Annotated in this window: 32 protein-coding genes and 1 pseudogene (2 of these 33 cut by a window edge); 25 read left to right on the top strand and 8 right to left on the bottom strand. The window is 38.8% G+C overall.

Annotated features, from left to right (window positions below; all coding sequences use genetic code 11):
- From DYI81_RS10455 to DYI81_RS10375, 17 genes are all read left to right on the top strand, one after another.
- A protein-coding gene (locus DYI81_RS10455) for a strawberry notch C-terminal domain-containing protein (RefSeq protein ID WP_005028698.1) crosses the window boundary here: on the top strand, positions 1–6,483 show its 3' portion. Its footprint begins 150 nt before the window's first position; only the last 6,483 of its 6,633 coding nucleotides appear in the window; its start codon lies beyond the left edge, outside the window; its stop codon occupies positions 6,481–6,483.
- Positions 6,484–6,795: 312 nt separating this feature from the next.
- Positions 6,796–11,238, top strand: a complete 4,443-nt coding sequence (locus DYI81_RS10450; protein WP_087527699.1) for a hypothetical protein — start codon at positions 6,796–6,798, stop codon at positions 11,236–11,238.
- Between the two features lie 2 nt (positions 11,239–11,240).
- Complete coding sequence (locus tag DYI81_RS10445; RefSeq protein WP_005028694.1) at positions 11,241–12,134, top strand: hypothetical protein; 894 nt, start codon at positions 11,241–11,243, stop codon at positions 12,132–12,134.
- A 68-nt stretch (positions 12,135–12,202) separates the two neighbouring features.
- Entirely contained in the window at positions 12,203–12,631 is a 429-nt protein-coding gene (locus tag DYI81_RS10440) for a hypothetical protein (protein ID WP_005028693.1), read from the top strand.
- 9 nt (positions 12,632–12,640) lie between these two features.
- Positions 12,641–13,441, top strand: a complete 801-nt coding sequence (locus tag DYI81_RS10435) for a hypothetical protein (RefSeq protein ID WP_024160804.1) — start codon at positions 12,641–12,643, stop codon at positions 13,439–13,441.
- A 25-nt stretch (positions 13,442–13,466) separates the two neighbouring features.
- Positions 13,467–14,429, top strand: a complete 963-nt coding sequence (locus DYI81_RS10430) for a hypothetical protein (protein ID WP_005028689.1) — start codon at positions 13,467–13,469, stop codon at positions 14,427–14,429.
- Positions 14,430–14,441: 12 nt separating this feature from the next.
- Positions 14,442–15,278, top strand: coding sequence for a hypothetical protein (locus tag DYI81_RS10425; protein ID WP_087527700.1), 837 nt, complete (start codon positions 14,442–14,444; stop codon positions 15,276–15,278).
- 5 nt (positions 15,279–15,283) lie between these two features.
- On the top strand, positions 15,284–16,474 hold the full coding sequence (locus DYI81_RS10420; protein WP_005028684.1) for a hypothetical protein: 1,191 nt from the start codon (positions 15,284–15,286) through the stop codon (positions 16,472–16,474).
- 12 nt (positions 16,475–16,486) lie between these two features.
- Positions 16,487–17,728, top strand: a complete 1,242-nt coding sequence (locus tag DYI81_RS10415) for a hypothetical protein (RefSeq protein WP_087527701.1) — start codon at positions 16,487–16,489, stop codon at positions 17,726–17,728.
- Positions 17,729–17,936: 208 nt separating this feature from the next.
- Complete coding sequence (locus tag DYI81_RS10410) at positions 17,937–25,223, top strand: LPD1 domain-containing protein (protein WP_087527702.1); 7,287 nt, start codon at positions 17,937–17,939, stop codon at positions 25,221–25,223.
- Between the two features lie 83 nt (positions 25,224–25,306).
- On the top strand, positions 25,307–25,966 hold the full coding sequence (locus DYI81_RS10405) for a hypothetical protein (RefSeq protein ID WP_005028677.1): 660 nt from the start codon (positions 25,307–25,309) through the stop codon (positions 25,964–25,966).
- A gap of 265 nt (positions 25,967–26,231) precedes the next feature.
- Positions 26,232–33,458 (top strand): LPD1 domain-containing protein, encoded by a 7,227-nt coding sequence (locus tag DYI81_RS10400; RefSeq protein ID WP_227504984.1) that lies wholly within the window; start codon positions 26,232–26,234, stop codon positions 33,456–33,458.
- 9 nt (positions 33,459–33,467) lie between these two features.
- Entirely contained in the window at positions 33,468–33,899 is a 432-nt protein-coding gene (locus DYI81_RS10395; protein WP_005005806.1) for a hypothetical protein, read from the top strand.
- 272 nt (positions 33,900–34,171) lie between these two features.
- Positions 34,172–34,744 (top strand): hypothetical protein, encoded by a 573-nt coding sequence (locus tag DYI81_RS10390; RefSeq protein WP_005028673.1) that lies wholly within the window; start codon positions 34,172–34,174, stop codon positions 34,742–34,744.
- Positions 34,698–35,486 (top strand): hypothetical protein, encoded by a 789-nt coding sequence (locus tag DYI81_RS10385; protein WP_005028672.1) that lies wholly within the window; start codon positions 34,698–34,700, stop codon positions 35,484–35,486. Before DYI81_RS10390 ends, DYI81_RS10385 begins: the two co-directional genes overlap by 47 nt.
- Before the next feature lie 8 nt (positions 35,487–35,494).
- Positions 35,495–35,977, top strand: a complete 483-nt coding sequence (locus DYI81_RS10380) for a hypothetical protein (RefSeq protein WP_005028671.1) — start codon at positions 35,495–35,497, stop codon at positions 35,975–35,977.
- Between the two features lie 97 nt (positions 35,978–36,074).
- Positions 36,075–37,931 (top strand): hypothetical protein, encoded by a 1,857-nt coding sequence (locus DYI81_RS10375; RefSeq protein ID WP_005028670.1) that lies wholly within the window; start codon positions 36,075–36,077, stop codon positions 37,929–37,931.
- 32 nt (positions 37,932–37,963) lie between these two features.
- Here the strand turns inward: DYI81_RS10375 and DYI81_RS10370 are convergent.
- Together DYI81_RS10370 and DYI81_RS10365 are read right to left on the bottom strand one after the other, a co-directional pair.
- Positions 37,964–38,530: pseudogene (locus tag DYI81_RS10370) on the bottom strand (IS66 family transposase); the annotation flags it as partial.
- A gap of 175 nt (positions 38,531–38,705) precedes the next feature.
- Positions 38,706–39,770 carry a hypothetical protein gene (locus DYI81_RS10365; protein ID WP_087527703.1) on the bottom strand — a complete coding sequence of 355 codons (1,065 nt, stop codon included), beginning with the start codon at positions 39,768–39,770 and terminating at the stop codon, positions 38,706–38,708.
- Between the two features lie 428 nt (positions 39,771–40,198).
- Here DYI81_RS10365 and DYI81_RS10360 point away from each other — a divergent pair, with 428 nt between their 5' ends.
- The 7 genes from DYI81_RS10360 (at position 40,199) to DYI81_RS10330 (ending at position 48,280) form a co-directional block, all read left to right on the top strand.
- The gene (locus DYI81_RS10360) at positions 40,199–41,281 is read left to right on the top strand and encodes an XRE family transcriptional regulator (protein WP_087527704.1); all 1,083 of its coding nucleotides are present in this window, start codon (positions 40,199–40,201) and stop codon (positions 41,279–41,281) included.
- A gap of 205 nt (positions 41,282–41,486) precedes the next feature.
- Positions 41,487–41,666, top strand: coding sequence for a hypothetical protein (locus tag DYI81_RS10355; RefSeq protein WP_001141890.1), 180 nt, complete (start codon positions 41,487–41,489; stop codon positions 41,664–41,666).
- Between the two features lie 114 nt (positions 41,667–41,780).
- Positions 41,781–42,794: a nucleotidyltransferase gene (locus DYI81_RS10350; RefSeq protein WP_087527705.1), complete on the top strand. Its 1,014-nt coding sequence runs from the start codon at positions 41,781–41,783 to the stop codon at positions 42,792–42,794.
- Complete coding sequence (locus tag DYI81_RS10345; protein WP_087527706.1) at positions 42,794–44,506, top strand: ThiF family adenylyltransferase; 1,713 nt, start codon at positions 42,794–42,796, stop codon at positions 44,504–44,506. The genes DYI81_RS10350 and DYI81_RS10345 overlap by 1 nt, the downstream gene beginning before the upstream one ends.
- Before the next feature lie 5 nt (positions 44,507–44,511).
- Positions 44,512–44,973, top strand: coding sequence for a Mov34/MPN/PAD-1 family protein (locus DYI81_RS10340; protein WP_058952365.1), 462 nt, complete (start codon positions 44,512–44,514; stop codon positions 44,971–44,973).
- Between the two features lie 2 nt (positions 44,974–44,975).
- Positions 44,976–46,370 (top strand): dsDNA nuclease domain-containing protein, encoded by a 1,395-nt coding sequence (locus DYI81_RS10335; RefSeq protein ID WP_087527707.1) that lies wholly within the window; start codon positions 44,976–44,978, stop codon positions 46,368–46,370.
- A gap of 44 nt (positions 46,371–46,414) precedes the next feature.
- The gene (locus DYI81_RS10330; RefSeq protein WP_087527708.1) at positions 46,415–48,280 is read left to right on the top strand and encodes a hypothetical protein; all 1,866 of its coding nucleotides are present in this window, start codon (positions 46,415–46,417) and stop codon (positions 48,278–48,280) included.
- Positions 48,281–48,466: 186 nt separating this feature from the next.
- Here the strand turns inward: DYI81_RS10330 and DYI81_RS10325 are convergent, their stop codons facing one another.
- From DYI81_RS10325 to DYI81_RS10300, 6 genes are all read right to left on the bottom strand, one after another.
- The gene (locus DYI81_RS10325; protein WP_023187984.1) at positions 48,467–49,558 is read right to left on the bottom strand and encodes a cation diffusion facilitator family transporter; all 1,092 of its coding nucleotides are present in this window, start codon (positions 49,556–49,558) and stop codon (positions 48,467–48,469) included.
- A gap of 16 nt (positions 49,559–49,574) precedes the next feature.
- Positions 49,575–50,114, bottom strand: a complete 540-nt coding sequence (locus DYI81_RS10320) for an ester cyclase (protein ID WP_017396455.1) — start codon at positions 50,112–50,114, stop codon at positions 49,575–49,577.
- 10 nt (positions 50,115–50,124) lie between these two features.
- Positions 50,125–50,508: a hypothetical protein gene (locus tag DYI81_RS10315; RefSeq protein WP_008942232.1), complete on the bottom strand. Its 384-nt coding sequence runs from the start codon at positions 50,506–50,508 to the stop codon at positions 50,125–50,127.
- A 76-nt stretch (positions 50,509–50,584) separates the two neighbouring features.
- Entirely contained in the window at positions 50,585–52,066 is a 1,482-nt protein-coding gene (locus DYI81_RS10310; protein WP_008942231.1) for an efflux transporter outer membrane subunit, read from the bottom strand.
- Complete coding sequence (locus tag DYI81_RS10305; protein ID WP_008942230.1) at positions 52,063–55,227, bottom strand: efflux RND transporter permease subunit; 3,165 nt, start codon at positions 55,225–55,227, stop codon at positions 52,063–52,065. Before DYI81_RS10305 ends, DYI81_RS10310 begins: the two co-directional genes overlap by 4 nt.
- Before the next feature lie 3 nt (positions 55,228–55,230).
- Positions 55,231–56,412: an efflux RND transporter periplasmic adaptor subunit gene (locus tag DYI81_RS10300; RefSeq protein WP_023187985.1), complete on the bottom strand. Its 1,182-nt coding sequence runs from the start codon at positions 56,410–56,412 to the stop codon at positions 55,231–55,233.
- A gap of 450 nt (positions 56,413–56,862) precedes the next feature.
- On the opposite strand from DYI81_RS10300, the gene DYI81_RS10295 reads away from it, so the two are divergent.
- A protein-coding gene (locus DYI81_RS10295; protein WP_087527709.1) for a cation diffusion facilitator family transporter crosses the window boundary here: on the top strand, positions 56,863–57,671 show its 5' portion. 217 nt of this gene lie beyond the right edge of the window; the window shows 809 of its 1,026 coding nt (coding positions 1–809); it begins with the start codon at positions 56,863–56,865; its stop codon lies beyond the right edge, outside the window.

Here is a 57,671-nt window from a genome sequence, read left to right as displayed (position 1 = left end):
ATTGGTTTTACACCGATGAAGTTTGAGGCTTATCCTCACTTTGACGGTCACTTGTATCAATACAATTTGAATGAAACGATCAAACCAAGACTGTTTCATGAAGTTTTGGGTATTCCAAAAGAATTTATCCGTAGTGTGCTTGCGACTCGCCAAGAATTGCATGATTTGTTCAATGCCCAAGCAAAAACATTGGTGCCACAACGATTGAACGTTGCGTTGAATAGTGCAACTCCACTCGGTTATAACTCTGATGGCAACAAAATCTATGCTTCAGCTCATAACCGTTTTTACGTGAATGCCCAAGGTACGCAAATACCTGAAGGTCCTAATGATCAGCCGTCTAGTCTGTACTTACGTGCGACCAAGCAAAAAGATTTAAAAGAATGCTTAAGAGGCTATATCTATCAATTAGAACATGAAACAAAGAGCCATAATCACCAGGACTTTTTAAAGTTTTTAGCTCTAATCACGCAAGCCAAAAATGCTGACGTTGATGTATCCAAGGTAACAGATAAACAGATCCATACTGCAGAAGAAGCGCTTGAAACAGTGATGGTCGAAAAGTTAGGTGAGCTTGATTTTACTGAGAGCTCATTTAAAACGAGTTTAGCGTTATACAATCGCATGCCGACTAAGACCATGCGAAACAATACGATTCGTATGTTACAGCAATATTCGACTCCAATCCCGATGTCACTTGTGGCTCAGCGCTTATTGATTGAGGGTGATAACCGAACAAAACAAAACTTTTCCGTGCTCGAGCCAACTGTGGGTAATGGATCTTTAATCGGTTTATTAACCCAAGAGCGTAATGCTTCTGTCTATGCGGTTGAGTTAGATCCCAAACGTGCTGAACGTACAAAAGCACTGACTCAAAATTATGAATGCACGGTTGTTACTGCAGATGCTACACAAATTGATTTTGAGCAAACGTTTAAGCAAAAAGTTGACTATGTGATTGCCAACCCTCCTTTTGGTGCTATGGATAAACTAGAACGTGTTGCACCAATTTTGGTTCAACAGCGTAACGGCGTAGATCCAAACCCATTATTGGTAGATCCATCAGAAAACGTCTGGTTCAGTACGGATAAATTGGACCATGCCATTCTGGTTAAATCACTAAACGCACGAAACGATCAAGGGCGTTCAGTTTTCATTATTGGCTCAGATAAACAGATTTCAGATGGTACGGTTGAGCGTAAATCAAAGAATTTACTTAATTATCTCTATAAGCATTATGAAGTTGAGGCGGTTGTAGAAATCCACGGCAATGCATATGCACGAAACGGCGCTAATCAAAATGTTCGTATGTTAGTGGTAGGCAATCGTAAAAACGAACAAGCGTTACTACAAACTTACCAATCTTCTGTGGTACCAGATAAGTTGAAAGTCATTACGGACTATGACGAACTTTGGGGATGGGCTAATAACGTAATCTATAATCGTTTGAATCCGAATAAGGATCTATACTTCAAGCCAACTACTCCGACTCCAGTTGAGCAACAAGCACAACAAGCACCAGTGGTTGAACCTGTTGTTGAGGTTAAGCCTGTTGAAAAAGAAAATGACGATTTGTTTGCCAGTCTAGGTGATGAACAGCCTGTTTCGCCACTTGAAGATATTGCATCAAGTGTAACGCCTACGTCTGCAGTCACTATGTTTGATGAAGTCGTGGTCGCTAAAGAAGAAGAGATTAAGCAAGAGGAAGCTGTCAAACCAAAACCGATGTTTGGTCGTAAACCTAAATCAAAACCGAATAAAGTTTCTTTTGACTTCGGAACCGTTGAAGTTAGTACGCAAACAACCAGTTCAGATGATGATGTACCTACACCAACTGAAGCTACACCAACGTTTGAAAATGAAAATGACAATGATTTCGTGCCTGAGGTAAAGAATCCGCACGAGAACCAAAATCTGGATGAAGACCTTGACGATGACGTTAATCTTCAAGTAGGTGATACCACGGCGACCAATGAGGGTGAAACACCTGAACAAACACCAGCTGAAGAACCAGCGGTAGAGCAAGTAAAACAGGAACCGGGTTTAACTGCTGAAGAGATTGCTAAGTTAAATTCTGAATTAGCGATCGGTACTGAGCAAAAAGAAGAACCGACTGTTGAATCTGACCAATCAAATTTACAGCCGATTGTTCCTGTTCCTAATGCTGAAAACACAACAGAACCAACTCCGGAAAATATATACCAAGTTAAGTATATACCGATGTCTATGGCATCTGAGCCAATTGCTTTAGTGGCTAAAAACCAGATTAAAGCGATTAATCAGGCAAATGCTCAATTGACTACACACATCCAAAATGTATTAGGTTTTGGGGGTATCAATTTCCAAGCTGAAGTCGATAATGGTAACTACCCTACTCTTGTTGATGCCTATGTCGCTAAGAAATTGCAATATGACAATTTTGATGCACTAAAGTCCGCTTTTGCATGTGAACAGGTCGATGCGGTTGCCCATATCATTTTACGTTTTGACCAAAACTTACCTGTGCTTATTGGCGACCAGACGGGTTTAGGTAAAGGTCGTATTGCAGCTGCGTGTTTACGATATAGTGCGTTAAGAGGAAAGCCCCCTGTTTTCCTTACAGATACAACGCAACTCTTGAACGACATTTGGCGTGATATTGTTGCTACAGACAGTGACAAGTTCTTTAAAGATCCGTTTATCTTTAACTCGGATGCTGTGATTAACCGCTTTGGTACTGAAGAGGTTTTATTCACTGGCCAAGATCTACCTAAGGAAATTGAAGATATTCCAGCGCAACATGACTTGGTATTGGCAACGTATAGCCAATTTAACCGACCAAACCGGAAACGTGCGTTATTGACTCGTTTTATTAATCAAGACACTGTTTTGGTGATGGATGAAACGCACCGTGCAGCATCCTTGAAATCAGCTACAAGTCAATTTTTCTTAGATGTTATTGATCAGACCAATCTAATTAATTTCCAGTCTGCATCGGCAATTAAGAAACCTGAAAATCTTGAATTCTTCCATAAATTGTTCCCTCGATCCGTATCTCGTAATGACTTACAAAAGGTTATCGATAATGCAGATGGTCCAATTTTGGAGTTTATTTCTGAAGGTTTGGTAGACAGCTCTGCCATGATTCGTAGAGAGCAAGATCTCTCGCACATTACCATTCAAACCTTTGTGCCAACTGAAGAGGAAATTAAGAAATTTCACAATTACTCAGATGTTCTTTCTGACATCTTGACGGACATGGTGAAATTTTCTAAAGATATTCGCCTCGATGCGCTAGAAAACATTGCCAATGATGATGATGCTGTTGCCAATTTAGACTTTCATCAGGATTCAGACGATCCGAAAAACCGTTTAAGTTTGAGTGTGATGAACTTTGGATCTCGAATGTACCAGATCCAAAAGCAATTCCTATTGGCATTGAAAACTGACTCTACAAGTGATGCTGTGATTCAGGCATTACATGAGGGTAGAAAGCCCGTGATTGGTTTGGAAAATACGGGTGAGAGTCTATTCAACATTTTGATGCAAAGTCGCATGGAAGCGATTTTAAAAGCAGATACGGCGCAAGACGTTACCGCTGATTCGCCTGAAAAAGAAAAAGCGTTTAATAACTTCAAGTCGGTATCGTCAGAAATTGAATTTCTTGAAAATGAGCTTCAAAAACTCATGATCAAAGAAAACCGTGACGCTGGCGATGAAAAAGCAGCGAAAAATATTCAAAAGGAATTGACTAAGCTTGAATATAAGCGCGGTAGCTATCTGCAAAGTCAAATTTCTGTTTTAGATGAACTCCCACAATTCCGTGACTTGCTTGAAGTGATGTTAGATCGCATCGATGTGGTGAAAGCTGAAGATAACTACGGTAACTCGTTCGTTAAGAAGCTCAGTACGGAAGTGACATTTAATGAAAACGGCGATCCAGTGGTAAGTCCGTATAAAATCATTTTGGATCGTATCAAAGAAAAGATTCAAAAGTTCCCTGACCTACCTTTGATGCCTTTGGACGTACTACGTAACAAGGTGACAAAAGCTGGCTTCAAGATTGATGAAATCTCTGGCCGTCAGATCCACTTAACGGAAACAAGAGACGGCAAATGGAAGGTTAATAAACAAGAGAACAATACGACACAAGGTAAGATTTTGGTTCAATCAAAATTCCAATCTGGTGAAATCGATGTTGTTATTGTGACTCGCTCTGGTTGTACGGGTATTTCTCTACATGCAGCCAAAAACCCTGATCCTACAATTCCATCGGATCACTTGCGCCAACGTGAGTTGTTTTTCTTGCAAAAACCTGAGAACTCTACCGATACGATTCAGATGATCGGTCGTGTGGGTCGCCGTGGTGAAGAATCACATCCGATTATGACGACAGTAGATTCGGGTATTCCAGCAGAAACACGTATGCACTTAATGATGATGCGTAAACTGTCTACCCTATCAGCGAACGTCTCTGCCAACTCAGAAACCAAGTTTAACGAAAACGATTATCCTGACATGCTCAACTACATTGGCAACCGGGTAGCGTTGGACTATTTAAAAAATAACGTAAACTTGGCGAACACACTTGATATTGATATTTCGGATGATGAAAAAGGACCATCATATCGCACGGCGCAAAACTATCATGTGAACCAGTTGCTATCTAAACTGATTTTGATGCCGATTAGTCAGCAAGAACAGGTTTATCAAGACTTGGTTGTTGACTATAACGATAAGATCCGTGAATTAGACTTGTTGGGTCGTAACCCTCTCAAGACCAACTTTTTAGACTGGAAAGCTAAAAAAGTCCGTGAGTTTGAAGTGAAGGACAACTTCTTTACCGTGACTTCAGAAACAGAAGCAGCCAAGATCAATACCTTTGATCTACCTGTGCGTTTTGAAGGTCTGCAATACATTGAACATGTTGAGCCATTACGTGCTGACAATCTAAAACTCATGTTCAAAGAAAGTGATGATTATCTGGTGCGTCAATTTAAACGTATCAATGAAAACATCAATGAAACGGTACACGGACTACTACACTATGCCTATAACTTTGAGGCATTGATGTACCAAAAATATGAAGGCTTTGCTAAGCAAAAGTTATTTTTCAAAAATGGGCAAATGCGTGGTGAAGTGATTCGTGATTATCGACACGAAGTATTTGATCATTTCGGTGTTGTTGAAGCCAATGTAAAACACATTGATGATATTCAATTTCGTAAACCTGATGATCACTCTGCAGATGCTTTTGAAAAAGTAGCTGAAGCGGTTTATCTTGCCAATGATCCTATTTTGACCTCTAACTTTGATCGCATGTATCGAATTGTTCAGGATCTAAAATTCTTGGCTCGTTCTATGGAAAGGAACGAAAAAGAAGGTCATTCAGCGCATGGGTTATTGTTCCTTATCTCAAAACCTAGTCTTTTTGATGATGAAGTGACGCCAGATCACAAAACAGGTGCTTTGCTACGTCTAGACCTACCGCCGTTACGTGTAGGTGCAATCACACCGAATGCGGTTAAGCTTGATTTGGTTTACCCTGGTGATAAGAAGTCGTTTAAAGTTCCACTGATCAATTACACCATGCAAAATGCCAAGCAAGACTTGGATTGGGTAGCTCCAGTGAGTGAAAAAGGACGTATTATCCTAAAACGCTTCAATCCTGAATTTTATTCTTATGCTGATGTGAATAGACGTCATGTTGAGGATCGTCAACCCTTGGTGAACTTATTTACTGAACAAAACAATTATTCCCGTTATACGCGTACCTATTTTGAGAAAGCGCCGTCTGGTGATGTCACACGACAAGCGATTACCTTAACGGGCAATATGTTCAAGGCACATAAGATTGTCAGCTCACTAGATCTACGACATTCAACCGTTATATTTACCGATGCTGATGGTATGCGTAACCGTGCGTTATTATTGCCATCAAATACACCAACTGACTTGTTTGAAAGCTCTCTTGAAAACCAAGTGACGTTTAAGCAAGTTAAAGAGATTGCGAACTTCTTTAATCAATTGCCTGTAAACATTGATTTCAACCGCAATAACTATGTGGGTACTAAGGTTAATTTCCCGTACAAGAAAGCAAGTATTGAGTTCTACTACAACGGGTCAGACTGCTTTAATGTGACGGTGAAATCTGTTGCAAAACAGTTCAATCGCTTTATGTCGAATACCAACGTATTCCATGATCCTAAAGGCGGTAAAACAGATGAATCGTTGAACATCCACTTTACTGAGCCAGGCCGTAATGAGTTTAGATTTGCGCTTGATCTCAAGGATGTTGAACGCTTTGTTGACGAGCTGGACAGTACAACCAAAATTGAAGCTGCCTTTTTGGATTTAAAATCTAAGCTTCCTGATGGTAATGATTACTTTTTAAATGAAATTAACCGTATGCTTAATCCTCCAGAAGAGCCAGCTTATAAGGCTGAGTTACCTAAGGGTAAAACCTTAGATAACGATCAAGAAATCCAGCAATTATCTTTCTAAAACCCTCCCTTAAAAGGTATATACCAGACCATACGTGAATAACAATTACGTGTGGTCTAGTTCGTATATACCATGTATCATATCCGTGACGATCACATTGACGTTTTAAAAAACAAATACAGGTATTTTATGTGCAACTCTAATCCCTTAGAGGAATCTTCTAATAACTCAGATTTAGTGGATTTTGACAGTGAATTAGACATCACAACTGGTTTTAATTCTGACTTTAAAGAAGACTTTATTTGGAATGTTGATACAGATTCTAAAAAGGACTCTTAAAACCAGGAAGGCCACCTGTCATAAGGATCAAATATGGACCAAAGCCCTAAACAAGATAATTTTGACGAGCAAACACTTGATCAACTGCAAGACGGCCAATCATTAACTTTCAATGAGGGCCTGGAACAGTGGGATGATTTAAGTTTGGACGGCGTGGAATTTCAATCCATCCAGCCTACGCCACAACAAAACAATGTTGCACAAGATCAATCGCAACAATACCAGTCTGAACCATATCCCAATGATCCCCTATCTGAACCTCCATTAATGGAAGAACCGCCAGTCATGCAAGATGATGGGTATCAAAATAATCAGTATGATCAGTATGATCAGTATGAACAATATGATCAGCCTATGGGCGGTAACTCTGTACCTCCTGGGCACCCAGATTATGATTACGCTCCCCCTCTTGAAGATACTCGGTTGAACGATGATGAACCGATGTTTTTTGACGAAGGTGATTATGAGCGTAGTAGTTACCCGAATTACGAGAATGAACGGTCCATCATTCCTGAAAACACGTTTGATCTTTCCGCTGTCACTGTCAATGATTTAGCTGAACTTGATCCTGTTCTGATTGGTAAAGTATTTGATGCACTTGAGCAAAGAGAGCCAGCCAGTCAATTAGAATTCTTTGCAGACATCGGGCTTGATCTGCAGAATGATGATGATCTTAAGTTTATTGCGGCTCTGAATAAAATCCAGACTAAAAACGCACTGGACCAAGGATTAGGCAATATTGCTGAAAATAACAGTTCATTGCCAGTTGAAGACCGTGTTTATACAACTGCAGACTCTAAATTATACCTATCAGACAATGATCCTGATTTCCTCCTTTCCAAAGAAGAGAATCCATTTGAAGCCGTTCAAGTGGCTGAAAAAACCCTCTTTAACTTTGAGACAAAATCTTTTATCACTCAGCCCTACTATGGTTTAAGCCTGAAGGGTGCAACTAAAGAAAATGCCCTCAACTTCCTGAGTAATCGTCAATTCGCGATTGAAGGCCTGATTAACCAAAACCAAGTCGTGCGTGAAGCAAAACAGCAGATCTACAACGAAGTTACGGGTGCACCGAATACCTATTTTTCAGGTGAATTAACCGATAAAAACCAAATTAACGCATTGATGCGCCAAGTGCGTGACTTTTGCTTAATTCGTGGGATTGAAGCTGAAGAACTTGGCTTAGTGCCAAAATCTATCGTCATGGATCAATGGCGTGTGAATAGCGACCATACAGCTGCTCGACTTGAACAACTTGAGATTCACTATCTTGAATTCAATACGGACACGTTAACCAAGGAAGTAATTCAGTTATTAGAAACCCGTGAACATAGCGACCAGTTACAAGCTGCTCTACTTTTGAAAGAACATAAAGAAAATCAGAAGACTAAAGAGACAGTAAAGGAAGATGTTGAATCAGCTGATCCGAATGCACCAAAAGGTACACCAAAGAGCACATTAAACATTGCTGGTGGTCCACAAGACAAAGCAAGTTTGGCTGCAAGTAGCGTTGCCTCTAAAAGCTTTAAGGATATGCGAAATGAGGAAGGTAACGAACGTCCTCCTTTAGCGCGTGAAAATAGCCACGGCCATCCACGAACGGTCGCTGATGAACTCGCTGCGCTCAGTGCAAAAATGATTGCAGTCATGATTGAACTGGTTAAGAAAACAATCAAGTTGATCATTGCAGCGATTATGGCCATGTTCAACAAGAACAAAAGCCTTGATAACCTGAAAAACATTTGGGATAAACCAATCAATCCTGATGTTACCGTTAAAAGTAACCATCCAGACGCACAACAACCCGAACAGCTTGCCAATACAGCCGATAAATCAAAATTGACTGAACTTGGTAAGAATGCCGATATTTTAAAACCGATCTCTAAAGAGCAAATGTTGCCTCTTTTAAACGATCCATATACCACTCAACTGAATAAAGACCGTGACGGCGTTACCTTAGAAGAATTCGATCTAAATGTCGGTAAAGTCTATGCCATTGACGGTGAACAATACATCGTGATTGATGTAGTCGGTAAGGATTCTGTCGAAGGTGTTGAATCCTCTACCCCATTTATCAAACTAGTTAAAGAAGCAGATTTACCGCCTCAAGTGGAAGGTAGCGATGCACCTACCCCGATTACGCCGTTCTATTTAGAAGCGATTGAAGACAAAGTAACGTTTCTCTCAATTGAAGAACTGCATGAAGGCATTAAGTCTGAAAAGATCCATGAGTTTGAAGGTCGCTTTTTTGAACCCATTTGTTCTCAGTATTTAGAACAAGCACGTATGTTCCTTGGTGCCGAATATCCATTAGGGCAAGATCCAGAACAAATGACTGAAGAAGCCAAAGCTTCATACAAAGATCAGTTTATTCAACGTGCCTATCAATCAGGTCAAATGATTTCGGATCAAGTAAAGAAAGCCAAATCTAAACTTTCAAACCTTTTGGGTAAGTTTAAAGGCAATACTGCAGAACAGTCGGCAACTCAATCAGCACCGCAAAGCCAAGACCAAAACAATGACGGTAAACCAATGAACCCTTATGACAGTATTTATGTTGATCATGATTCTGACTTAGAAGCATTCTTTAAAGACCGTCACAACAATGTTTCTAATGCTGAAATTGAACAGTTTGTCGGTATGGTTTATGAAGATGAAACAACCCAAACCAATATGGTTGTTTTGGATATAGCTTCCGATAATCTGGATAAACGTGCGATCGTTGTGCCTCTTTCGGTGATTGAAGATCTCGAAAATATCACTGAAAAAGATGTGCTTTATCTTAAAGACATCGTGAATGAATCCTCTACCGTTCCACTGTATGAGCTGGAGTCTGTCGAGCCGATAGACGAGTTAAATACGCTTGGTAAATTTTCAAGCGAATACTTAGACAAGCTCAAAGCCGATACCATCAACAATACTGCAGAACAGACTAATACTTACGCCAGATCTGCCGAACGTGAACTTGAACTTTCAAAAATGATTTTGGAAGGCAAGCTCAGTGTTGTAGGTGCTATGGTGAAAACGGATTACGGTCAATTCGTGGTACTGACTTCAGATTCGGAAGGTCATAAATCAATTGCACCCGAATACAACGCCGTGGCCATTACCAACCTTGATCGTCAAATTACCACGGAAGATATTATTAATGCCGGTATTACAACGATACCGCGTAAAGATATTTTAGAGTGGAATACTGTCACGGCGCTCAATGAAGAATCTGCCAATCAGGTGACTTATTTAGATCCTGAAGTTTACCAAGCAGTAAGTAATGCAATTCATCAAAATCGCGAAAAAGAATTGATTCAAACCTTGAGTACGTTACAACCCTCTGCAGCACTCAATAGCATCGGTTCAAAAATCATTACGCAAGATGGCAATACATATATTGGTCTATGCGCCAAAGATGATGGCAAATCAGGCGAGTACTACGCCGTAAAAGCTCCAGATAATCAACTCTCCCCGATTGGTGCAAGCTATATCAATGATGTTGGTGTTGAAGTCATTAGCCGTAGCCAAATTGCTGAATTTCAGAATGCGGAAAATAATCAGCAACAACTAATCAGCCATGATGTGTTTGTTACATTGCTAAATGCAGTCAATAACAGCAATGAACAAGAAGTACTTCACCTCTTCTCTAACTTGGACCAGGTGAAACAACAAATTAAAGATTCGTTATTCAGCGAAAAGGAAAGTGAAAAAGTGATTGAACAAAATCAATTTATTGAACAACTGAAAAACAATAACCTTGTGAAAGCCGATCACATTAACGCGCTTAATCAAATTGCTGATCAGATTCAAAATACGCAACTGAAAAATGTTGTTAAAGGTATGGCCTCAACCGTTGTTGCGCCTGAAAACTCTCAAAACGAGATGTATGTTCAAAGCTTTCTACATCTCAACCAACGCCTAGACACGTTACAACAAGATTTAAAGCTTCAAGCAGCATCAAATCTTATGAATGCTGAATATAAGCAACTTTTTGAATGTATGGATGATCATCTAGTACTACCTACTGCGTATGGTGATGCCAAGTTTGTAAACCTTAATAGTGTTGAGCCTCGTATTGTTGAATTTAGAAACTCGGCTGAAACAGGTCAAATCTTTGACAGCTTCAACGCCGTGATTGCCGAAACAGGAAACGTGGAAATTGCGCTTCAGCACTTAAAGCAAGAGATCTTAACCGATCACTATATCGCTGCGATTCATGAGGATGTGAAGTTACACCGTCTAGAACAGCAAGACATGGAAAAAATCAAAGAAGTGAATCAGATCCTTGAAGCTGATTTTGATAAAACTGGCCTACGCTTAGAAGCGCTCCAAGATGGTTTGAATCTCAATACTAAAAACTACTTAGACCAAGTAAAGCTTGAGAAAAATACGACATCTCAATTTTTGAGTGACCTTGATAAGCATATAGATTTAGAAGTCGCACGTAGAAACGATCATGACAATGATCAAACATTGGGGCGTTAATCATGGATCTCTATAAAAACGTAACTGGCGACATCGATGCGATGATTACTTTTGATAAAATCTTAGGTGGTTTTGGTCAAAATACAGTGAATACCACGCGTGAGCGTGTTCAAATCAACTCTAAGCATGAAAAGGTAGAGCGTGAGATTGAAGGTGCCAGTCCGTACCTTAAAAGCGATTATGAGCTATTTGTCGAGCATCACAATATGTTGATGCAAGAGTATCGGGCAACTCAGCTACATTTACGCAATATCTTAGAAAAGAAAAATGAGGTTAAAAGCATTCAAAAGCTTGCGGATCTCTGCGAACGGCACCAGTGCTCCAACATCGCTCAATTATTCGTTGAAAAAAATGAAGATGAATATGTATTGCAATGCTTTCAAGACTTTCAGCAAGACTTAGAAAACAATAATGCTCTCCGAAAAGACTTTAATCACTTTTCAGACTCGTTTGAAGCCTACCGATACAATATGGAGATCTGTAATAAGCTTTCTGGTATCGATCAGCCGTTTACCCTTGAACGTCCGAATGACAGACAGTTGAATTTCGTTATCCATAGTCATGAAAACATCAATAAAACATTGTTGGACTATCAGGCGAAGATCATTGAGCAACAAACAACTGTAGACCAGCTCAAGCAAGATGCTTCCTATACTGCCCTATTTCCGATCGCAACCAATGATAAGAACATGTTCTCAATTGCAGCGACCGAAGTTTATGTAGAACAGTCACCAAAATATCAAGACTATCTTAAGGTCATTAAAAATGAGCTTAAGAACATAAACGAAACGGGTAAAAATACGTTTAGTCAGCATTACAAAGATACTATTACGCAAAGCAATCTTGAAAACGTTAAAACTAAAGAAAGCGCTTCAACTTATAGCAATGGGTTTTAATTAACTTTAAATAAAAACATTTAGGGTGTTTTAAGATAGAATCTAAATACCCTTTAATGGAGTTAAACATGATTCAAACTAAAATCACTGAACCGACAAGAACGCCGTTTAATCCTCATGGTTTTGCAGATGCAACGCCTTTACATGCGTTTTACTTGGAATTATTAGAAAAGGGATTAATCCATAAAGCTCTTGAAGAAGGTAATTTGGAATTTGAAAACCAAAACTTGTTCATGACGATCGATTGGGAATCAATAGACGTTCAAATGGATGCTTATACGTTTGATGTGAAATTAGATATTGTATGTGGCGTCATACTTGATGAACAAAAAGTCACGAATAGCATTCAAGTGTTTATTAATGAGCAAACTTTGTTTATAGCTTCAGCTAAAACCTTTAACCCTAAATCTGGTCTAACGCAAAGTCTTAACTTTGATATTCCTTTACGTGTTTTAAGTCAAATGGGCTATTACGCCCTACCTCTCAAAGAGGACTAAATCGTGGGAATGAGCATAGAAAGCCAAAACATAGCATTGTCTCAAGAGCCTACAACCTTTGTACCAGAAGCTTTTGTACACTCTATTAACTACTTTTGTCAGACCTTAGAGAACACTTTTCATTTTGATAAGCGTTCACTCAATTTCTTTGAACCAGGTACACCAAAAGAATACGGCTTGTATCTTACTGAACAGCATTGCCTTGTTTTTTTGAATGCTTGCAGTAGTGGCTATCTTGGCGAAACACGCAAAGTTACCAGCTTCACCGCTTTTGTGCTTTTAAATCAAAAAAATAATGAATCTGAAATGCTCGACATCACGTTAAACGATCCAAAACGTGTAGAGGAACATTTCAAAACTGCGTCTAAAGATCAGATCAATATTTACTTAAAGAACGTGCATGAATTAAGTAATTTTCTGAAAAATAAGTACTCGGATTCAGGTTTTTTAAAAGATATTGTGACTGAGGAAGGTTTTTCTAAAACCCTAAAGCCATCGGTTTTACAGGAATGCTTAAAAGAGGAAGTAGAGCTAATTAATACTTTAATGTGTTTGGTTAGTACTCAGTTTATATATATTACGACAGCTATTATTTTTAAGCGTCCTATTTTAAAAGAATTCATAAAACTATGTTTAACCAATGAGAAGTATATACTACAATATGGTGAAGAATGGTATTATGATTCTATATATAAGTTCGCTAAAAGGATATATGAGTTAAAACACCTTATAGCTACCTTATATTTAAGTAGTGAAGCTGTAGTAAAAGATGTTGTAGTGCTTTGCGAACTTGCTTCTAAAAAACATTAATCATAACTCTTTTAAAGGGCTAGATATGCGTAACAATCACAAGAAAGCTAAAAGGCTACAACAAGTTCGGGGCAAGACTTTAAGGACTAACCCTAATCTACAAAATGTTAAGCCAGCTTTTAAAACTAAAAGTGCTTTAAGCATTTTTGTTGCTACCGTTATTGGGTGTTCAAGTGCTATTGCAGTTCAACAAAGTTCCGTTGCTTCTGTTACCAGTAATACTCAAAACATGGGTAACTTAAACATCGCAACATCATCGACCATTGCAAGTAGCTCTGGTGGTGATACGCCTTTGTCGAATTCAAATAGCGGATATTATTCGTCTACCAGTTCTAATTCGTCATTCAACTCTACTGCTGCTGAAAACAACTTCATGGCGGTTAAAAAAGGTGAACAAGCAGCTGCTCAAAACATTCAAACCAATATTGAATCATGTGCAACTGATGGGATCGGTAAAGTCGTTAAAGACAACTTAGATCTACAAATGACGGTTTGGGGTCGTCCAATCGATATTAACAAAATGTTCAGTCCAGCTAGTCAAGGTGGCTGTTTTGCTGACATCGGTAAAATCATTGACCTTTCTGTGACTATTCCATCACTTGATACAATCATCAATGCAGCGCAACAAATGGTTGTCGATTACGCGACTAAAAAAGCGTGTGACGCAATGAAAACTGCAAGTACTGAACTTGTTGGCCCATTGAATGATGTTATAGGTGAAATCAACAAAGCGGGTCAATATACTGATGTATCGGGTGCGCTTGGTACTGCTGTGAATGGTCAACTTGGTAAACTTGATCCTGGTCTAGTTATGCCTAGCGGTGCTTTTGAGGGTGGAGATACTTATACAATCAATGGTAGTAGCTCGACTAGTCCAGTTTCTTATTCAACTGATCAAAAAGCCAGTACTAGCACACCGTCTAACGCAAAAACTTCAAGTTCAGAATCTACTTCTGTCACCCAATCAATTAAAGACTTTTTCTCTTAAGTTGGGGGTGGTATGAAAAATAGAAATAATCTGCGTAAAAGAAGAATTACTGTTAATCAGTTTTCACCTGTTAAAGCAATTGCGGTGGGTACTTTAACGGTTGGTCTATTATCCGTACCACTTTTTACCAATGCTTTTAGTCTTGGCACTATCCTTTCTGAGCTTGCAATACAAGCTCAGCAATTGATGGTACGTTCTGCTGTGCGTGTATCTACTCAACAAACAGCGGTCAGTGCAAATCAAATTGTTGATAACCAAACGCGTGATTCAGAAATGATCGTTGCTGGTATTCAAAGTGTCGATAAAAATATTGAGATCAAAAAAGCGATTTTAAATTCTGATACGAATGCTGCCCTCCCTGATTCAGCTTTTTGTACGGCTCTTGAAGAACGTGAACAAACCGATCTCAATAGAAACTTAAAAGACTTTAACGTTTCTAAATACATGCAAGATGTTTCAGGGAAACTTTTCTCAAATTCAACAGATGAAGCAACCTCACCATATGCGTTTCACTTGGCGACCTCGTGTGGCGTAGAAGAAGCAAAAATGGGTGTCTGTAATTTGATTCCAAATGGTCTGCAGTATGGCGACATTGATACTGCTTTTGTTTTTTCTCGTTCTCGACTTTCTGAACAGCAAGCGACTGTTGCATTGAACTACTCGTCAATTGCATCTAACAACGTTGTTCCAGTCGGATTGATGGAATGCTCTTCATCAACTTGCGTTGATTTTCAAAATAAATACATGGCTGGAAGTACTCTTTCATCACTGGCTAACTATTCGGTGGCTAATAATGTGATGCAACGCACTACACCAAACTCCAATGCTTCAGCCAAATTCTTTGAGTAATGACTATGAGAAAGCGTAAAAATACTTTAAGACAGCCTAAAGGAAAATCAAAGTTTGTACCTGTCATTTTAGGTGCAACTTTGGTGATTAGTAGTCCTGTTTTTGCTGAATGGGCTACGGTTGGTTTGGGTACGATTATGAGCGAGATGTCTTCTCAGATTCCTAAGCATGCAAGCAACCAAGCAAATGATATTCAACAAGTATCTCAAAGTACCCGTAGAAAGTTAGATGATTCGACTGAAAACATCGTTGCAGCGCTTAAAGTTGCGGTGAAGCAAAAGGCGCAAGCTGCTAACCAAATTACCGATGCGACAACTAAAAACACCCAAACTATTGCCTCTGGTATTCAAGCGCTTTTACAGTCAGATACCATGAAAAAAGCACAATTTGCTTATGGCGCCAATACTGGTCAAGGCTTTAAGTCTTGTGAGGTTTTGGCTGAAAATACAAATATGTCGAGTGCATCTGGTCAAGTGATTGATCAAGCAGCTGATATGGCGACTCAAACTTCTCAAGTCGGCGGTAAATTAGTTGGCTCTCAACAGGAAGTGATTAATCAACGCCTAAACGTGCATAAAGCTGAATTCTGTACGGTTGCTGAAGCACAAGCTGGTCAATGTACGTTGTCTAAATTACCGGGTGGCGATACCAATGCTTCCCTACTGTTTAAGTCTGTTGCACCTGGCTCAAAAGAAGCTCTTGCAAGACATTACGTGCGTGAAAACATTTTAGGTACACCAGATAAATCATTGTCTAATGCAACGGCACGTACTCCAGCTGGTCGAGATTATTTGCAAGCAACCAACCAAAAAACAGCTTTACTTGCTATGCCAGCGTATAGCTTGGCGGTTATTGACGCGCAAAATACAAAATCATTCAAAGATATTGACGGCAAAATGGTGTCTGCCAACGATTTGATCGACCAAACAATCGCACGTTACTACGGTGGTCCTGAAGCTAAAAAATGGCAAATGGCGATGGCGATGCAAGATCCACGCGGTCTACTTAAAGAAGCCAATATCATTAACGGCGTTTCTGTTTATTTAGATCTTCAAACTTACAAGCAAAGTTTGCGTGAAGAAGGTTTATTGTCTGCATTACTTTTAGCGAAATCTCAGCCGATAAAAGATGATGTGAAAACGAAATACGGCCAGTCAGTGAAAGTTAAGCTTTCACAAACTATGCCTCAATTTTAAGGAGACTAAATAATGCGTACTCCGAAAAGAACATCACGTAAAGTTATGAAAGCGCCACAAGCGCACGGCTCTCGTTCAAAAATTAGTGCACTCGGTTTAACCCTCGCCATTACTAGCGGTTCTGCATCTGCTTATTACTGTGCTTCCGTGGGCAACCCGATGGCAGTAAATACCTTGAATATGCTTATTCAACAGGCTGATGCGGTGGAAAGCGCTGCGTTACGTGCGTTGGACACAAACTTATCTTTGGGCATTAAAAAGCAACAAGATGATGTGACGGCAGCGATTAAGATCCTGACGAAACAAGAGGCTGTATCTGCTCAAGGTATTTCAGATAACGCACATAAAAACGCACAAAGTCTTGTAACGGCGTACCAAGCTGTTAAACAAAGTGAGCAAATGAAAAAAGCTCAATTTGAGTTTGGTGCACATGGCCAAGCATTTAAAGCGTGTGAAGTTTTAGGCGATCGTGAACAAGCTCAACAAGACAATAAATCTGCTGATAGTTCAATTTTAAATAAAGTTGGCTCTGAAGTGGTTGCTGCGCCTGGTGTCTACATGAACCCTCACAAAGCACAAGAAGCTATGTTACAAGCTCATAATGAGTTTTGTACCACTTCTCAGGCTGCGTCTGGACTATGTGGTGCTGCTGGTGAAAATGCTGGTCTAAGTTTACAAGCTTCAACTTTATTCACGACTGCAGCGCCAGACACGGCGATGGCTCGTGCTCAAAATGCATTGATCAACAACATGGTTGGTCTACCTGATGCTCCAATTGACGGTAGAATTGCGAAAACATCTGCTGGTCAAGATTATGTGATGGCTAAACTGGCGAAAGATGCTTTAACTTCTCCAGCAATTACCTCTTTGAAAGCAATTCAAGCGCAATACTCCCCTGTTGCTGGTGGTGGTACCAATAGTCATGATTCAAGTACCAAACTTGCACCGATGCAACACTTGGAAAAAAGTGTCTCTCGTTATTTAGGTTCAGGGCAAGATTACAAAGACTTTGCTAAATCACAAGCGATTAAAGATGAACGTGGTTTGATGGTCGATGGTTTAATTCAAAGTACTGAACGCTTGAACTTGCAATATCAACAATACAAGTCAAATGAACGTAAAGAAGCGGTATTGGCTGCGCTAGTTTCTGCTGAAAGCAAATTAACTGACGGCTCAATTGAAGTGACTGATCGTTCTAAGTCTACGGGTAACATTCGTAGGATTGCACTTTCACAAGCAATGGCAAGTAAATAGCCTGATTTTTTCATTATCAGGCTGATAATGAAAAAAACTTAAAAAAAAGGGATGGTTTTAAGCCATCCCTTTCTTTGTTTAAAACCCTTTTAGATAGTTTCTTTATATAAATTCTCTTATAATCTTTAGTATATACCGTTCAAAAGTAACCGATGGTGCTTTGATATTTTAATTAAAAGATGCTTATACATATTGCCATGGAGTTTATATGTCAACTAAAAAGAAATGGTTGGATCTGAGTAGCTTTGGCGCTCAACTTGTAGTAACCCCTAAAACTGATTTAAGAAACCAAGCAGCCATTATTAAGATTAAAGATGTTGAGCTTTTAGAGAAAAAGTTGAACACATCCTTAAACAGCTTCTTAACAGGTTTAAAACAGACTGGAAAGTTTGTTTATATCACCAATGAGCAAAATAACGACCTTAGTTTTATGTATAAGAGTTCGCAAGATAGTCTCTCTCTTGCTGACATAAAATCTGTTTTTCCTTACGACTCTAAAAATGACCTCATTGAAATGGATATGTCAGATATATATCTGCAAAACCCAATGAGTAGTGCTGAAAAAAACCAGTGGCAATCCCTATTTGAACTCAATAATCAAAAGTCCGTTGTGCTTTACCAAGCAAAACAGCAAAAACCGTTTGCCCCAAATACAACCATTATGGGTGCGGTTAAACAATTCAATAAAGCAGATTTAGGCTGGAATAAGCTACCGACATTACTGCAGTCCGTAGATCCATTGCCGTTGGCTGATTTAGACCATTACGGGTACCAAGCAGATAAAACACTGACTCGTTATTATGTTGATAAAGAAGCAGCGCTAAATGCTGGACTCATAGAAGATACGATAGAGCCTATTGAACTAAGCAAACAGCTAGTGATTTCGGTTAATTCAGGCGGTGAAGTACTTGCCCTAAAAGATATTACGCAAATTCCTGAGCTGACCAATTATAAAATATCTTCACATCCAGCATGGCCAGCGTATAACAGCTTACCGAAGCAATTTATTGATATTCGAGAGCTGAATAAGGGGCTGAATACGAGCATTGATCCAATTGTGAATGCGCTTAGATCGGATGATCATGCCGTTAATCACCAAGGATTGATCAAGCTTCAAACCTTAGTCACGAAAATCAATGACTGTTTGTATTCATACGAAGAAAACAGCATCCCGTCAGCATTGGCACCATTTGGTATAGAAACAACTGCGTTACAGCTGGTGGACAATGATTGGAAAGTTTGGGAATACAACAACCAAACTTTAGATGTAGAAGAATTCGACCTTGCCGATAAGATTAAGGACCTGATCCAAAGCGTTCAAAATAATATTAATAATTTAAGAACATTTGATCCCTACTCAATTGGTGATAGCAGTTTTGATCGTGAATTAATTTATGAAAGTTTGGATGACATCGGTACAAGTTTAGAAAGCTTGGATCTCAATCAAATTAAGCAAACCATACCGCCTGAACCTAAGGTTCCAGTAAAACGTTTGTTCAATCGAATTGATCACTTTTTTAGACACACCAAGTTTAAGCCGAACATTCCAGAACCAGTCATTAAGGACTCTTTGACTAAACTCGCTTTAATGCGAAAAATTAAGCAAGAATACCTACAAAAAATTGCAAAGCTCAAAGAAGAACGTCAAGCGATTGTTGAAGCGAAAGCAACACATACCATCAGTGAGCGTATTGAAAAAGCGGTTGCGATTCAAGTCGCTGTTGCTACTGAAAATGCGTATGTTTTGGATCAGCAAGCCTATGACGATCAAGCTTATGAAATGGAATTGGCATTAAGTCAGTTAAACATTGCTTCTACGCGTCTGAACAATCTTTATGATAGTTTTTTTGATTCAGTGATAGACCGTGAAGAATACGGCACGGATCTGGATAACTTCCTACAAAGCGTTGTCACCGATGATGAATTGCAAGATGAAATGCAACGTCTATTGGATGAGGCGAACGAGTTTGAAGCTACTCACACCTCAAATGACATTGACATTTATCATTTCAACGTTGATCTAGGTGAAGAACCTAACGGGCTTTGGAATGAAGCTGTTAACCAGTTTGATGTGGTTCATTATTATGATGAACAAGATCAAGAGTTATCTGCAGTCGAAAAGTTTGAATATTCTATTTTGGGATATTCACCATCTCAAGAATCTGCAATGCCAGATTTTAACGATATGGTGTTCTCGAATGCTGTATCAGTGCTGGATAACAGTATTGAGGACATGATTGCGACCAGTGCTGAAAATGTAGGTAAAAACTACTTTTCATTTCATCAGCAAATGCCTCGTATTCTTCAACAACTGCATAGTATTAATAGCCAATTTACGGCGCTTGGTGATGGTGATGCCCATAGCATTGCATCACAATATTTATCAGATGAAAGCTTAGAGCGATTCTATAACCTGTTAGAACAGGACGGTAACTACAAGGGTTTTAATAAGCGCATCGATGTGGCTCATGTGCTTTCTGAGCTGAGTAGCAATATTGGCAACAATCCTGACTCCCCTATCCTTAACCGATTACCTGATATTAGGTCGCAACTCAATCATGCGATAAATGAGGAATTACGTGTACGCACGAATCCTGGTAATGCACTGGCCAACGCGATTGTTTTTGCTGCGACCAATGAAGTTTTGTCTTTAAAAGAAACACTCGAAAAAGATGAAATCTATGTGGTAGACAGCTTTCAAAACTATCTGCCTAAGGTGATACATAAAGACCACTTCAACTCAAATACACAAGAACAGCTTTTTGCCTTAAATAAAAAGGTCGCGGTAAGTATGGCGTATAAGCGCTATCTACAAGACTTTTATCAAAATGCCGTGGGTGAAGAGTCTAAATCTGAGGCGGTTATTGCCATTATTAATAATGAGCACAAGCATATTTTGACGGCACTAGGTTATCTAACACCGACCTACAATGAAGTCACGGCACCAAAAAACTCGAAAATTGAAAATGTCGTCACGTTGACTGAAGAAGCGGTAAAAACCTACCTAGCTGAAGGTAACGCTTTGATGGTTGAGCCTGAAGTTAGCGCACGTTCTTTGGCGGTGTATAGCAGTACGATAGCATCTGATCAGAACTTCATTCGCTTACTACCGATGGATCTAGGTCAAAAGGTTAGTTCATTACAAAAGCAAAAAACCATTATGATTAATGGTGCTTCTTCGTTTGAACATATCCTGAGCTCTAATCCGATCAGCGAAAACAAGCTGACCTATGATGACCTTAAGAATGTAATTCTTAATCGTATTTTGACCAAGGAAGCGGTACCGAAATATGAAAAAGGCTTAAAGCTTGATATTGAAGTTAAGAATGTCTATGAGCATGCATCAAGTTTCTTGCCACTTGAAAAGACCGATGTTAACAGTGAAAATGACTTTGGCAATCTCTTTAAACATGGGCTTGTGCTTGAAGCATTACAATCGACTCCAGACTCACTCAAGAATGGATTCAACCTCAACCGTGATTTAATCAATTCTGCCCTACTGCAGTCATTTGAAAATCGTTCTATTGAAGAATGGACGGCACTAAAAAATAAATCCCTCGAGACAAAAACGGGATCTCTTTTAAGCATTATCACCAATCCTGAACGCATTAAAGAGTTTGAGTTTCCTGAGATAAATATTTATCTCACGGTTTCACCAGCTGATGAACAAAAGCACGGTGCGATTAACTTATATTTCAGCGGTGAACAGATTCCGTCTACCGATCGCTTAATCGTTAAATCAAGTCTGAATGACTTAGCTGCAGACGATAAGGCGCTGTTTAAAGCTTTGACGCTTAGCAATGATTCAGTTTTAAGTACGCAAGAGCAAATGCAGTACTTGATCGACTCATTAGAAAAACGCTATCAGATCTTCCAGTCGATCGAAAACCTACACCTTAAAGAAAAGGTATTGTTTAACCCTGAGTTGGACGATTACAAGGCATTAACTTTACGTGATGCCGATAATCAATACATCGATCCAACGGCGAAACAAGATCTAATCGATTTTGTGAAAAGCAATGATGTGATGACCAATGTTGATTTGATGAACGTCTTTACCGACTACATCAATCAAAAAGAAATGGATCAAGCGTTTGAAAACGGCTCCAAAATTATTGTGGCCAATGACGGTGCTGATTTAGTGATTTCTGTCATTGATAAAGACACACCAGTTTTACAGCATGATCAATTACGGGTTTTTGATAATGTTGAGCAGTTTGCTAAATTCAACGAGCGTGGTGGATTGTTTAAAGACTTCCAGTTAAACGGGATAAAAGCGCATCTTGTGGACCAAGTATTAAATGATCTTGGGTTACGTGAAAACATACTGCAGACAATCAAGGTGCCATTATCACCAAGTTTTGAAAATATTGATGTTAAAGGCCTTAATGAGATTGTGGCTGTTAATATTTCAACATTGGTCAATAAAATTGATTTTGCCTTTGGTGAAAAGCTACTTGAATCTAAAGACCGGTTCGATCTCGCGATTAAAGTTGCCGATGATCAAGCTCCGTTAAAACTGGCCATTGTGAATAATGCCGAACATCAGCAATTTGTTGATCAAGGCTATAAAATTCTTCCTACGCCAAAGCACCCGAACTCTAAGAACTTCTTAATTACTGATTTTGCAAAATCATTCAAAAAAGCAGAATTATTTAAGTCTCGCGATCAAGTATATAAACCTGAACATATGGTTCAAAGCGCACCTGTTGTAGAAGTTGCCCAAGAACCATTGGTTGAAGAACCGACCGTAACTGAGCCTGAAGTTCAAAAGCCTACTGAACCAGAAGTACAGGAAACAACGGTAGAAGTTGTAGAGCCGACTGAGCCAGTTGCTCCAGAACAAACATCACTGTTTGAGTCTGAGGGTAAGCCTGAAGCTGAAGCACCAAAAGAGCCAAAAACAACCAAACCGAAAGCCACTGAGCCACGTTCTGAAGTTGGACTTATTGAAGATACGGGTATGAAAATGCCTGGTGCGAAAAAGGATCTGTATGGTCCACGTTTATCGCTCAGTCAGATTCAAGATATGTCGCTTTTGCAAGTCAAAAACCTAATTACGCGTGACAAAATTTGGAAAAAGGAATCGGTTTTACAAGCAAAAGAAGCTGGTCGAGATATTTACATTCACTTGCTGACTGACGCTGTACGTAAGATGACGAATGATCAGCCACGTTATCCGCTTGAAAATGCCACTGAAGAACAGTTTAAAAAAGTAGGTGCTGGATACTATGACGCTGTTTTAAGTATGCGTGATGCATTAATGGAAGCAAAAACAGTTCGTGAATTTATTCCTAATGCATGTGATTTATACGTTCGTTTGAATGAAGACAAAGATCTGTTCACGGCGTTTAAATCATTAGATCGGTCATTATTTTCATTGGTAGAAAGCTATGCTGAATATGCTGCCACTGACATGATTATTAGTTCTGAATTGGCGAAAACCGATAGTAGTGAAGCACGTAAAACGCTCACTGAAGCACTTCATCATTTAAGGAAAGAGTTACCGCCAGTTAAAGGCACCTACTCTATCTATAAAAAAATACGTAGTGCGATTGATGCCAAACCGTTCCAAGACAAAGTAAAAGCGACTGTTACTTTTAGAAGTGGCAACATTATAGATTCGAGTACGCTATTTAGCAGATCTGATGCTGGTCTATCTGAACAGGTCATGGATCTGTTAACTGCTAAAAAAACCAAAGACGCAACTGCAGAGAATGATGATACTCAAGAAGTCTCGTTATCTGAAAAGAATGTATCGCACATTGTAGATGACACGGCGAGTACCTTAGATGCCCTATTCAAAGAGTATGCTAAGCCTCGTACTATGCGTAAGGCATTCAAGCTCAGTGATGTGGTTGTGACGGAAAACATTGCTTCACGTAATGGCCAAGATGTTACAGCACATACCTTGCAAGCGACCTTTGGATTTAAAGCCGTAGAGTTTGGCGAGTACTTGAACCAGAGCGATCGTCAAATCGCGTTAAATAACGCATATGACGGTTGTTTCGCTCTTGCTAAGGCACTTGATATAGATCCGAAATTTGTTGGCTTTAACGGTATGTTGGGTGTTGCTTTTGGTTCGCGTGGACGTTCCGCTGCGATGGCACATTATGAGCCATCTAACCGTGTGATTAACTTAACCAAGAATTCAGGTTTTGGCTCGTTTGGTCATGAATTTTTCCATGCCTATGACCATCTCATTTTTAGTGCGATGACACGCAATCAACCAAAAATGATGATGGAAAACGTACAGCCTTATCTAACTCGTTTTGCAGAATTGAATAACATTAAGTCTGAGAAGTATGCCAACATTAACCAAGATTTGTTGCAAGCTGCAGCCAAAGTAAATCAAGCGATGTATTACTTGCCAATGAAAAAGGATGACTCGATAGAAGTACTTCGCACGAATCTTGAGAATCAAGTCAAGTTTTATGAAACCAGCATCAAAACGATTTTGGATAAAACATTGGTAGATCAACCTGACATTGTTGATTTGTTTACGCCAGATAGAGACAGCATAAAAGAGAAAATTAATACGTTTATTGCGGAACGTGGCAAGTTGCATACTGAACTATCTTCATTGATTAACTTCGCTAATCGTCATGAAGATCCTGAACTTTTCCAAAAGGACGCCATACAACATAGACGTTATATGCACGTTGCCCAAGGCTTGCATAAGTTCTTGTCTGAAAATGAGTATCCAATCCCACGGACTGAGCTCAACAAATATATCTCGCAATCTCGTTCTGAAATTGATCATGATCGTGTCTTTGCAGCGCAAGTACTTGGTGCAGCGAACAGTACAGTCTTTAGATCAGTTGTATTCCGTGATTATCGACAAATGTTGCGTAGTCAGTTTGCGATATGTGCACTCGACTTCATCAAAGAAAACAGCCCTAAACCATTGTCAGATGAACACTTAAAGTTAATTTCTTTAAGCTTACAGACGAACGATCGCTTAACATCAACTAATCAATCTCAGCTAAAAACTGATTTCTACAAAAATGCGATGGTATTAGAGGGCTTAACAAGTGCTAAGAAGCCGTATTGGACGACCGCACATGAAATGTTTGCCCGTAGTGGTGAGCAGTACTTACAAGTGACCTTAGCAGAAATGAACTTGCGTAATGATTGGCTTGTTTACCCATGTCCTGAAGGTGGTTCATCTTCTGTAACTCAACCGCATGGTATAGAAAAAGATGCAATCATGAAGGAGATTCGCGAATTTACGGTGAAAGGCCTGGACTATATTCAGGAAAATATTGCTGAACTGCGTTTTGCTGATCATCAGCAGTATGTCAGAAATGCAATGCACTTCTTCCAACCGGGTACAGATCAACATGAGAACCTAGTTAAATGGAATGAAGTCATTAATGAGATGTCACAAGCTGAATACGATGAATATTGGACTAAGCTCATGACCAACATTGAAGTACAAGCAGATCCAGAATTAAGCAAACAAAAGAATAGCGATCCTGAATTGGCACTATAAGCAATTTTGAGATCTTGGATGCTATCCCCTGTGGGTGGCATCTTTTTTTTATTTAAATCTTATAAATGGAATCAGGGGGCACTATGGCAATAGCAATTCCAAAGCAATTTGCTGGTTTTGGTCTAGCAGTTGCAATTATATCTGTGGCTAATCATTTCGGATTGGTCGATCTCTTTGCTCAAAGTGCTACACGGGCAATATCGAAACAAGCTCAATCAGTAGAGTCAGCCAATCCAGGCCAACCGAATGAACCTGAAAACGGTCTACAAATGGCAAAAGACTATGCTGAACATCAAAAAATGGTAGCCAATAGTGCAGCCATGCCATTTAAAAAAGAAGTGATTAATGTTTCCAGTATGGAAAACACACAACATTTTGGTCCTGTTTCAATGGAATCTCAAAATGTTGATACTGTGTTTATCATTCGAGATAAGGCCACTAAAAGGTTACGAGCCGTTGTTCAGGTACCCAAAAAGCAAACTGTCAATATATCTCTTCCAATTGGTCAATACACCATTCAATATGCCCAAAACAATTATATTAAGGATGCTCCATGGCAAGGATTAAATAAGTTTTGGGGATACGGCACTACCTTTTTAGAAAGTAACCTTGAGCATAATGTTACCTTGGTCCAATATCCGAATAATAGTGGCTACTTTATTCGTGGTACTGGAATTATTGTAGGTGTAGAAGATGGCACCCAACCAGACGAACTCGCTAAAAACGAATTTGTTAAAATGTAACCATCAGCTTTAAGCAAGATGTCACCTATACGGTGGCATTTTTATTTATAAAAAAAGAAAGAATAGTGCACGGTTTTAGATGGTTTTATTAAAAATGATAGGTATTTAAACAGTGCTATTTACTCGGTATATACTATTTTAAAGAATAACGCCTAAACCCTCCCTCAAAGTTAATTTTTTAGTTTAATATAAGCACATATAAGTACTCGTAAGAGTCGTTTTAAAGTCTTGGATCATGCTATGTGACCAAGTAGGAGACTATAAAGTGAATGAAGTTAAATGGCCTAATTTAACTGGTCTTGGTGCGCGTCTTGTAGTATCGCCAGCCAACAATTTTCGCCCAAAAACGGCGATGCTTGTTGTTAATGAATTTGAGCAATTCAAAAAATCTATTGAACAAAACAGTTCTAAGCAATTTGAACAAGTGTTAATGGATGCCCATTTTTATGAAGTGCAAAATGATGATGGTATTCATGCGTACTACTATAAGAACCCGGCAAAGTCTGGTATCGATCTAAACGATCTTCAGAAGGTCTTTCCAGCGTTTACCAACGATATGAAAGTACCGACTAAGCAAGAAGATATTTATCTCACCAATCTACCGTTTAAGAAGAACATTCCGAACTGGAAAAGTTACTTCGCATCAGCGACCGAACGCCTTTCTGCTTTCCCTGAAGTGTATGTCAGTAAGCTAAACAATGGATCTAATATCCTTGATACGCTGAAAACCAGTCTTCAGGAATCGAACAAATCCTACTTGGCTCAATTTCAGTCTTCAAAAATTCCTTTTAATCGTCTTCAAGATTATGGCTATGAAAATATCTTCTCTAAAGTCTATCTAGATGAAGAATCGGCGATGGCCAGTGGCGAAAGTCTAGATAATCTAGCCAAAATTAAGTTGTCTCCATTTGCAGTACCCGTCAATTACGAAAAAGATGGTTCGTTACTGATTATTGATGACTTGCGCCATATTCCTGAAATCTTTGCTCATGATCCGTATGAAGCATTGGGGTTAAATGACAATATTAACCTGGTGCATTTTGCTCATGAATACGAGTCCACTTTTAATCAGCTGATTGAGCATGGCCGTGGCAACAGAATGTTTAACATGAGCTTTAAAGATGTTGATGCTTATGTACAAAAATTAGCTTCTGATCTTGTTGTGATAGACCGTGTGTTTAATCAACAGCAATTGCCGTATCCAAAGCTATTAGAATCAGCTAAACAAGGTATTCCAGCTTTTTATAAAGATGAACACGGCACATGGATGGCGTCTAAACAAGGTATTGAAACACGCCTTGTAGATAAGATGGTGTATGACGCTGCCATGCTTCGCCATGATGTCTTACAACAAATGGTACGCCAGATGCCAACAGGTAAAGTTTTCTTTGCCGATCTGAGCCAAGAGTTCTCTGAATTCTCTGTAAACATCGTTCCTAAGTTTAATGCGCTCTATGATCACCAATCTGCTGAAATCAAACAGCGTAAACTAGAAGAACAACTCAATGAATCAAATGTTAACGAGATCTTGAATGACCTTGATGTTAATTTTGAGGCAACTGAGAAGGCATCTATTACTGAGTCTGATCTACTCAACATTGCAAATGACCTCCCTACTCCAGAAATTGATGATGTTGCCGTACTTAAAGAGCTCTTAAAGTTTCCTGAAGAATTATTGGATGCAAGAGGCAATGACAAGGTGCGTGATTTCGCGCCGTCTATGCTTGAAATTAGACAGATCTTGGATGTCTATGTCATTCCTAAGGCTACTGAACAAGCTCAACAAATTGAGAAGCAATATAGTGATTATCTAAATCAGAAATATGCTGAAATTCAAGATGTCGTGCGCTCAGCTACACAAACAAAAAACTTCAGCGTAGATGATATTCAAGCGATCTCTGACGAAATCGACACACACAATGTTGAGATCTCAAAACAGTACAATGAAGTTAAAAAAGTCTTATGGCAAAGTGAAACTTTGGTATCTGGCATTACGTCTGCAACAAATACCTTTTTGTTTAATAAAAACAGCTTCTACTACGCTAAAGATGAAAACGGCAAATTTGTAGGTTTTGAATCTGAAGTAGAAAGCAATCAACATAAAGCGGATCTGTTCAAATTACTATCTAAGCAATTCGACAATCAATTGGTTTCAATTAACACGCCTGAGCTTCAGGAATTTGTGAATAATGAAACTGCAGTTGATATGTTGATGTCACGCACGAACAATTATGTTGAGCAAAATATCAATGATTTTGTTGCTGGTGATTTTTCTGCGCCTTTAGAGCTAGAGCAAGATGTACAGCGTTTAGAGTTAAGCGATCTGTGCACGGCTGATCTTGCTAATAACGATAAATTAGCTTCAGCGTATTTTGAAGAGTTTACTCGGCTTCTTGATGAATCAAACTTTGATGAAGCATTTTTAAAACAATCTCTATCACAAACTAAAAGTGCGTCATTCTTAAAGAACGGTGTAAATGAGATTTTATTCCGTAATTTATTGGTGCCAAATGCAAGTGAAAACTTCAATCGTAAGACTAAATCTGATTCTGTTCCTGAGGATATTCTTGCTAAAACTTCATCACATACAGATGGGTTTAGTCTGGACCGTCAGTTCAATCGCTTTGTTGAAGTTCAAAGCTTCCAAAAGGCATTAACAGCCAAATATCCGCAACAAGACTGGTCATTTATCACAAAGGATGACCGTGGCGAAAACATCAAGTCGATTGCTGAAGATATGCAGTCTGACATGGAAGAAGACCGTAAAGATGCAAAGGATCTGTTGTCGAGTATCGAACGTCAGTTTTATTCTAAAAATTCGACCTTATTTGTCTCGAACATGGATCTCGCTGCAGATGAAATCTATGTTCAGATTAAACCAACGGGTGACATTGACGATTTAAAAGTTAAAACCGTTAAATCAAATGAATTTGATGAAAACAAACATTTTTCATTGTCTACCGATGGCTACAAAGCAACAAATCAAGCGTATGCGAACATTGCCAAGTATTTTGTTGAAAAAACCCTATATCTAGAAGATGGCGATTATGACAAGGCACAAAAACTAGCTGCCTTAGTGATTGCTGGTGAAGATAAAGAGCTCAAACAAGAAACTAAGAAAGTCTTTGGTGTAGAGCTGACTGCAGATGACTTGAAGCAAGTCCAAAGCATGCAGTTAGAAGATGGTAAGCTCCAGTTAAACAAAACTGCCCTACCGAACCACAACTACAACAACATTCAGCTATTCAACTATCTGAACCTGATTGATATTAATCAGCGTACAGTTTTTGGCAAATTTGATGTTGAAGTACAAAAAGAATTTGAGGTGATTAAGGATCTTCTCAAACCTAATGTAGCTTTTCAGAATAACGTTAAATATTTTTCTCTAACAGCTGAAGAAGAGAACGTACAGTTCAATAGTGAATCTGAATACTTTAACACTCAGCTAGAAAATGCTGTAAAGCACTATGAAGATCACCACGGCGCAATCAAGATCCCTGATCATGATTTGTTTATAACTGTGTTTCAAAAGAATGATCTTCAGTATATACGCCTCTACAATCATAAAGACAAAAATGCGCCGTTTATTGGGCATTCAGTTTCCCTAGATGCCAATATACATAAGGCTACTGGCTTTAATGATAGAGATGCGGTTAAAACGTCTGCGAATGCTTTGTTTAAGTTATCGACTTCACGCAACAGCATGACGTTTATGCCTCCAGCTAAGTTCACTTTTGAAAAATATTACGAGTCAGATCTCAACTTCTTCAAAGCTAAAGATAGTCAGCAAACTTTAATCAATAAAGTGTTTACGTCTTTACCAAACAAGATGTTCCAGTACATTTCTGATCATCCATCTAATTTCAACTCTAAATTAGATTTCATCAGCAATCTTAATTCTGCAACATACGAAAAGTTTGAGGATCTTAGCTACGATAAAAAACCGAATGAAGTCACTGAGCTTCTGAGCAACATCTCTCCAGCGTACACCTATGTTATCGCTCATGTAGATGGCCAGACAGCAATCATGCCTAAAAACTTAACCAAAGTTTTTGATGTTCAGGCATTTGAAGAAGTTCATCCGTTTGATTTGGTGAACTCTAAACTTCAGAAAAGTGATCTTAAAGAACTTTTTAGCAATGGTATCAATGGTGAACCTGATCCGTTCATTAATAAGCTCAAATTTAGTGTTGTATTAAACCGTGTAGGTAATCCAGAACTTGAGGATATTCAGCCTAGATTTATGTTAGAGCAGATCGCCGTGAATGAGGCGTTTGCAGAAAAATATAAAACCTTAACCGCTTTAAATGAAGTCAATGCCGTCATGCTTGAGCATGTCAAAGCATTACAAGATACGATTAAACAGGCTTATGCTGAGCATTTTGTAGGTTCCAACCCTAAAGTTCACCAATACAAGTTGCTAAACAAATCATCTCAACAAGATGAAACACCGCAATTGTTTATGGTTGATACGGACTATGAGCCTCAATTAACTGCCGTGCTTCTTCGTATACCGTCTCATGACTATCAGTATCAATTGATTACTGGTTTTGATGATGTAGACCAGTTTAGTCACGAAATCTTAAATGCTATCGAATCTAAGGTTAATTTCGGTACCACTTTAGAGCAATTAGCACTATCTAACTTGCCTGAAATTCAGATTAAACACAAAACTGACTTTGAGAATAAACAGTTAGCAAGTTTGCATTTCCAAACTTTGATTACGAATACGCTTGGTGCTCTATACGATCAAACCGCACACATAAAGCCGTATATCAAAACTGAAAATCACAAATTGTTTTTGGCCATCAAGCCATCGACCGACAATGAATATGCATCGGTTAAACTTTTTGGTGATAAGTCCGATATTCACGGTGATTACAAGTCTCTGTGCGTTTTTCCTGTTAAAAGTATGCGCTCAGTTGAAGATGTCTTACAACTTCAAAACCGTGTGTTTACTGACTTCACGTTTATCGATCAATTGGTACCAAAAGACAAATATGTGCCTGTTGATGTAAAGGTAGAGCCAAGTGACTCCCCTGCTATGTACTTAGGTGATGTAGGTGCCAAGTTTGGCGGTGCACATAAAGATCGCTACGGTGAATACATTTCATTGGAATATATTTCAGCGACATCAGCCGATCAAACAGCTACGGACTATCGAAAAGCAAAAATCGTTGCAAATAAAGAATTCCAAGCTTGGTACACCAATACGCCACTCGGTATTGATGACAAAATATTCGTAAAGGCAATGTATGACTACTGCCCAACTAAACCGTTATTCTCTAAAAATGCGTTGATGCTTGATAGCCAACGAGCGACAGAATTACGTGCGTATGTGGCTGTTGTTTCTAACATCAGAAATTTGATGGTAGATACTCAAGAAGAGTTGATTCATGCGGTAAGAAACAATAAAAGCTTATCTGCTGAAAGTCTTGGTATGACTGATCGCCAACGTAAAGACTATATCGGGCTTTATAGTAAAGGTACCAAGAACAACTACAAAAACTACTTCGAATTGCTTAGCAATTTGAATGAGTACTACATTATGCCAGAACATACAGGCGGTATCAGTGTTCAGCTTGAGAAAATCATCGAAAAAACGATTGATAAAGAACTCAGTGAGATTCTATCAACAGGTAAGATCTTTGATTTTTACGGTAAGTCGAAAGTCACTAAAGATGTGAGCGATGCGATCAGCAACATGCAACGTACTGGCTTATATTCAACTGTGCTTGAACCATACGTTCTGAAAAGTGCGATTGAAAGTGGTTTAGTTAAAGCTGAATCTGCACCTATTTATGTTAAAGATCCTGTTGCACCAGTTATAGAAGCAACGACTGAAGCTGTGAATACACCTAAAGCACCACGTTTGCCGTCATTTACCAGTGAAGTGAAAAAACTTGAAAATGGCTTTGTGACTGAAAAAGTCCAATCAAGTATTTACGGATTGTTAAATTACTCTCGTACTGGTCCTGATCATCGCCAAGGTGCCGATGTGGATTCATTCAAGCTTAAAGATGACTTTTCTATCCGTGGTGTTGAAGTAGGCAATAAAGTTAGTCCTGTGGCTCAACAGTTGGTTAATGCCGTGTATGACTCATTGGCTGACTTAAAACAACTCATGGGCTTTAAATCAAACAATGGTTTATTGAACTTGGGTGTTGCTTTGGCTTCACGCGGAATTAAAGGATCTGCAGCGCATTTTGAACTGTCTAAGAACGTGGTTAACTTAACTCGTGATAGCGGATCTGGAAGTTTGGCTCATGAGTATGGCCATGCGCTAGATGCACACTTGGGAATGTTGGAAAAAGCGGAAGTATATAAAAATCACGCTCAAATGAATCGTTCTGTACTTCAGGACTATTATGAAGACATCCCTAATTTTGAGATACCAGGTGCACGACACTTCTTATCAAATATGTTGGATGCTGGATACTCCCCTGTTACTGAGTCCGGTCGTGCTTTTGAAAAGGTACATCGTGCGATGATGAATGAGCCAGTTCAGCCAATGAAAAATTACGGTCAAGTACTTCATGAGAATGCTGAGACTGCAATCAAGGCGTACCACACTGTTGCTGATTCAATGCATGATGAAGTGATTAAGAATAAAGAGAATTATCCTAATTCTACGCGCAAAACCTTAAACAGCTTCTTTGACTGGCACCAAAAGCACTATGAAGATCTCATTCGCCGTCAGTTTGAGAAAATTGAAGAGTACTTGAAGAAGTATGAGCGTGAATATAAAGCTGATACAAACCTATCTTTCTTCAGTACAGTTCAAGACAAGGTGGATGTCATTGTCTCTAAAATTAACACTGACATTAATGCTATAAGCTTTAAGTCGTTTGAGCGCTATCAGCAAAAACTTAATGATATGCGCCAGCCAGAACATCATTTACCTACAACCGGTTTGGAAGAAAAAATTACAGGTGTTGCGAACGCAGCGAATGTGGATTTAAAAACACTATCGCAAAACCTATCTGAATACTTGATAGAGTCATCTAAATACAAGTTCTATAACCTGGTAGAGAAGTACATGCCTGAGGGAGTTAAAAATCCTCATACTCAAATGCAAAACTTCTTTGATAAGTCGCAAGACGTTGAAGTTAACGTAGGTGATATTCGTTTTAGTGACAATCTATCGCGTTATAAAAAGGACTGTTTAAATATCGACAGTGCTGAAAATCGTGCAACGCCGTATTACGCGACCAGTACCGAAATGTTTGCTCGTTATTTTGAGACTTATTTGTACTCTAAAGTTTCAAATGAAAATGAAATGAAAAACTCATTTTTAATTGACGGCTACCCTACCGTACAACCTAAAGGTTTAGAGTTTGAGATCTGCAGAAACTTGACTGAACAATTAGTCGAAACTTGTGTGAATGAAATATTTGATCAAGATCTGCAAAACGAAAATACCCAAAAAATTATTGCTGAAGTTTCGATTGAAAAAGAAAATGAAGCTGACCAATTAAGACTTGAGATGTGAGATAACTAAATGCAATACGAAAATATTCATGAAGCAAAAACGCCACTTAAAAGCATGATTACTCGTAGTCATGCCTATATTCGCCTGTTGGTAGAAAAAAGTATGGCTGATGGTATTAAGTTTAAATATCACAACGGTAGACGTTTAACTCAAATTGATGATCCTGAGCGTGTTGTTTCTCAAATCTTCCCTTATTTTTTCCGTTTAGTTTTCTTGGAAATATCAACTTATTACGGTCAAACATTTGATGGTCTTAAGTTTCATTCTAAGAAACGTGCAACAGGAACATTGCAATTAGAGGTCAGTATTCTTGAAGACAAAATACCGAACCAATTAGAGTTTTTCACCTTTATTAGTTACGTTTTTAACTATGGGTTTTTAAAAAATCAATTCCATGAAGACTTAACCCTTTTAACCAAAGCAACAAAGTTTGCCAGTTAAAAGTTAGATCCATTTTAAATCTTAGATTTAGGTATATACTAAAAATAATTTTTAAATATTTAAACTTTCAATGTGGCTTTATAATCAAATAAATCCATATTGATTTAGAAACAAGTTAGATATTTCTGAATTAAAAGTGTGGCGAAAGTATCAGTTTTATAAGTCAAACAGTCTGCAGTCTTTTAAGTAACTGTTGTAACGAAATAGTCATAACTGAGTCGCTGTACATTTGATGTGTATGCCCTTTTATTAATCCCATTGGAGATGATCGAATGCAAAAACCATTGCATGAAAATCTTGAAAACTTTCTGCCTTACTTGAAAAGTGAACTCGCTGCCAAAGGTATTTTAAGTGCGTCACTCAAAACCATCTTTTTGAACTACATTGATCAGATCACAAAAGAGAATAGATTCGTCAGCCATACCAATACGACCGATCGACAAATTGTATATATAGAACGTGGCGATGATGCATTGATGTTGCGCTTTAAATATTTTGTTGAAAATAATGAGTACTTAGAAGTTGAGTTAATCATCACGGATACTCATGTAAAGTTGGTTTATGCTGAATCACCAGAATTACACTTGCTTTATGATGATGAAACACCAATTTGCTTAGATGCTGGCCAGTTAATCAAGTGTACCAATGACTATGGAACATCACTTGCTACTTTAATTAGCGCCCTATTCCAATGTTTACTCAGTGATGATCCACAAAAAAATATCCAAGACGTACTTAATCAAACTAATCTTTTTGACAAAGTTTCAGATGAAAATGCCGAATTAAACAAGGGTTCACATGATTTCGATAACCGACAAAATCAAGCAAATATCTGGGTTTTCTGATTCAGATTCAGAAGTTGTTAAGGATAGTGTTTTATCCTTATCTACTGCTTTGTGGATCATGAATATACTCATGTCTACAAATTTTGTTATTGGTTTAACCAAGAGAGATCAGAAGCTTTTTGATAATGCCAAAGAAACACTGATTACTGAAATGAAGCGGTTAAATTACAATCTTAGCGATTATAAAGTACTCCCTGTTTCAAAAAAGAATGAACCGCTTTTGCTTCAAATTAAACTTGAACAAAAATCAGATCGGATCATAGATTTAGTCAATGCCAATTTAAAGGATTTATCCAAAGACGAGTCCATGGTTATTGAAGTTCTTTATGCAAATTTAATGAATAGTAATAGTGGTGTTTGCATCACTATAAGCGATATTCATGATAAAACAGCGCTTCAAGTCAGTGAGATTCTTACTGACATTTCAAAAGAATTAAAGGTATCTACTTTATCCGATGTTCTTGATATTTATGCACGACCAATTGAACATAATAATGCCAAGGTGAGCTTTACCCTGGTGAACCCATGGGCATTATCAACCGATAGAAAAAAGACTCTTTGCATTGCTGCACCCATATTCAATGAATACAACAGTCCATTTAAATTAATTGCACTTCTTCAAAATATCATTTATCTAATTAATCAGAAGTGTACTAAAGAGACGGACCTTCTATTCGATTCCATTAACCTACCAAAATTTCAAAATAGACTTTTTGGCCAAAGCTTTTTTTATATTAATTAGGACTAACCATGAAAAACCAAACACGCCCATTTACTGTAGTGTTGTTGGCTCCTATTGCAGAACAACCTATTCATGCTTTAGTTGCGCCATCAGGTGATTCAATTCTGTTATCACAAGATACGAAAGTCTCTACTCTCGCAAATTGTCCAGATATGATCGAATCTGAGTTCGGTACATATGATGAATTTCTTATCGAACATCGCGATCAATTTATGCTGTTTAACCAAGTCGCATCTGATTTAGATCCTGATCTAATTTTTCCTAAAGTGCATTCAGACCTACTTGAAGATAGCTTATGTATTATTCGTTCTATTTTCGCTTTTGAACGTTTCAAATTAGAAGAAGAACAAAAGAATGCTACTCGTAAAGAGCCTAAAGAAATTAATCAAGAATATTTAATGAAACGTGCGATAGACCAGGCAATGACTTTAGAGCAAGATGTTTCTGACCTTTCATCAAATGTAGAGCGCTTACAAAGCCCCATGTCTTAAACTCCATTAAATATATTTAAAATTAACTTTAAACCCTCTCTTAAAACTTATATGCTTATTAGTAATAGTTTAAGGGTGTGGTTTAAAGTATTTTTAGATGGATACAAATTTAGTTTTTTTCGATGACTTTAACGCTACTTCTAACACCTCTTCTGGTGAAAATCACCGTTCTTTAAATAACGTACTATTCTTCTTTCTCAACTATCATAAAGGTACGTTTTTAGCTGATACGATATTTTTTGATACCCACTATCAAACAATTGACAACCGTAATATTGTCGGGGTTTTGCCTGTTCTTTTTAGTATCTGCCAGATTGACCGTTCAGAAGGTCACACCGGGCAAATAGTCGATATTCAACAGGATCTAAATAACGTAGATGAAGATGATTATGAACCTGTAATTGATATAGATGATACGCAAACATTTAACTTGTTCTACCACTTCCTTAAACCATCCAATGATGCACCTGTAAAACCACACCTTAATAAACTAAAAGTATTACCAGACAACTTAATCGATTCGATTAAACACCATGAGCTTTTAAATTACATTCTTGCTCTCATTGAGAATAAGATCTGGACCGATTCTGATGTATTTAAGTATGAGTACAAAAATAGGTTTTTGTTTTGCGTTTTTATCTATTTGTCCAAGACCGTAGATCTAAGTTTTAATAGCTCTCACGCTTCTTTCACGAGCTGGCTTGAACTGCGTAACCTATCTTGGTTTGGTGCTAATGAAGTTGATACCAGTAACTTTGCAACATTAGAGCTTTATATACATGCCCTATCCTACACGCTTAAACTGGCAAACCATATTGTAAAAGCAATCATCAATAATAATGTGACGCCGTTTAAAGTTGCACCGCAAGAAGAATTGTTTTACTTTTTTGCTGAACGTACAGACGCACGTTCTCCTAATGAAGAGACTACACCGCCGTATACGCCAGCGGAAGATGATGAAACTTTTTCCACTGAACTTTCTAGTGCTCCAGTACCAGCACCGTCAAATAAGGAAACACCAAAAGTAACCGATGCTTATTTATTGGTTGGTGCGGATCTTGAGGATTCTGAGTCCACAACATCAGAAAAGAATGTGATTACTCAAGACTTCAACTACCAAGCACGTTTAAATGAATTATATGAGCTGTCAAAATTCATCAAAGATGAAATTATAGATGCTCCAATCATTTCTATTAATCAAGCGTGGAATATAGTGCAAGATAAATGGAAGTTTTATCTCGATACTTTTTCAAGTAGCTACTTCAATATGAATGATTTTGAGAAGACGGCTATTCTTAAACAATTGAAATCACTCAAAGCCAGTATTTTTATGAACTGGTTTGATATTAAGTCGGGTGCTGGCCAGCAAGTATTTATTGATCTAGTGTCATACGACACGTTTAAGATTGAGTTTCTTTCTTCTGAAGCTAAGATGATCCAAACTTACATGAAGAACCGTATTAAAAATCAGATGTATTTTGAAACTACGGCGCCACAACCAAAGTTTTTGAGAAATCTAAACAACTTATTTAATGAACGTGTCGATACGCAAAAAATTAAAGACATAGAAAACACTGAACTTTTGTTGAAGGTGAATGGCATTCTTGACGGTGTTACCAAAGATCTCATTGACAATATCAATCTGCATTTATCAAATGACATTTATCTTGTGAACTACTTTTCTAATGTAGATAAGGAACTGGAACCGCCCAAATATCACTTATTAGATATTTTGCTTCGTACTTCAGTGCTTAACCTTATCTATGTTTGTCCTACAGCATCACTCAATGCAACCAAGGATCTTCTAAATGCAATCACTGATCCTGAAATTGAGGTTTCAGCTTTTGACACATTCGACCGCAAACAATATCAAAATCAAATTGTAAAAGAACTCGCATGTTCATTCCGTCAGCGCATAGATCCATCTGAACTTTTGAAGCTAGATATTACGTAGAGTAAGCGTCCGCTGAACCCCATGCCTATTTTTTAATTCGGTTCAGGTTTCCAGCGGTGTGGTAGCAATTCTTCAATCTGAGTCACTTTATGTGTCGGCAACCTTTTCAGCACATCACTTAAATAGGCATAGGGATCCAGCCCATTCAGCTTTGCTGACTGGATTAATGTCATAATATTGGCTGCTCGCTGACCGCTGCGCAGCGAACCTGCAAATAACCAGTTCTTACGTCCCAACGCCCAGGGGCGCATCTGGTTTTCCACCCAGTTATTGCAAATCGGTAGATTGCCATCATCCAGATAGCGGCTTAAGGCTGGCCAACGCTTCAGAGTGTAATTGATCGCCTTGGCGGTTGGAGAACTCGATGGCACAGTCAGTTGATGTTGGTTGAGCCATTCATACAGTTGTTGCATCACCGGTTGACTATGCTGTTGTCGGTATTCGCGGCGCTGTTCTGCTGTACCATCGGTCTTTTTCCTGAGTTCTGCTTCTATGGCATACAGTTTCTGAATCAGCACTAATGCCTGTTCAGCGACCTGACTTTTTTTGGTCACATGCAGTTCATGGAATTTACGACGCGCATGCGCCATGCAGCCCACCTGTCATTTCCAATGAACTATGCGACATTACAAAGAACTGTGCGACAAAATTAAAAAAGTTAATAACACCTAAAAGAAGAGTAAATTGCTTCAAAATAGTCAAATGTATTCCTAACTTTTAAAAAACTTCAGCCATATCTTTTGTATTTATATTTTTCATTAAATTTATTTTCTACTACGATTCCTCTATTACATGTTCTTGGGAAAGTTTGTTCAGATGCTGAACCATGAAGAAATACTGCCCATGTAAAGTGCGGGTAACTAAACTAGTTATTGGCTTACGCATAGTTGGATCTATTAACTTACGCAATTCATTACTATCATAAGTGCGTGTCTTAAGTAGGCCATCTGGCAGAATATTATTACTATTTAAGTTCTTAACCAATAAGCCTACATTTTTTTCATCACCATATACAGAAAGGCTAATTCCGTAATCTTCTCGTGCAGTCATTACAAACACACCAGATATATGTTTATATTCGTCCGATTGAAATCTATCTGTTGATACAGGGCTGCCATTATCTTTAAATACATCAGTTCTTGTATTCCATTTAAGTTGATAAGGCTCAGTTGGGGATTCTGGAGGCTGCCAATAAGGCCTGTCTAAACCTAATAAAGCTTCTATAACAAGTGGTAAACCACTTGACCCTTTTTGTACCTCTTCAGTTACCCCAACCATATAGACATCTAGTGGATAAAACAATGAGTCATTTACAACAATTACAACTGGCTCATCTTCAGGAATAATTTTCTTCTCAATATAACCTTTTATAATATTAGCCTTAGTTTCTATAACCCCTGTCATTTTCAACAATGCTAAAGAATTCTCTCGACAATTAGTTTCATGTTTTGGAAATAACCGTCCTTGCACATCTTCCAAGATTTGCACCATTTCATCATTTGGATTCGGAGTAACAACTTCAAACCAAACTGTTTTCCCGTTTTTTGTAGCTTTGAAATCAGGTCCGAAATCTTTACTACTCAATTCAAATCCATCTCTTAAAAGACGGTCAGCAACAATTAATTCACCCAATCTTTGATGATATTGTTGTTCTAATAAAATAGCCGTGTCGAATTGGGTATCATTAAGTTCATAACCATAAAAGCGTTCTGTTAATGCTTCAAGACTTTTAAGTGCTAATTCAATTAACTCTTCACAGCCAGGATAACGCCCAAGTAAAATTTTCTTCCACTTTTCCAACAGAATATCTAGAATCTTACATTTCGCATCTTCAGTCATTATCTCGCCTCAAACAATCAAAATTAACTTACCCAAAAAACCCAATCGCCCTTAAACCTGATTTTTATAAGAATAAATCACTTTAACATTCCCAAAAAATGATCAAAGATTTAATAAAGTGGCCTTTTCTAAATACTCAAAAGTTAAGCTACCTCTCACAAGAACACTGATCATTTTCTATCTTTGCCATAATATTCTCATGCTCAAATTTTGATATAAGATTTCAAGTAAATTTAAAAAAATCAAATAAAATGTAAAATCAAAAACACTATATATTGTGCCTGAATAAAAAACTACTACTACATAAAGCAAGATTAGATAAAAATGAAACATTTTAGGAATAATTTGAAGAAAAATTTGCATATGCTTTTTTGTTCAGTTATTATTCGATTAACTTGATCTGTAAGTCAATGATCTTGGAGGTGAATATGACTCATTTCAATCCTGACATGCTTAGTATTGCACGAAACTTTCGTGGTCTTAGTCAAACTGAACTAATTGCTGTAATGGGACAGTCTATTACCCAGGCTTCATTATCTAAAATTGAAAGTGGGGACTTAAAACCCTCCGATGAAGTTATCCAAAATCTATCCAATGCCCTACATTTCCCTATACGATTTTTCGAACATATTGAAAAGCTAAATGCACTACCAATTAGTTTGCATGCATATAGAAAAAAAAGCTCTACCACAGCTAAAGCATTGAGCCGCATGAATGCTGAAATGATGTTAAAAATGGGCCATGTACAAACATTAGAATTGTTCACAAATGTGCCAAAAAGAAAAAATTCCTTACCAACTTTTAAAATTGGCCTAGATGTAAACACTCCTCAAGAAGCGGCTAAAAAGCTTAGATCATTGTGGGCGTTAGGAAATGAACCTCTTGAAAACCTAACTGCCACTGTGGAAGATGCAGGGGTTTTAGTCTTTTTATGCGACTTTAAAGATAACAATGTTGATGGCGTATCCTTAAAAATTCATGGTGTGTCTCCATGCGTATTTCTAAATGCAAACCAGCCAAATGACAGAATACGCTTCACATTAGCACATGAGCTTGGGCATTTGGTCCTCCATGAAGAGCCATCTGAGTTCATGGAAAAAGAAGCAAATGACTTTGCTGCCGAATTCTTAATGCCAGAAGAAAAAATTATTGACCAATTAGGTTCAACCAATTTAGCTCATTATCTAAGACTTAAAAAGGAATGGAAAACCTCAATGGCGGCCTTAATCTATAGGGCGTCAGAGTTAGGAACTATAACTTCAAGTCAAAGTGCCAATTTATGGCGGCAAATGGCTATGCGTGGTTATCGTAAAGTTGAACCAAATGAATTGGATCGAGAAGCGACATATAGAGTAGCTTCAATGCTCTTTGACTACGCAATAGACGCAAAAAAAACATCAACATCTGTCATTAGTGAGTTATCTCAATTATTTGACTTATATGAAGATGACTTTAAAAAACTATATTATTTTGACCTAGATTCAATGGAGACCATCGAGATGGTTTCATAAATTAAAAAGCCGACTCTATTGGGTAGAGTCGGCTTGATAGATTTTCACACAGGAAAGGCATATGGCTCTAAGCCCTACGCATACCTCATGTTAGATCTGGCTGTCAGAACCCCATTCTAACATTTAGGCCCGTAAATCTCAAGATTTACCCGCTTATTTTGGTATGCGTCCTGAAAAACGAGCCGCCAAAATAGGAGGGCTAACAATGCCTACCGAAAATCAAGACTTCGTGTTTTGTAAATCTTATCGCCATAAATCTGGAAAAATTATTGTCCATCCAACTGGATATTTTAAATTTCCTAGAACTCGGCCATTGAAAGAAGAAAAGGATGCTATCCGTAATAAAAAATCGGATGATCCTGATAACTCAAACTCAATATCGTAAACGAGGTTAAATAACCTACTGCTGTGCAACAAAGTTCACAGCAGTAGGTTACTTAATTTTTCTGATCGCACTTAATTTTATGCCCCATTTTAGTACATGGGCTCAGAGAGAATTATGACAACTCAACAGCAGTTTCTTGACCTACTTTCCGATATTGAACCATCTACAACAACGGTTAATGATTGTTCAAGCGCACATAATACGCTTCGTGATGCTTTAAAAGTGCATAATGAATTCAGCAAAGTACATGTGCATACGTTCTTATCAGGTTCTTATAAAAGAAATACGGCAGTACGTCCGACCACCATAGGCGGGATTACACAAAGACCAGATGTAGATATTATTGCTCGCACCAACCATACAATTAACGATGATCCCCAAATTGTCTTAGATGCAGTCCATACAGCATTAAAGGATATTGGATATACCGATCTTACCGTTAACCGTCGTTCAGTAAATGTTAAGTTGAAAAAAGTTGATATGGATGTTGTCCCTATCATTTCAGATGGATATGGTGGCTATCTGATTCCAGACATTCATCTTGAAGAATGGCTAGTTACCAACCCTCCAGCCCATACCGAGTGGACTGTTGAGGTGAATAAAAATGCAAATGGTCGATTTAAGCCTCTTGTGAAGCTATTTAAATGGTGGCGTCGTGAGAACTTATCTGATTTAAAACGACCAAAAGGATTCATTTTAGAATGCCTGGTTGCCAAGCATATGAATTACTACGAATCCAACTATGAAAAGTTGTTTGTTTATCTTTTAGAAACAATCAGGGATTCTTATGGGATTTATGCGTCACTAGGCATAATTCCACATTTAGAAGATCCTGGTGTTGCAGGCAATAATGTTTTTTCTGCGGTCACAGCAGATGAGTTCAAAACCTTTTATGAAAAGGTAAAAGAACAAGCTGCTATTGCACGAAATGCCTTAAATGAAACAGATGATGATAAAGCATTAGCTCTATGGCGGCAGGTCTTGGGTAATCGTTTTCCTCGTTCGGCATCACACAAAAGTGCAAATTCTGCTGATATGGCCAGCTCTTTAATCCGTTCAGCTTTAGGTGCAGGATTAACATTTCCATCAACCCCTGTTTATCCAAATAAACCAGGAGGCTTTGCGTAATGGAACTGCTAAAAACACCATTAGAACGCTTGATTCAAGAACGGCAGTTATTGACCGATCTTGAAAATGAGGAAAACAGTTTTAAGATTCAGGAGTGGAACTCAACAGACACTAATGAACTGCATTTAAACTTCTCTCTCAAGATAGGAACTATAGATTTTAATGGTGTTTTAGTATATCCAGAGCTTTTCCCAGAGCTACCAGCATATATACGCCCACAAAACTCTGGTGAAAGATGGAGTATCTTGCACCAGTACGGTGGCTCAGGAGTGCTGTGTCTAGAATACGGTCCAGATAATTGGAATACCAATATCAGTGGAGTGGAACTAATTAGAAGTGCCCAGATTCTTTTATTAACAGACGCAATGACTGTATTGGAGATGGATGTAGAACCTGTGCCCTCTAGGCATTCTGAAACAATAGGTCAAAAATTAAGAGGTATTTCAGAAAGGTTCATTGAAACACCAATGTTACGTCACATACTCTTAAATAGTGACCCTGAAAAAATGGACTTTAAGGTTGCCATCTCAAGCTTTCGGGACAAGACTGTTATTGTTCCAACAAATATTCAGAACAAACCTCTACCTGACATCGTCCCATCATTTTCTAATGAAAGATTTGAATTGTCTGGATGGGCAATAAGAGTTGATTCTGTTCATTTATTAAAGGAATCTGTAAATGATCGACTTTCGTTAGAATCCTTTTTAGGCAATTTATGGCCTACTCAGGAGGAATTCACAAGTTCCATAAAGCCTCTATTGTTATATGACTTAAAAGGTAACTTGGAACTATTCTTAATTAATAATACAGCACCACTTTTCGTAAGTTATCCAGCTATTAATCTACATGATGATCAGAATCAAAGATTGCCAGCACAATTTAGCAATATCAATGATGCAAAGATAGTAATTATTGGTCTTGGATCGTTAGGAAGTAAAATTGCAATTTCACTGGCACGGTCTGGCTGTAAAAACTTTCTACTTATTGATGATGATATTCTGGCACCCCAGAATCTTGTCCGTAATGAACTCAACTGGTTAGATGTTGGCTTTGCTAAAACCCATGCTGTTGAAAGAGCATTAAAACGAACTGCATTAGACATGCAGGTTGAAACGTATGAAATGCAAATTGGTGGACAGGAAAATCCTCATTTAAATTCCAATATTGCTAATGCCATTAGTACATGTAATCTGATTATTGATGCCACAGCAAGCTCACATACATTTCTAACCTTAGCTGCGATTGCTAAAAGAAAACATATACCAATGGTATGGGGTGAAATCTTTGGTGGCGGTGGTGGAGCAATGATGGCCCGTAGTCGCCCAACGTTAGATGCCTCACCTTTAGAGCTTCGCAATCATATTTATGGTGTCTTACAAACGTTGGAACCAATCCCAGAAGGCAAAGTTAATAATTACGGCTTTCAAACACAAAACCAAACATATATTGCATCAGATGCAGATGTAACGGCTCTTGCAGCGTCTATGACTCAGTTCATATTAGATACTTTATGTACAATTGATGAGCAATCCTCTTATCCATATTCAGCATATTTAATAGGGTTCCGTAAATATTGGATATTTCAATGTCCTTTTGATACCCATCCTATCGATTGTTCAGGTGCGTTAGTAACAGAATCTCCTACGGATAAACAGATATCTGAAAGTGAAAATGGCAATTCTATTGAAGAACCTGAACCGATGAAAGGTTAATACTAATGCTGAAAATATCCATTCCTACTGATATACAAATTTTACTGATAAAAGCCCTGTTGAAGTCTGGAACCCACGAATGTGGCGGTGTTTTAATGGGTGAGCATATAGGTACAAACCATTTTAGAGTTAGCTCATTAACTGTTCAAAAGAGTGGAACGATAGCATCCTTTGTACGTGGAATTACGGATGCTATTAAAGCAATTCGCCTTTTTCATAAATCAACAAACAATAATTATCAAAAATTTAACTATTTAGGTGAATGGCATAGCCATCCTCTCTTTAGTGTACAACCCAGCAGTAAAGACCATCACACCATGAGGGAATTGGTGTCCGACCCAAAAGTGGGTGCAAATTTCGTAGTCTTACTGATTTTTCATTTAAAAAACAATCATCTTGAGGGCAGTGCCCACACCTACCTACCAGATGGTTCCTGTTACCCATCCACCCTAAATTTAGAGAGATAATAATGAGTGCAAGTCTGTTAGAAAAACAATCAACTGGTGGTGCAATTGCACGAGTAGGGTTTGAGTATCAGGATGCTTTTGTATTAAAGAACTTGCCTCTCTGGCTATCTGAAAGTGCTTTTAGCCACATTGTGAGTGAATCAATAGGTGATGTCGAGGTTTGCTACTTCTCTTCAGAAAACGAGTTACAGCGTGTCATGTATGAAGCCAAAAATCATCCGCTGACTTCTACAGATTTTTGGAAAGAAATTAAGCGCTTCAAGGAGGCTTTTGATATTCCATCAGGTGAATATACTCGCTTTGGTTTAGTATGCCCACTCTATACCTCTACACTTCACCCATTTCTTGCCCAAATTGAGAGAATTAGAGGTGTTGGTTCTTCATACAGTGCAGATTCTGTGATTTTACAAAAAAGTCGTCAGGATATTATTCAGTGGTGTAGCGATAAAGGATTCGAAACCTCACTTGCTGAGTTCGCACTTGATCATGTTGATTTCCTGTCTTTCAATGCTGAAGATAGTGACTCTGTATTTATAGGTGAAATTGAAGAGAAATTATCCAATATTGAACTCACTACACGTAAAGCCAAACAGTTAAGAGATCAGTTTAAAAACCTGATTTCTCGTTCTTCTTTTGGTCCAATATATCGCAAAGACTTTGAAAATTTTATTTGCCATGCTCTTGAAGAAGATAGAAGCCAGTGGCTATTAGATCCTATTAAAATTAATCTTTCAGCATCATCCAGTCAGTATCAAGACTTAAACTTAGATATTAGTGATTTCAATGGTCCTGATCGTGCTCAAAAAACCTCCAGCGACTGGAACAACCTAATCAAAAAAGCAGTATCGATTGGGGATTTCATTCATAGCAGTGGTGACCGTAGAACCCTCCTTATAGATGGCAAACAAAGAATGTCCACCGCATGTATGCTTGGCTATGTTTTTAGTGCCACACGTAATTTCCTACTTGAAATAGAACATAATGGCCTCGCATATCGCACTGATGACCATAAGCAAAAAGAGGGACAATTTTTTACTAAAATCGACGCTGTTGAACGACAGGGTGAAACTGAAGCCATAGTCACTATCGGATTTCCTACAGCTATAGGTAACGACATTGACTCTACGATTAATGAAGTAAAGAACTTGCCTAGATTGAATTTAGAAAGCTCCCATGCCATTGATAATATGGAGACTCTAAATCTTGCTGTGAGAGAGGCAAAATCTGCTTTAGTTTCATTTAAATCCGAAAATAAGTTATCTAAATTACACCTCTTTATTAAAGCACCCTCAGTTTTTGCAATGGTCTTGGGACATCGCTTGAATGGTATTTGCGATATCCAGCTTTACGATTGGGTAGATGGACAATATATCCCTACAGCCGAACTGAACTTATAAGAAGAATTGACTAGTCGATAATATTACCAATAGAGAGGTTGATCATGAACAATCATTCTAATGAAGAAAATACTGATAACTCTTCAGATAAAAAAAAATCACCCGCATTCAAAGTTCTTGAATCCAATGCTGAAAAGTTCTTAATGGTGTGGTGGTATGGGGCGTTAGCAAAAGCTGAACGTAGAAATACCCAACCTAAAGTTCATGTTGCTTTTAGGGAACTTCTGGAAGATTACACACCCACAGATAATTTTATTTTTATTGATGCCAATATGACAGATTTGGTGTCTTGGCCCATTGGCACAGTTTGGCATCATGAACGATTGGTTGATTATCTTCCCTTAGAAATACGGGAGTTTGATATTGACCATACGGATTTTAAACATACCTATATTCAAACATATAAGCGAGACGAAAAGACAGGGAAAATAGATCATTTCTTCTCAGATAGGAATAAATTTTATATTAACCCAGGCCAACGTGAGAATTGTATTTCTTTTTCTTTAAAGGATCAGGAATATAAGGAGCTTCTCGTACCTTGTTTTGAGTTTCTGGTAAGAGGATATGGTCTCTCTACAGAACTTCCTAGAATTCTGACAACATATGATGAGGCCGAAAGACATGAACGGCTCTACACACCTCATCCAGAAGAAGAAAATACCTGGACGATCCTTATTGGTGATAGCCTCACATCAGATGATCATGTATTTATTGCCTACTATAAATACAGCGAATATACCCAGGATGCCGTAAGGATATTATTTAGCAGTATTGCAAAACATGATGATTTTACTCAAAGAAACCATATATACCCTAAAGTAATGCCATGGCATGAGGAAACGAGAAAAATTAGGGTTTCAGGTTTTTGTATTCCTGACACCAATGCTTTTTTAGCCTTGACAGTTCTTGGAATAGAACTACCTGATCAAACACTTATCAGACGTGTTCCAAAGGTAATTCACCGCATTAAGAAACCTGTAGATGTCAACTCACCTAATCCTCCTCAGTTGCAACTAGGTCCTGGTCAGATTAACGTATCTGAAGATCAAGGAGGGCGCAAACCATTATTACAATCGGTTATTTTAGGTCATGAATTTACATGGTTAGGTTCAGGCCCTATCGGGGAAAAAAGTAAAACAAAGTATGAAAGAACCATCACCCAGCCACAGAGAAAGAAAAATACTAAAGAAACCAATACAGTTGGTACAGGAGAACCTGATAGCTCTAAGGAAGTTCTAAATGTCCAAATTAACCCGACCACTAATGGAGATACAGAGTTTGAAGCTCCAGATCATGGAAGAATCATGGGCCTATGGAATGCATGTTTAAAGGCACGTTTGTTAAATCCCAGTATTGTCAATGCAGTCCACTATTATACTTTTGAGGAAGAGTTTGATTACAACGATAAACCCACTCTCATGGCCTTTTTCGTTAATTCAGAAACATTAAATAATAAAGATATTACAGATGGAGAAAAACAAGCTTATAAAAATTGGTGTTATGCAAACTCAAATAAAACAGCACTTCGTGGAGCATTGATCATCCGATTATCTCTTGTAAATTGCCCTCCAGTTTATCTTTTCGATATACAACCAGCGACTTACGTTTCCACTGTAGATGGGGATAGTGTTCTCAAGGAGCGTGGGCATGCTGGTCTAATATTTAGGTCAAGAACCGTAGAACAATTTGAGCAGTATATTTCTGGGCTCATGGAGAACCTGCCTTCGTCAGAGGGTTCTTATACGACAACTCTCCTAGGTTCCAATTTGGTTACTCAATTATTTGTTTTTAGACATTCAAAATCTGCTGGCTTGTCAGAGGGTGAATCAACGTTATTGAATGCTCTAAGAAAAATTGGAATTACGAATATCAAGTTAAAGGAGGAAAAGGAGGAAAAGGAGGAAAAATAATTTTCGAATCTTACAATTGTGACCATCTTCTTTTAGCCTAGTCCATAATTCTTTCCTATGGGTAATTTTTTACATATCAAATTGAATTATATATAGTTTAATGGCACTTTTAAGTGCCATTAAACTTGGGTACCACTTGTGTGACTAGATAAGCACCTATATTAGGAATATTTAACCTTTTTAAACTCAGTGTTCTGAATCCTTTGGTATATTTTCAATAATGCAATGATGAATATCATCGTGATTGTTGAGTGATGTTTCAGCCTGAATAGTGACATGCTCAATACCTAGATTTTGTATGACATTCTCCAGATCATGTAAGAGTATCTGCACTTCCTGCATACTCATTTCTTCACTCACAACAATATGGCAGGATAAAATATAACGTTTACTTGTCAGACTCCATATATGTAAATCATGTACACCCTGAATTCGCTGGCCTTGAAGAATGGTTTCTTTGATTTCTGCCAAGTCAAATTTTTCTGGTGTACCCTGCATTAAAACATGCGAAGCCTTTACTACAACTGAATATCCACTGCGAAGAACAAGTATTGCAACTAGAACACTGGCTAAAGTATCTGCCCAGGCCCATCCAAAGAAGTAGATACATAGCGCAGCAGCAATTGCGCCAATAGAACCTAACAAATCACTGAGTACATGCAGGTAAGCACCTCGCATATTCAAGTCGTGTTCGGTATCACTACCTTTAAAAATCATTACTGCAACAATGATATTAATCAGCAATCCAATACTAGCAACGATCAACATCCCTTGTACTTCAATATGTTGTGGTTGCTGAAACCGTAGAATTGCCTCAATAAAGATATACAGTGCGATACCAACCAGTGTAATACCATTCAATGCAGCAGCCAGTATTTCAAAGCGTTGATAGCCGTATGTTTTATTTTTGGTAATCTGTTTTTGACCGATGAAGACTGCTGCAAGTGCAATACCAAGTGCAACAGAGTCACTCAGCATGTGACCGGCATCTGAAATCAAGGCCAAACTATTGGTAATAAAACCACCTATAAATTCCACTACCATAAAAATGGTAATCAGTAAAAAGCTTATGGTCAGAATTTTTTTATTACTTGGGATATGGCTGTGGTCATGATCGTGGTCGTGATCATGACCACCATGACCATGATGGTGTCCTGAGTGATCATGGTTGTGCTTATGGGTGTTACCATGACTATGCTTATGCCCAGAATGATCATGGTTATGATCATGTTCAGAGTGGTTATGTTTGTGATCTTGTGTATGGTTGTGCGAAGACATTTTATAGCACTCCTGATTATGGCTCTAACTGACTACGCAATGGATGATTGTTGTAGTAATCACCGATGTATATAATCTTATTATTTTTAACCTCAAAAAATGAAGCACCTTTAAAAGTGATTACTTTTGCGTCTTTTTTACCAGACTGGTCTTTTTTATTGAGGGTTCCCTGAAGCTGCCATTCGACAGCAACCTTATCACCAACAATGAGTGGCGGGGATGTAAGCGTCATCTTCCGATCAGGAATGACTGTTAATAAAAACTTGGGTACCTCAATTACAGATGCTGTACCTTTACGGTTTTCTTCATTACTTGTATTGAAATACTCAACATTCGTGTCAAGAACTTTAGTCAGGTCATCTGGCTGCGTACCATTCCAGATATTAAGATAGCTCTCCACGGTTTCCAAAGCTGTATTGATCGGTGCTTTTGCATGCGAAATTGAAGCTAATCCTAACGTCATAAGAATGAGTAAGAATGTCATGAAAAAAGGCTTTGATTTTTTCCCTTGACCATCAACATCTTGCTTCAATTGATTGATATAAATAGTGTTCATCATATTCACCTTAGACTTGAATAAGTTCATCCACAATCCGTTCGGCGTCTTCCCTGGTATTGACGATTTCATAAGGAATGCCAAATGCCTTTACAGCCATTTCCGTCATCTTTCTGATGGCAACTCTTTTTTCCTGATCAGGTTCAATGCAGATAATTGCCTTACATAACTGATTAAGTTCATCTTTATGGTTTTTAAGCCAAAGACCACGTTGTTTAAAGTCTTCAGGTGTTTCTTGCATTGATAATTGATCATAAACAATCACAAACGGACTGCTCATTTCCAAGAATTCCTGCATTTCCAACTGCCATTGAGGTGAATAACCTGGAACTGCCTGATCTTGCTTAAACTCAACAAATGGGAAGTTTTCTATATCATGGATAATAAATTTCATTTATATGACCTCATATTCTGTTTCATCTTGTCAGGAATTCATCTCTTTCCATCAAAAGATGAATTCCATCGATGTGCTATTTCAAAGATTTACGTTCAATCTGTACGGTATGTTCATTCCAGCCTCCACCTAATGCCTTGTAGAGGTTGACCTGATTATTCAGGCGTTCCAGGCGGGTCTGTATAAGTGCCTGCTGAGATGCATACAGAGTTCGTTGTGAGTCGAGGACTGCGAGATAATTATCTTCACCAGCATCAAAACGTAAGGTTGCCAACTTATGGGCATCCTGGCTGGCCGCAATCATTTGCTGCTGCGATTTGATCTGTTCATCTAGTGTGGACTTGCCAGCCAGCCCATCAGCAACTTCACGAAAAGCTGTTTGAATAGATTTGTCATAGTTGATGACTTCAATCTGCTTCATGATGTGTGAGCGATCCAGATTTGCCTGATTTAAACCTGCATTAAATATGGGCAAGTTAATCTTGGGCATAAAACTCCATGCACCTGTACCTGCATTAAATAGATTATCCAGACTGGAACTTGCCGTACCCGCCGAACCCGTTAGGGTAATGGATGGAAAAAATGCTGCACGGGCTGCTCCAATGTTTGCATTCGCAGCCTGAAGCTTATGTTCTGCGGCACGAATGTCTGGACGACGTTGAAGTAGATCCGATGGCAAACCAACTGGTATATCCTGCATAACAACCTGATCAGGAATTTTGGGGGACTGGTCCAATTGGGCCGCCAATTCCTGTGTTAATGGTGAACCCAGAAGTAACACCAGAGCATTACGATCCTGTGCAGTAATACGCAAGAATTTTGCATAATTGGTTTGTGCGGTGCGCAGTCCTATTTCAGCTTGACGTAAATCAAATCGGGTTGCATTACCAACATCAACAAGTTTCCTGGTCAAGTCATAGGATTTCTGCTGTGTCGCCAAAGTCGCCTTGGTTAAACCTAACGTTTCCTGATCGGCCTTATAGACCAGATAAGCATTAGCAACTGCGGATACCAGACTTAACTGTGATGCTGTCTGGACCTCTTTAGAAGCCAAATAGTTCTGTAAAGCCTGATCACTCAGACTGCGTACTCGGCCCCATAAATCGACTTCCCATGCGACCGAAGTAACACCAACCTGATACATGCGGGGGTTATAAGCAAGATCAGACGGTAAACGCTGACTGGCTGACTCTGCGGTAACACCCACATGCGGTAAACGGTCAGCACGACGAATACGATACTGTGCTTCTATCGCCTCAACATTTAAAGCTGTCACCTTAAAATCATGATTGTTTTTCAATGCATGATCGATGAGTTGGAGTAAGACAGGATCGGTATAAAAGTCACGCCAGCCAATATCGGCTGCGACTGTTTGCTTTCCATTGTTCACTTGCAGCCCTGGATAAGCCTCTCCTGTTGGATAGTGTTCCGACACAGGAGAGACAGGTCGCTCATATATGGGTGCCATTGAACATCCTGCAAGAATAGTGGCAGTGGTTAGTACACTCATTTTCTTGAGGAAGGTGTATCGGTTTAAATGAAGTGTTAAATTTTTCATTTTGAACCCTCCTGTACCAGTGCTTTGGCCTGTTCTCTACGCAGAATAAAATTACGAATGACGACATAGAAAATTGGTGTAAACAGTAAACCAAAGATTGTCACGCCCAGCATTCCAGAGAAAACAGCGATACCCATGGCATGACGCATTTCTGCACCAGCACCTGTGGCTAATACCAGTGGTATCACACCAGCAATAAATGCAATTGAGGTCATTAGAATCGGGCGTAATCTTAATCGGGCTGCTTCAAGTACTGCATCAAAAGGATTCAAACCCTCATCCTCTTTGGCTCGGGCAAACTCCACAATTAAGATGGCATTTTTTGCAGCAAGTCCCACCAGAACAACAAAGCCAATCTGGGTAAAGATGTTGTTATCACTACCAGTTACCCAAACACCTACAATCGCAGATAACAAGGCCATTGGTGCAATAAGTAATACTGCAAAAGGCATTGACCAACTGTTGTATTGAGCTGCAAGGAAAAGGAACGCCAAAATAATTGCTAGAGCAAAAACCATGACCGCAGTATTGCCTGTATTCTTTTCCTGATAGACCAGATCGGTCCATTCATAGGTCATACCTTGTGGCAATGTTTCCTGCACAATTTTTTCAATTGCGGCAGTTGCCTGACCAGATGAATAACCTGATGCAGCGTTACCACTAATATCGGCTGATGGGAAACTGTTATAGTGCATAACACGATCAGGGCCAGAACTACGCTTAATCGTGACAAAGGTCGAAAGCGGAATCATGTCTCCCGCTGCATTTCTCACCTTTAACAGATTAATGTTCTCTGGTTGCATACGGAATGGGGAATCTGCCTGAGCAATTACACGATAAGTACGACCAAACCGATTAAAGTCATTGATATAGATTGACCCCAGATTGATTTGTAGTGTTTCAAAAATATCGGTCAGTGGTACACCTTGTGACTTCGCTTTTACACGGTCAATATCAACTTCAATCTGTGGAGCATTTGCCTGGAAACTCGCAAGCATACCGACAAGTTCAGGCGTCTGAGAGGCTTTCGCCATAATCTCGCCCTGTACACGTGCCAGTGTTTCAAAGCCTAAACCAGCCCGATCTTCAATTTGTAGCTTGAATCCGCCCATAGAACCTAAGCCAGGTACTGGTGGTGGTGGAAAGATGCCCGCAAATCCGTCAGGAATCTGACTGAATTTACCCATTAATTTTCCAGCAATTGCTCCTGCTGATAATGAGGGGTCCTGACGAGCCTCAAATGGATCAAGCATGGCAAACATCAAGGCAGAGTTTGGTACATTGACTGGACCACTTGGTGTAAAGCCTGGGAATGCCATGACGCTTTCCACACCAGGTTCATTCAGTGCAATTTCCGTCATCTGTTTAACTACAGCTTCTGTGCGGTCTAAAGATGCGCCTGTAGGTAACTGGGCGATACCAACTAGATAATACTTGTCCTGTGCAGGAACAAAGCCTTGCGGCACTTTGTTAAAACCTAACCAAGTTAGGCCAAGAAAACCTACATACAAAATCAGCATGATGGCACTTAAACGTACCCCCTTGCGGACTGCACCTACATATTTGTCCGATGCCTTATCAAAGAACCGATTGAATCCTCTAAAGAACCAACCAAATAAGCGTTCGGTTAAATCACGTTTTTTATTTCCAGCTTGATGTGGTTTAAGCAAGATACCTGCTAAAGCTGGTGAAAGTGTTAAAGAGTTGATTGCAGATAAGATGGTTGAAATCGCAATGGTCAAGGCAAATTGGCGATAGAACTCACCCTGCAATCCTGTAAGAAATGCCGATGGAATAAATACAGCAGATAAAACCGCAGTAATCGCGATAATTGGCCCTGTCACCTCAGACATTGCCTTACGGGCAGCTTCTTTTGGTGATTCGCCTAATGCAATATGCCGTTCTACGTTCTCCACCACCACAATTGCATCATCGACCACAATACCAATCGACAGTACCAGTCCAAATAAGGTCAATGTATTTAGGGAGAAGCCGAAATAATACATAATTGCAAACGTACCAATCAGTGAAACGGGAACGGCAATTAAAGGAATAATGGATGCACGCCATGTTTGCAGGAACAGGATGACAACAAGCACAACCAGTGCAATGGCTTCTAACAGAGTGGTAATGACTGATTTCAAAGAAGCTTTTACGAAAATATTTGGATCATAAGGAATTTTATAATCCACACCGTCAGGGAAGCTTTTCTTCAATTCTGCCATCGTTTCACGGACTTCACTTGAAACATCGAGTGCATTGGCACCTGGTGTCATAAAGATTTGTAAGGCAGATGTTGGCTTACCATCCAGTAAAGCTCGCATGGTATAAGCATCAGAACCCAGTTCAATTCGTGCAACATCTTTCAGGCGTGTGATTTGTCCAGTGTCACCAGCTTTAACCACGATTTCACTGAATTGCTCTTCAGTGGTTAAACGTCCCAGCGTATTAACAGTAACTTGATAGGCCGATGTTGTATTTGGTTGTTGACCAACAGAACCCGCAGCAACCTGCATGTTTTGTTCACGAATGGCTGCAACCACATCATTGGCGGTTAAACCACGGGCAGCCACTTTTTCAGGATCAATCCAGACACGCATCGAATATTCACCAGCACCACCAATCTCGATATTTCCAACACCTGGTAAACGTGCAAGCTCATCACGCACATTTAACAGTGCATAGTTGGACAAATATAGTGGATCATGATTCTTGTTGGATGACACCAAATTGATGACCATGAGAATATCGGGTGAGGTTTTTTCAGTGACCACACCAATGCGTTGAACTTCTTCAGGTAAGCGTGGCAATGCACGAGAAACCCTGTTTTGTACCTGTATCTGTGCTTTATCAGGGTCTGTACCCTGTTTAAAGGTGACGGTCAGTACCATCTTGCCATCGGCTGCGGTTTGAGAACTCATATACAACATGTTCTCAACACCGTTCACGGCTTGTTCCAGAGGGGAGGAAACCGTCTCGGCAATGATTTTGGGGTTGGCACCAGGATAACTTGCCATGACCTGTACAGTCGGTGGTGTAATGGCTGGATATTCACTCAATGGCAGTTTAAACAGTGATAAAGCACCGAGAATGACGATCAGCACAGAGATCACGACCGCAAATATTGGCCGATTAACAAAGAAATGAGGGAAATTCTTCATGGCTTATTTCCCCTGTGCGGCACTTTCAGTCGGAGTAGGCGTTTGCATTGGAACGATATTTGGCTTGACCTGCATTCCTGGGCGAACCAGCCCTTTAATAATGACTTTATCGCCAGTTTGCAGACCACTGCTAATAATCCGCAATCCATCAACGACCGAGCCAAGTGTTACAGGCCTAAATTCAACCGTATTATTCGAACCAAGAACCAGAACAAAATTATTGCCCTGATCTGTACCCACCGCCTGATCATCTATCAGAATGGTGGACTGTTTATTTCCAGTGGTCAGCTTAACTCTGGCAAACATACCTGGTGCTAATTCACCTGAATCATTGGTAATAGATGCCCTAACCCGTAGCGTCCCTGTACGCTGGTCAATTTGAGTACTTACAAAGTTTAATTTCCCTGTATAAGGATAAGTTTCTGTATTTGCCAATCCCATTTCGATTGGCAAGTTGAATTGTCCAGATTTATTTTGTCCCTTTAGATTGAGAAAGGTTTTTTCATCAAGGTCAAAATAAACATACAGCGGATTGACTGAAACGATGGTGGTTAAGGCTGTGGCATTGCCTGTATTTCCACCTGCAATCAAGTTACCACTGGTGACAAGAACACGGTCAATACGTCCTGAAATCGGTGCTGTAATATTGGTATAAGATAAATCCAGCTTCGCTGCACTGACGGCTGCCTGAGCCTCCTGTACTTGAGCCTGACGGTTATTTTTGGTTGCCAGTGCATCGTCATAAACCTTATTGGAGACGGCACCACTTTCGACCAGTTTATTTGCCCGGTTAAAATCCAGAACAGCCTGGCTATACTGAACCTCTGCTGCTTTCAGTCGTGCCTGGGCTGTCTTCAGAGCAACCTGAAAAGGTGCAGGATCAATTTTAAATAATACCTGTCCCTTACGAACATAACTGCCCTCAGGAACACTAACACTATTAATGACACCACCGACTCGGGACTTGATTTCAACGCTTTGTGGTGCCGATAAGTAGCCTGTATATTCGGCAGTTGGATTAAGTTCTTGTGTAATTACTTCCGCAACTGGAACCTGAGGAATAGGCATTTGAGCTGAACTAGCTTGTTGCTTGGGTTGATCCGATATATTTTTTGCTGTGTACAGCAGACCACCTGAGATAGCAATCACTACTGCTACAGCAACCGCTGTCATTCGTTTTTTCATGATATTCACCTTTTATGCAAAGCTACATCACTCTGGATAGGTTTCTGTAGCAGTTGCACACATGCTAATGTTTCCAATAATTGGAAGGTCAATAGGGTGATCTGAATAGATTATACAAATGAACATATATTTATATGAATTATTAAAAAGTGAATTTCTATAAGTTTAATAGTCCGTTTTTTCAGCTTTATAAAACATACCTCCGTCTATGGAAATTAAATTCATGCAATATCCCTCCAGTATTAGACTGTCAAATTATTCATTTTATCCTAAGTAGAAATTTCTCTTAGAATAAGTAAAAACAGTATTACTTTAGAAAATTTGATTCCCTATTAGCTCAAAAATGGCACATGCCATTGATTATATTAAAATTAATAAATTAAATTTGACAATTTTTACATATGAACATATATTCATATGTAAAAATATATACATGTTAGGTTTTTATACATGAGTAATCAACGCGATCACAATCATAAATGTCATGATCATTCGCATGAAGGTCATGATCATTCGCATGAAGGTCATGATCATTCGCATGAAGGTCATGATCATTCACATGTTCCTGATGTGAGTAACGGAAACGAAAGAAAAATTCTGATTTCGTTTTTTATCATTTTCGGGTTCATGCTTGTAGAAGCCACTGGAGGAATCATCTCTGGTTCACTCGCACTTCTGGCTGATGCAGGGCATATGCTTACAGATGCCGTTGCCTTAGGTTTAGCTTATGCTGCCTTTCGTTTCGGTCGCCGCATTGCAGATAATTCAAAAACATTTGGATACATGCGATTCGAAGTTATTGCTGGCTTAATGAATTCTCTTACATTATTCGCAATCGTTGGATGGATTATTTATGAGGCTATTGAACGCTTTCAATCACCTCAACCTGTCATGGCAGGACCGATGTTTATCGTTGCTATTATAGGTATGCTCGTTAACTTATTTGTTTTATGGTACTTAACAAGAGGCGATACAGAACATGTCAATGTTAAAGGAGCTATTCTCCATGTAATGGGCGATTTACTCGGCTCTGTTGGAGCAATTATTGCTGCCATAGTGATTTGGTACACAGGCTGGACTCCTATCGATCCAATTTTATCTGTTCTAGTTTCTTTACTTGTACTACGCAGCGCATGGTCTTTATTTAAACGTACTCTTCATATTTTACTTGAGGGTGCTCCTGAGAATGCTAATGCCCAAGAGATCTCTGAATATCTTTTGAAAAATGTAAGTGGTATTGAAAAAATTACCCATATACA

The organism is Acinetobacter sp. SWAC5, assembly GCF_003419885.1.
In the GTDB taxonomy this organism is placed as follows: Bacteria; Pseudomonadota; Gammaproteobacteria; order Pseudomonadales; family Moraxellaceae; genus Acinetobacter; species Acinetobacter cumulans.
Note: the sequence above shows the minus strand (reverse complement) of the source record. Positions and strands in the feature narration are given on the sequence as shown.

Excerpts from the sequence above, each read along its gene's own strand:
- DYI81_RS10385 (WP_005028672.1), top strand. The coding sequence starts at position 34,698 with ATGATTTCGATAACCGACAAAATCAAGCAAATATCTGGGTTTTCTGAT.
- DYI81_RS10435 (WP_024160804.1), top strand. The coding sequence starts at position 12,641 with ATGAGCATAGAAAGCCAAAACATAGCATTGTCTCAAGAGCCTACAACC.
- DYI81_RS10430 (WP_005028689.1), top strand. The coding sequence starts at position 13,467 with ATGCGTAACAATCACAAGAAAGCTAAAAGGCTACAACAAGTTCGGGGC.
- DYI81_RS10450 (WP_087527699.1), top strand. The coding sequence starts at position 6,796 with ATGGACCAAAGCCCTAAACAAGATAATTTTGACGAGCAAACACTTGAT.
- DYI81_RS10405 (WP_005028677.1), top strand. The coding sequence starts at position 25,307 with ATGGCAATAGCAATTCCAAAGCAATTTGCTGGTTTTGGTCTAGCAGTT.
- DYI81_RS10310 (WP_008942231.1), bottom strand. The coding sequence starts at position 52,066 with ATGAAAAATTTAACACTTCATTTAAACCGATACACCTTCCTCAAGAAA.
- DYI81_RS10355 (WP_001141890.1), top strand. The coding sequence starts at position 41,487 with ATGCCTACCGAAAATCAAGACTTCGTGTTTTGTAAATCTTATCGCCAT.
- DYI81_RS10345 (WP_087527706.1), top strand. The coding sequence starts at position 42,794 with ATGGAACTGCTAAAAACACCATTAGAACGCTTGATTCAAGAACGGCAG.
- DYI81_RS10390 (WP_005028673.1), top strand. The coding sequence starts at position 34,172 with ATGCAAAAACCATTGCATGAAAATCTTGAAAACTTTCTGCCTTACTTG.
- DYI81_RS10425 (WP_087527700.1), top strand. The coding sequence starts at position 14,442 with ATGAAAAATAGAAATAATCTGCGTAAAAGAAGAATTACTGTTAATCAG.
- DYI81_RS10350 (WP_087527705.1), top strand. The coding sequence starts at position 41,781 with ATGACAACTCAACAGCAGTTTCTTGACCTACTTTCCGATATTGAACCA.
- DYI81_RS10395 (WP_005005806.1), top strand. The coding sequence starts at position 33,468 with ATGCAATACGAAAATATTCATGAAGCAAAAACGCCACTTAAAAGCATG.
- DYI81_RS10320 (WP_017396455.1), bottom strand. The coding sequence starts at position 50,114 with ATGAACACTATTTATATCAATCAATTGAAGCAAGATGTTGATGGTCAA.
- DYI81_RS10420 (WP_005028684.1), top strand. The coding sequence starts at position 15,284 with ATGAGAAAGCGTAAAAATACTTTAAGACAGCCTAAAGGAAAATCAAAG.
- DYI81_RS10340 (WP_058952365.1), top strand. The coding sequence starts at position 44,512 with ATGCTGAAAATATCCATTCCTACTGATATACAAATTTTACTGATAAAA.
- DYI81_RS10380 (WP_005028671.1), top strand. The coding sequence starts at position 35,495 with ATGAAAAACCAAACACGCCCATTTACTGTAGTGTTGTTGGCTCCTATT.
- DYI81_RS10445 (WP_005028694.1), top strand. The coding sequence starts at position 11,241 with ATGGATCTCTATAAAAACGTAACTGGCGACATCGATGCGATGATTACT.
- DYI81_RS10315 (WP_008942232.1), bottom strand. The coding sequence starts at position 50,508 with ATGAAATTTATTATCCATGATATAGAAAACTTCCCATTTGTTGAGTTT.
- DYI81_RS10325 (WP_023187984.1), bottom strand. The coding sequence starts at position 49,558 with ATGTCTTCGCACAACCATACACAAGATCACAAACATAACCACTCTGAA.
- DYI81_RS10375 (WP_005028670.1), top strand. The coding sequence starts at position 36,075 with ATGGATACAAATTTAGTTTTTTTCGATGACTTTAACGCTACTTCTAAC.
- DYI81_RS10330 (WP_087527708.1), top strand. The coding sequence starts at position 46,415 with ATGAACAATCATTCTAATGAAGAAAATACTGATAACTCTTCAGATAAA.
- DYI81_RS10360 (WP_087527704.1), top strand. The coding sequence starts at position 40,199 with ATGACTCATTTCAATCCTGACATGCTTAGTATTGCACGAAACTTTCGT.
- DYI81_RS10415 (WP_087527701.1), top strand. The coding sequence starts at position 16,487 with ATGCGTACTCCGAAAAGAACATCACGTAAAGTTATGAAAGCGCCACAA.
- DYI81_RS10410 (WP_087527702.1), top strand. The coding sequence starts at position 17,937 with ATGTCAACTAAAAAGAAATGGTTGGATCTGAGTAGCTTTGGCGCTCAA.
- DYI81_RS10305 (WP_008942230.1), bottom strand. The coding sequence starts at position 55,227 with ATGAAGAATTTCCCTCATTTCTTTGTTAATCGGCCAATATTTGCGGTC.
- DYI81_RS10365 (WP_087527703.1), bottom strand. The coding sequence starts at position 39,770 with ATGACTGAAGATGCGAAATGTAAGATTCTAGATATTCTGTTGGAAAAG.
- DYI81_RS10440 (WP_005028693.1), top strand. The coding sequence starts at position 12,203 with ATGATTCAAACTAAAATCACTGAACCGACAAGAACGCCGTTTAATCCT.
- DYI81_RS10300 (WP_023187985.1), bottom strand. The coding sequence starts at position 56,412 with ATGAAAAAACGAATGACAGCGGTTGCTGTAGCAGTAGTGATTGCTATC.
- DYI81_RS10335 (WP_087527707.1), top strand. The coding sequence starts at position 44,976 with ATGAGTGCAAGTCTGTTAGAAAAACAATCAACTGGTGGTGCAATTGCA.